A 57,671-nucleotide genomic window follows, 5' to 3' on the forward strand; every position below is an offset into this window, starting at 1 on the left:
GGGGGTTGGTTTTTTTTAATACTACCCCCCTCCTTATCGCGGCTCTCCCCCCCCGCCCCGGGGGGGGGGGGGCCCCCCCCCCCCCCCCCCGGCCCTGGGGCTTTATCACACGAAGGAAGAACCCCACATGACCGTCAAGACCCTGCAGGATCTCCTCGACGAGGGCGTCGAGGGCCGTTACGTCCTGGTTCGCTCCGACCTCAACGTCCCGCTCAAGGACGGTTCGATCACCGACCCGGGCCGCATCGACGCGTCGGTTCCCACCCTGAAGGCGCTGTCGGATGCCGGCGCCAAGGTCGTCGTCACCGCCCACCTGGGCCGCCCCAAGGGCGAGGTCAACCCGGACCTGTCCCTGGCGCCGGTCGCCGAGGCGCTGTCCGAGCGCCTGGACCGCTACGTGGCCGTCGCCGGCGACGTGTCGGGCGAGGACGCCCACGAGCGCGCCAACGGCCTGACCGACGGTGACGTGCTGCTGCTGGAGAACATCCGCTTCGACGCCCGCGAGACCTCGAAGGACGAGTCGGAGCGCGAGGCCTTCGCCGGCGAGCTGGCCGCCCTGGTCCCGGAGGGCGCGTTCGTCTCCGACGGCTTCGGCGTGGTCCACCGCGCGCAGGCGTCGGTCTACGACGTCGCGAAGAAGCTGCCGCACTACGCCGGCGGCCTGGTCCAGTCGGAGCTCGAGGTGCTGCGCAAGGTCGGCGAGACCCCCGAGAAGCCCTACGCCGTGGTGCTGGGCGGCTCGAAGGTCTCCGACAAGCTCGGCGTCATCGAGGCCCTGGCCCCGAAGGTCGACTACCTGATCATCGGCGGCGGCATGTGCTTCACCTTCCTCGCCGCGCAGGGCCACTCCGTCGGCGGCTCCCTGCTGCAGGAGGAGATGATCGACACCTGCAAGGAGCTGCTGGAGAAGTACGGCGACCAGATCGTGCTGCCGACCGACGTCGTGGCCGCCTCCGAGTTCGCCGCCGACGCCGACCACAAGGTCGTCGCCGCCGACTCCATCCCGGAGGGCTGGATGGGCCTGGACATCGGCCCGGACTCCGCCAAGGCCTTCGCCGAGAAGCTGGCCGGCACCAAGACCGTCTTCTGGAACGGCCCGATGGGCGTGTTCGAGATGGACGCGTTCGCCAACGGCACCCGCTTCGTCGCCCAGGCGATCATCGACGCGACCCGCGACAACGGCTGCTTCTCCGTCGTCGGCGGCGGCGACTCCGCCGCGGCCGTGCGCACCCTCGGCCTCGACGAGGACGGTTTCAGCCACATCTCCACCGGCGGCGGCGCCTCCCTCGAGTACCTCGAGGGCAAGGACCTCCCCGGCGTCCAGGTGCTGGAGTCCTAGCACTCCGGAGCAATCCGGGGCGCCCCGGGATTTCCCGGAAGCGCCCGGGCACCGACCGCGGACGGCGCGCGCATTGACCGCGCCGCCCGCACCCCACATTCGTTTAACCATCTCAGGAAGTGACACCCACAATGGCACGCAAGCCCCTCATCGCCGGCAACTGGAAGATGAACCTCAACCACCTGGAGGCCATCGGCGTCGTGCAGAAGCTCGCCTTCGCCCTGCCGAAGGAGTACTACGACAAGGTCGACGTCGCGGTCATCCCGCCGTTCACCGACATCCGCTCCGTGCAGACCCTGGTCGAGGGCGACAAGCTGGCCGTGACCTACGGCGCCCAGGACGTGTCCGTCCACGAGTCCGGCGCCTACACCGGCGAGATCTCCGCGGCGATGCTGTCCAAGCTCGGCTGCCGCTGGGTCGTCGTCGGCCACTCCGAGCGCCGCGAGATGCACGCCGAGGATGACGCGCTGGTGGCCAAGAAGGCCAAGGCCGCGCTGAAGGCCTCGATGGCCCCGATCGTGTGCGTCGGCGAGCCCCTGGAGGTCCGCGAGGCCGGCAAGCACGTCGAGCACGTCGTCGAGCAGGTCAAGGGCTCGCTCGAGGGCCTGTCGGAGGCCGATCTGGCCAAGGTCGTCATCGCCTACGAGCCGGTGTGGGCCATCGGCACGGGCAAGGTCGCGTCGTCGGCCGACGCCCAGGAGGTTTGCAAGGCCATCCGCGAGACCGTCACCGAGCTCGGCGGCGAGAAGCTGGGCAAGGAGATGCGCATCCTCTACGGCGGTTCGGTGAAGGCGGAGAACGTCGCCGACATCGTCGGCCAGCCGGACGTCGACGGCGGCCTGGTCGGCGGCGCGTCGCTGGACGGCGAGGCCTTCGCCAAGCTGTCGGCCCTGGCGGCGGACGCGGTCAAGTAGCACGCCCGGTCCCGCACCGCTGACGGCACGCCCCGGCAACGTTTTCTCGTTGGCCCGGGGCGTTTCGCACGGTGGGAGGCTTGACGACGGCAACGTGGAACCCCACATGACAGGAGATTCGGAAATGGTGGATCCGGGAACGAAGAAGACCAGCGACGAGACCTTGCGCGACGACATCCGGCATTTGGGCCGGATCCTCGGCGACGTCATCCGCGAGCAGGAGGGCGACGAGGTCTTCGATTTGGTGGAGAATGCGCGCCGCACGGCGTTCCGCCTGCATCGCGGCGAGGCGGAGATCGGGGAGCTGACCGGCCTGTTCCGCGACATCGATCCCGCGGAGACCACGCCGATCATCCGCGCGTTCACGCACTTCGCCCTGCTGGCGAACCTGGCGGAGGATCTCCACGAGGAGCGTCTTCTGGAGGAGGGCCTCGACGCCGGTGAGCCACCGCGCGAGTCCTCGCTCGAGGCGACGTGGGAGAAGCTGCGCGAGGCCCGCGTGCCGGGGTCGGACCTCGCGGCGATGATGAATGCCGCCGAGGTCGTCCCGGTGCTCACCGCGCACCCGACGGAGACGCGCCGCCGCACGGTGTTCGACGTGCAGAAGCACATCGGCGCGTCGATGCGCGACCGCCACGCGGTGCTCGCCGCGCCGCGCACCGCCCGCACCGATGCCCGGCTCGAGGCGCTGGACCTGGAGATCCGCCGGCGGATCATGACGCTGTGGCAGACCGCGCTGATCCGCATGAACCGCCCGGACATCCGCGACGAGGTCGAGGTCGGCCTTCGCTACTACCAGCTGTCCCTGCTGGAGACGGTGCCCAAGCTCAACCGCGACGTCGTCGGGGCGATGCGAGAGCTGGGCGGCCCGGACGTGCCGGAGACCCCGGTGCTGCGCATGGGTTCCTGGATCGGCGGCGACCACGACGGCAACCCGTACGTCACCGAGGACGTCGTGCGCTACGCCACCGATCGCGCGGCCGCGACGATCCTGCGCCATTACGTCAAGCAGCTCCACGCGCTCGAGCGGGAGCTGAGCTTCTCCGACCGCCTGACGCAGGTGTCGGTGGATCTGGTCGAGCTGGCCAACCGCGGCCAGAACGACGTCCCCAATCGCGTCGACGAGCCGTACCGCCGCGCCGTCCACGGCATCCGCGGCCGCGTGGCCGCCACCGCCATCTCCCGCCTCGGCCAGTCGGTCGTGGAGGGGGACTGGTCGGACCACGAGCCGTACGGGAGCGTCGCGGAGATGCGCGCCGACCTCGACGTCGTCGAGGCGTCGCTGCGGCACAGCCACGACGACCTCATCGCCGACCACCGCCTGGCCGACATCCAGGGCGCGACCGACGTCTTCGGCTTCCACCTGTACTCGCTGGATCTGCGCCAGAATTCGGAGAGCCACGAGGACATCCTCACCGAGCTCTTCCGCCTCTCCGGCGTCGCGGAGGACTACCGGTCCCTGCCGGAACGCCGCCGCGTGGAGATCCTCGTCTCCGAGCTGGCCTCGGCCCGCCCGCTGATCCCGCGCGGGGTCGCGCTGTCGGAGGTCACCGAGCGCGAGCTCGGCATCATGCGCGCCGCGGCCGACGCCGTCGAGGCGTACGGCCCCGAGGTCGTGCCGCACTGCATCATCTCCATGTGCTCGTCGGTGTCCGATCTGCTGGAGCCGATGATCCTGCTCAAGGAGGTCGGCCTGATCTCCGTCGAAGACGGGGTCCCCGGCGGCACGGTCGACGTCATCCCGCTGTTCGAGACCATCGAGGACCTGCAAGCGGGCGCGTCGGTGCTGCGCGAGGCGTGGGACGTCCCGCTCTACCGCCGCTACGTCGCCTCGCGCGGCGATCTGCAGGAGGTCATGCTCGGCTACTCGGACTCGAACAAGGACGGCGGCTACTTCGCCGCGAACTGGGCGCTCTACGACGCCGAGACGGCCATCGCGAAGGTCGCCCGCGAGGAGGGCGTGCGCCTGCGCCTCTTCCACGGCCGCGGCGGCACGGTGGGCCGTGGCGGCGGCCCCTCCTACGAGGCGATCCTGGCCCAGCCCAAGGGTGCGGTGCAGGGGTCGGTGCGCATCACGGAGCAGGGCGAGATCATCTCGGCCAAGTACGGCCACCCGGTCTCCGCGCGCCGCAATCTGGAGGCCCTGGTCTCCGCGACGATCGAGTCGACCCTGCTCGACCTCGAGGACCTGGACGACCAGGACCACGCGTACCGGGTCATGTCGGAGATCTCGGAGCGCTCCCGCGACGCCTACGCGGCGCTGATGCACGAGGACCCGGGCTTCATCGAGTTCTTCGAGACCTCCACGCCCGTCGGCGAGATCGGCAGCCTCAACATCGGTTCGCGCCCGTCGTCGCGCAAGCAGACGACGTCGATCTCCGATCTGCGCGCGATCCCGTGGGTGCTGGCGTGGTCGCAGCAGCGCTCGATGGTCCCGGGCTGGTTCGGCGTGGGCACCGCCCTGCGCGAGTGGATCGGCGAGGACGAGGACGGGTCGCGCCTGGAGGAGCTCCGCGAGCTCAACCGGACCTGGCCGTTCTTCCATTCGGTCCTGTCGAACATGGCGCAGGTCATGTCGAAGACGGATCTGGAGCTGGCCAAGCTCTACGCCGACCTGGTCACCGACCGCGAGGTCGCCGACCGGATCTTCGGCCGCATCCGCGAGGAGTTCGAGCTGACCCTCGAGATGTTCATGAAGGTCACCGGCTACTCCTCGCTGCTCGAGGACAACCCGCTGCTGGCGCGCTCGGTGGACATGCGGTTCCCCTACCTCATGCCGCTCAACGCCATCCAGCTGGAGATGCTGCGCCGGTACCGTGCCGGCGATGCCCGCGACAAGGTCCGCCGCGGCATCCAGCTGACCATGAACGGCCTGGCCACGGCGCTGCGCAACTCGGGCTAACCGTCATGCCCCCGCCGGCAGGGTCCCCGCTTCGGGACGCGCCGCCCCTCGTGCTGGGCGGTGGCGCGCCGGTACGGTAACCTGGTCAGTTGATTGCGGGCCCGGCCATTGCCGGGCCCGCCACCACCAATCACCTGCCATCTTCAGTCGAGAACCGTAGGGAAGTGCGCGTGTACCTCGCCATCCAGATCGTCCTGGTCATCACCTCCGTGCTGATGACCCTGTTCGTCCTGCTCCACAAGGGCAAGGGCGGCGGCCTGTCCAGCCTTTTCGGCGGCGGCATGCAGTCGAACCTGTCGGGTTCGACGGTGGTGGAGAAGAACCTCGACTACGTCACCATCATCACGGCCATCCTGTGGCTTGCGTCGATCGTGCTGCTGGGCCTGTTCCAGGCCTTCAACTGGTAGCGGCTGGCAGCGGGCGCCCACAAGCGCACGCCGCCGATTGCACGCCGCAAGGCGTGCACGGCCCAGGGCCGGCTGCGTGACGACGAAACGGGGCCCGGACGGAATTCACCGTCCGGGCCCCGTTTCGCATCTGTCGGATGCGCGCGAGGTCGTTGACCGGAGCTAGAGCAGGGAGGCCGCGGCGTCGTCGACGAAGACGATGGTCTCGGCCGTGCCGCGCACGCCGGCGGCCGGCCACTCGGCGGGATCGGCGCCGTCGGCGATGGCCTTGGCGGCCTCGGCCTTCGCCTCGCCGGAGACGAGCAGCCACACGCGCTCGCTGGCGTTGACGGCCGGCAGCGTCAGGGACACGCGGGTCGGCGGCGGCTTGGGGCAGTCGCGGACCTCGACGACGGTGCGCTCGGTCTCGGCGATGGCCGGGGTGTGGGGGAACAGGGAGTTGACGTGGCCCTCGGGGCCCATGCCCAGCAGGTGCACGTCGAAGCCGTCGGGGGCGTGCATCTCCAGGATGTCGGCGTAGGCGTCGGCCGCGCAGACCGGGTCCTCCAGGTACGCGCCGCCGGACGGCGCAATGGGGAAGATGTACGACTCGGGGATGTCCACGTGGTCGAACAGTGCCTCGCGAGCCTGGCCGACATTGCGGTCCGGCGACTCCTCGGGGACGAAGCGCTCGTCGCCGAAGAAGACCATGACGCGCGCCCAGTCGATGTCGCCGGAGTCGGCGGCCAGGGCGGACAGCAGGGCGATGCCGGCGCCGCCGCCGGTCACGGCGACGCGGGCCATGCCGTCATCGCCCTGTGCGGCGCACACGACGTCGACGAAACGGGCGCGGGCGGCCTCGACCAGGGCGTCCTGGTCGGCGTGGCGGGAAAATTCGGGCGCGGGTGCGCTGTCGGTCATCGAGAGGACTCCTCGGGCTGGTGGGCGGATGCGGGGGCGGGGGACCGGTGGGCTGCGGAGGGGGCGTCGTCAAGCGAGGCTTCCAGCTCCTCGGCCTCCTCGCGGGTCAGGCGGCGGATGCGGCCCAAACCGCGCAGGGCGCGAGCGTAGGCGGTGTCGGGGTCGAGGTGGCGCAGCTCCTCGGCCAGGCAATCGACCGTCGTGCGGCGCGACAGCGCGACCTTGAACGACGGGCGGCCGGTGATGGTCACGCAGGCGGTGGAGGCGTTCTCCACCTCGACGGTGACGTCGGTGCACTCGCCGTCGTCGCCGCGGCGCACCAGGACGACCCTGGACACCGGCGGCTTGGGCTCGCCCTCGGCGTCGAGCGGGACCTCCGGCTCATCGGTGACCACGCGCTGCACCGGCGCGGCCAGGCGATCGGCGAGCCAGCCCGCGGCGAGATCCACCGACGGGTCCTCGCCCGGGCCCTCGATGCGCGCGGAGGAAATCTTGCCGTGCGGCGGGAAATCCAGCGCCGAGGCCAGCACGCCGCGCCACGCGGTCAGGCGCGACCACGCCAGATCCGAATCGCCCGGGGTGTAGCCGGTGCGGCGGGTGTAGACGGCGTTGGCGTCCGGGTCCGCCAGCGAATCGGTGATGCGGCGCTGCGCGATCTGGCCGATCGGCGTCGCGGCCGGCACCTGCGGCGGCGTCGACGGCCACCACGCCACCACCGGGGTGTCCGGCAGCAGCAGCGGGGTGACGATCGCCTCCGGGTGGGCGCCGACCTCGCCTTCGAGATGCATGACGACGACCTCCGCGGCACCCGCTTCGCCGCCCAGCCGGAGCTCGGCGTCGAGGCGGTTGGCCCCCCGCGGCTCGCCCGCGACGAGCACGAGCACGCGGGCCGGGTGCTCGCGGGAGACGTTGTTGACCGCCTTGATGATGGACTCCAGGTCATCGCCGCGCTGGGCGAGGACGATGAGCGTGAGCACGCGGCCGGTGGTGACGATGCCGCCCTTCTCGCGCAGGGTCACCAACTGGCGGGCGATGACCCGCGTGTCGGTGTCGGGCAGATTGATGATCATTGGCACGGTGGTGTTCCTTTCCCTGGTACCTGTTTCGCCTGTCCCGCCCGTCAGGGACGGCGCCAGGTGCGGCCTTCGCGCTCGAGCATCCGGTCGGCGGACGCCGGGCCCCACGTGCCGGCCGGGTACTCGTCCGGCTGGCCCCGCTTGCCCCAGTACTCGATGACCGGGTCGAGGATCTTCCAGGACAGCTCGACTTCCTCGTTGGTGGGGAAGAGGCTGGCCTCGTCGAGAAGCGCGTCGAGGATCAGCCGCTCGTAGGCCTCCGGGGACTGCTCGGTGAACGACTCCGAGTAGGAGAAGTCCATGTTGACGTCGCGGACCTCCATGGTCGAACCCGGCACCTTGGAGCCGAAGCGCATGAGCACGCCCTCGTCCGGCTGGACGCGGATGACCATCGCGTTCTGGCCCAGCGCCGTGGTCATGGTGTCGGCGAACGGCAGGTGCGGCGCCGACTTGAACACCAGGGCGATCTCCGTGACGCGGCGGCCCAGGCGCTTGCCCGTGCGCACGTAGAACGGCACGCCCGCCCAGCGGCGGGAATTGATCTGCAGCGTGCACGCCGCGTACGTCTCGGTGGTCGACTCCGGGTCGAAGCCCTCCTCCTCGCGCAGGCCCTTGACGTGGTGGCTGCCCTGCCAGCCCGCGGAGTACTGGCCGCGGGCCGTTGTCTTCGACAGCGGGCGCACCGGCTCGGTGGCGCGCAGCACCTTGATCTTCTCGGCCTGCAGCTCCTCCGGGGTGAAGGCGACCGGTTCTTCCATGGCCACCAGCGCCAGCAGCTGCAGCAGGTGGTTCTGGATGACGTCGCGGGCGGCGCCGATGCCATCGTAGTAGCCGGCGCGGCCGCCCAGGCCGATGTCCTCGGCCATGGTGATCTGGACGTGGTCGACGTAGTGCGAGTTCCACAGCGGGTCGAACAGCTGGTTGGCGAAGCGCATGGCCAGGATGTTCTGCACCGTCTCCTTGCCCAGGTAGTGGTCGATGCGGAACACCGACTTCTCCGGGAACACGGAGTTGACGATCTTGTTCAGCTCCTGCGCCGACTCGAGGTCGTGGCCGAAGGGCTTCTCGATGACCACCCGCCGCCAGTTCTCCTCGCCCGCCTGCGCCAGGCCGGCCCGGTCGAGCTGGTGGCACACGTCGGGGAAGTTGTCCGGCGGGATGGACAGGTAGTACGCCCAGTTGCCGGCGGTGCCGCGGGAGGCATCGAGCTCGGCGAGCTTGGCCGCCAGGCGGTCGAAGGCCTCGTCGTCGACGAAGGTGCCCTGGACGAAGTGGATGCCCTCGGCCAGGCGCTGCCACACGTTCTCGCGGAACGGGGTGCGCGCGCCGGCCTCGACGGCCTCGCGCACGTAGTTCTCGAAGAACTCCTTCGACCATTCGCGGCGGCCGTAGCCGACCAGCGCGAAGGACGCCGGCAGCAGGCCGCGGTTGGCGAGGTCGTAGATGGCCGGCAGCAGCTTCTTGCGCGCCAGGTCACCGGTGACGCCGAAGATGACCATGCCGCCGGGGCCGGCGATGCGGGGGAGTCGCTTGTCCTGCGGGTCGCGCAGGGGATTGGTCCAATCGTCGGCGATGGCGCCGGAGATGTCAGAGGTCACTGAAGGTTCTTTCGGGGAGGTGTCGGTCAACGGTGGAGCGGCGGCGCCGATCGGGTGCGGCTACTTGCCGCGGATCTCGGTCAGCCGGCCGTCGATGGAGTCGAGCAGCTCCTGCCAGGAGTCGACGAACTTCTCCACGCCCTCGCGCTCGAGGACGGCGAAGACGTCGTCGAGGTCGATGCCCGCGGCGGCGATGTCGTCCATCGTCTTGCGGGCCTGCTCGCCGTACCCGGACAGGGTGTCGGTGACGCCGTCGAGGTCGGCGTCGGCGGTGGCGCGCAGGGTCTTCTCCGGCATGGTGTTGACGGTGTGCGGGCCGGCCAGCTCGGTGACGTAGAGGGTGGCGGGGTAGTCCGGGTTCTTCACGCCGGTCGACGCCCACAGCGGGCGCTGGGCGTTGGCGCCGGCCTGCGACAGCGGCTGCCAGCGCTCGGCGTCGGCGCCGAAGGCGCGCTCGAACTCGGCGTAGGCCAGGCGGGCGTTGGCCAGGCCGGCCTTGCCGCGCAGCTCGAGGGCCTCGGGCGTGCCGGCGGCCTCGAGGCGCTTGTCGATCTCCGTGTCCACGCGCGAGACGAAGAACGACGCCACCGAGTGGATCGCCGACAGGTCGTGGCCGTTCTCCTTCGCCCGCTCGATGCCGGTGATGAAGGCGTCGACGACCTGGCGGTAGCGCTCGAGGGAGAAGATGAGGGTCACGTTGACGCAGATGCCGTCGGCGAGCGCGTCGCTGACCGCGGGCAGGGACGCGTCGGTGGCCGGGATCTTGATCATGGCGTTGGACTTGCCCACGCGCTCCCACAGCTGGCGGGCCTGGGCGATGGTCTCTTCGTAATCGTCGGCGAAGCGCGGGTCGACCTCGATGGAGACCCGGCCGTCGGCGCCGCCGGTGCGGGCGGAGACGTCGGCGAGCTCGTCGCAGGCGCGGCGGACGTCGTCGATGGCCATGGTGAACACGGTCTCGGCCGCATCGGCGCCGGAGGCGGCGAGCTCGCGCAGCTGCTCGTCGTAGGCGTCGCCGACGGTCATCGCGGAGGAGAAGATCGCGGGGTTGGTGGTCACGCCGACCACGGCGTACTCGTCCACGAGGGACTTCAGCTCACCGCCGTCGAGGCGCTGGCGGGAGAGGTCGTCGAGCCACGCGGAGGTGCCGGCGGTGGCGAGTGCATCGAGATTGGGATTGGTCATCGTTGCCTTTCCTTGGTTGTCTTCGTCTTCGAGTAATGCATCATCCGGCGCCGCGCGTTCTGCTTTGCGACGCCCATGGGTACCCACGTTAGCGTCGGCACGCGAGCGCCGCCCCGTCGCACGAGGGGCGGCCGGGGCGGCGGGAGCGAATTGCCGGGGCGGGCCCTCGGCGCCGGGGATTATTCCGCGGCGGCCAGGGACTCGCGGGCGGCCGCGACGACGGCGTCGGTGGTCATGCCGAACTCGTCGAAGAGGCGCTGGTACGGCGCCGAGGCGCCGAAGTGCTCGATGGACACGGCGCGGCCGGCGTCGCCGAGGTACTTGTGCCACGGCATGGCGATGCCGGCTTCGACGGACACGCGGGCGCGGACCGACTTCGGCAGCACGGACTCGCGGTAGGCGTCGTCCTGCAGGTCGAACCAGTCGAGCGACGGCGCGGAGACGACGCGGGCCTTGACGCCCTCGCCGGCCAGCACCTCGGCGGCCTCGACGGCCATCTGGACCTCGGAGCCGGTGGCCATGAGGATGATGTCCGGCGTGCCGCCCTCGGCCTCGACCAGGACGTAGGCGCCGCGGCGCACACCCTCGGCGGCCTTCTCCTTTGTGCCCTCGAGCACCGGGACGTTCTGGCGGGTCAGGGCCAGGGCCTTCGGGCCCGGGGCGCCCTCGAGGGCGGCGACCCACGCGGCGGCGGTCTCGTTGGCGTCGGCCGGGCGCAGGGTGGTCATGCCCGGCATGGCGCGCAGGGTGGCCAGCTGCTCGATCGGCTGGTGGGTCGGGCCGTCCTCGCCGAGGCCGATGGAGTCGTGCGTCCACACGTACAGCGGGGAGATGTCCATCAGCGACGCCAGGCGGACGGCCGGGCGCATGTAGTCGGAGAAGATGAGGAAGGTGCCGCCGTAGGGGCGGGTGCCGCCGTGCAGCGCGATGCCGTTGAGGATGGAGCCCATGGCGTGCTCGCGGATGCCGAAGTGCAGGTTGCGGCCGTACGGGTGGGTCGTCCACGTCTCGGTGGTGATCTCCTTCGGGCCGAACGACGCCTCGCCCTTGATCACGGTGTTGTTGGAGCCGGCCAGGTCGGCCGAGCCGCCCCACAGCTCCGGCAGGGTCTTGCCCAGCGCCTGCAGCGCAGCCTCGGAGGCCTTGCGGGTGGCCACGCCCTTGGCGTCGGGCTCCCACGACGGCATGTCGTCGGCGAAGCCCTCGGGCAGCGCGCGGGCCTCGAGGCGGTCGAAGAGCTCCTTGCGCTCCGGGTTGGCCGCGGCCCACTCGTCGAAGGACTTCTGCCACGCCTCGCGGGCCTCCGACGAACGGTCGGCGACTGCGCGGGTGTGGGCGATGACCTCGTCGGAGACCTCGAAGGTCTGCTCCGGGTCGAAGCCGAGCTCCTTCTTGATCAGCGCGATCTCGTCGTCGCCGAGGGCGGCGCCGTGCGAGGCACCGGTGTTCATGGCGTTGGGGGCCGGGTAGGCGATGACGGTGCGCACGCGGATGAACGTCGGGCGCTGGGTGTCGGCCTTGGCCTCCTCGACGGCGCGCTCGATGGCCGCGACGTCCTCGCCGCCGTCGACCTCGATGACCTGCCAGCCGTATGCGCGGTAGCGGTCCGAGACGTTCTCGGTGAAGGCGATGGTGGTGTCGTCCTCGATGGAGATGCCGTTGTCGTCCCAGAAGACGATGAGGTTGCCCAGCTGCTGGGTGCCCGCGATGGAGCCGGCCTCGGCGGTGACGCCCTCCTGGATGTCGCCGTCGGAGGCGATGACGTAGATGTGGTGGTCGAACGGCGACTGGCCGGTCGGGGCCTCCGGGTCGAACAGGCCGCGCTCGCGGCGGGCGGCCATGGCCATGCCCACGGCCGAGGCCAGGCCCTGGCCCAGCGGGCCGGTGGTGATCTCGACGCCGTCGGTGTGCCCGTATTCCGGGTGGCCCGGGGTCAGGGAGCCCCACGTGCGCAGCGCCTCGATGTCGTCGAGCTCCAGGCCGAAGCCGGCCAGGTAGAGCTGGATGTACTGCGTCAGCGAGGAGTGGCCGCACGACAGGACGAAACGGTCGCGGCCGGCCCACTTCGGGTTCTTCGGGTCGAGGCGCATCACCCGCTGGTACAGGGTGTACGCCAGCGGCGCGAGGCTCATGGCGGTGCCGGGGTGGCCGGACCCGCACTTCTGCACGGCGTCGGCGGCCAGGACTCGGACGGTGTCGACGGCCCGGGTGTCCAGGTCGGTCCAGTCCGAGGGGTAATTCCGCACGACGCGGGCCTGCAGCTCGGGGGAGAGGGTCACTGTTGATGCTCCTGGTTCTCGCTCGCGAATGAGTTCCCGGCCATTGTATGCCCTTCGATGGCCGATTCCGGGGCCACTCGCGCGGGAACTATCGGCAACCGCCGCTCCCGGGCCGTTGCGCGCGCGACGCAATTCACGCGGCGGCACGCGCCCCCGGTGCCCGCCGGGGCATGCGGCAGGCGCTACCATTGCCGGGTCCGGGTGGACCGTGGCTTTCCCGCGCTTCCGCTCCGGGACATTTCCGTGACGTCGCAGGAGGACCGGGAACTTTTCGCCCGTCCCATCCGACCGATTGGGTTGGAGCTTCAACTCATGTGAGAGGACCCCCTTTGCTGGACACCGTCAAGGCGTACGTGGCTCTGACCAAGCCCCGTGTGATCGAGCTGCTTCTGGTCGCCGCGATTCCGGCGATGCTGCAGGCCGATCGCGGCGAGGTCCACGTCGGCCTCATCCTCCTCACCCTGGTGGGCGGCTGGATGGGCGCCGCGGCCGCGAACACGTTCAACATGGTCGCCGACTCGGACATCGACAAGGTGATGAACCGCACGCGCAAGCGCCCCCTGGCGCGGCAGTCGGTGAGCAACCGCAATGCGATGATCTTCGGCGGTGTGCTGACGGTGGCCAGCTTCCTGTGGCTGTGGCTGCTGTGCGATTCGCTGCTGGCGGGCATCTTCATCCTGCTGACCATCGCGTTCTACGTCTTCGTGTACACGATGTGGCTCAAGCGCCGCACGGACCAGAACGTGGTGTGGGGCGGCGCCGCCGGCTGCATGCCGGTGCTCGTCGGCTGGGCGGTCATCACGGACAATGCGCCGTCGGTGACGGGCTGGCTGCACTGGTGGCAGGCGATCGTGCTGTTCCTGGTCATCTTCTTCTGGACGCCCCCGCACACGTGGGCGCTGGGCCTGAAGTACCGCGAGGATTACGAGGCCGCCGGCGTGCCCATGATGCCCGTCGTCCGCCCGCCGCTGTACGTCACGGTGCGCATCATCGCCTACACGCTGGCCACGGTCGCGACGACGTTCCTGCTCATCCCGGCGGCCGGCTGGGTCTACCTGGCGGTGTCGGTGCTGGCGGGCGTCTGGTTCACGTGGGGTGCGGTGGCGCTGCACAATTCGGTGAAGGCCGGCGGCGAGATCAAGCCCATGAAGCTGTTCCTGCTGTCCAACAACTACCTCGCGCTGGTGTGCGTCGGCCTGTCCGTCGACGCGGTGCTGGGCCTGCGCACCGTCGCGGAGATGCTCGGCTTCTAGCCGGTTGCTTGACGACGCCTACGGCACCACGACCACCGATCCCGTCGTCTTCCGCGCCTGGAGCGCACGGTGTGCCGCGGCGGCGTCGGCAAGCGGGAAGCGGTCCCCGACGCGGACCCGCAGCGTGCCATCGGCGACGAGCCCGAGGACGTCGTGTGCACGGGCCTCGAGCTCGGCGCGGTCGCGGATGAAGTGGCGCAGGTGCGGGCGCGTGAGGAACAGCGAACCGTGCTCGTTGAGCTTCTGCGGATCCATCGGCGGCACGGGCCCCGAGGCGGCGCCGAAGAGCACCACCAGGCCTCGGACGCGGGCGCACTGCAGCGACGCGTCGAACGTCGACTGACCGACACCGTCGAACACGACGTCCACGCCGGGGCCATCACCGTTGCCCTGCTCGGTGCCGTGCCCGGAGCCGTGCTCGAAGCCGCTGCGGGTCCAGTCGCGGATGCGGGCGGGGAGGTCGTCGTCGTAACGCAGGACCAGCTCGGCGCCCGCCCCGCGGGCCAACTGCTCCTTCGCGTCGGAGGAGACCACCGAGGCGACGCGGGCGCCCGCCGCGACGGCCAGCTGCGTGAGCAGCAGCCCCACGCCGCCCGCCCCTGCGGTGAGCAGCACGGTGGAGCCGGGGGCGAGGCGGCCGACGTCGTTGACCAGGAAGTGGGCCGTCAGGCCCTGGAGGAGGATGGAGGCGGCGACGTCGTCGGGGATGTCGCCGGGCACCGCGATGAGGGAATCCGCCGGGACCGCGACCTGCTCCGCGTAGGAGTCGGGGGCGTTGCACCAGGCGACGCGATCGCCGACCGACCAGCCCGCAGCACCCGGGCCCAGGGCCTTGATCCGGCCGACGCCCTCGGAGCCCGGCGTGAACGGCAGCGGGCGGGGATAGATGCCCTCGCGCTGGTAGACGTCGGTGAAATTGACGCCGATCGCGTCCACCGACACGACGACCTCCCCGTCGCCCGGGATGGGGTCGGGGAGGTCATCTCGAAAGTGCAGGTGATCGGGCCCGCCGAAGGAGTCGATGATGATTCCGCGCATGCCGCCAGACTACCGGCGGTCGGGCGGGGAACGGCCTAGACCGCGACCTTCGCGTTGGCCGAGTTGTACTCGGCGTCGCCGGCAGGAGAACCCGTGGACGTGGCCGTGCCGCCGGCATGGCGCCAGCCGAGCTGCCACACGATGGCGGTCACGCCGGTCAGCGCCACCGACCCGGCGACATGGACGGGGACCAGGGCCTCGGGCACGCCGGCCCAGTACTGGACCATGCCGACGGCGCCCTGGGCGACGATGAGCGCGACCAGCCACCAGCCGAGCCTGCGCAGGCCGGGCTCGGCCTTCATGGCGATGAGGCCGACGACCAGGCCGATGGACATGCCCAGGTACAGGTACATGAAGCCGGCGTGGACATGGGACAGCTCGATGATCGGCAGCTGCAGTCGGTCGTCGGGGGAGATGGAGGCGTCGCCGGCGTGGGGGCCGGCGCCGGTGACCATGGTGCCGGTGACCAGCGTGGCCGTCAGCGCCAGACCGGAGGCGCCGGCCAGATCGCGAAGGGGCTTGGCGTAGATGCGCACGGCATGGCCGTCGTCGGGCTCCTGCACCTTGACGTAGAGCATGCCCGCCAGCCACACCAGGACGATGGTGGCCAGGAAGTGCAGGGCGACGGAGTACCAGGTCAGGTCGACCAGCACCGAAATGCCGCCGATGACCGCCTGGACGATGATGCCCAGGCCGTTGAGGAAGGCCAGCCACAGGACGGCCTTGCGGCGACCGGCCCGCAGCACGGCGAGGAACATGATCAGGGTCAGCGCGGCGAGCACGAAGGTCAGCAGGCGATTGCCGAACTCGATGGCCTGGTGGATCCAGGGCGCGGCGCCGGCGACCGGGGTGAAGCTGCCCTCGTGGCACTGGGGCCACGTGTCGCAGCCCAGGCCCGAACCCGTCACGCGGACGATGGAACCGGTGACCGCGATGCCCGCTTGGGCGATGAGCACCAGCAGCGCGATCAGCCTCTGCTGGGCGATCGTCGGCAGCGGCAGGAAGGACAGGGGGAGTTTACGGTCGGCGTCGCTCACGTCTTCCCACCTTACCCCCCGGGGTTCGCTATTCTCCCTTGGCCTCGAAGCGGAACAGGCGTGTCGCGGCGATGGCGCACAAAGCGCCCCACGCGGCGAGAATCGCCAGCGGGAACCAGGCCAGCCGGCCGTCGAATGCGGCGATGAGGGACTCCGTCAGGGCCACCGACGGGAGGATGCTCAGGGCCATGCGGGCGCCGTCGGAAAGCTCCGGGCCCACGGCGACGAAGGTCGCCGCGCCCAGCAGGATGAACCAGATGAGGTTGGCCAGCCCCAGGATCAGCTCGGCGCCGAGCGTGCCGCCCATGAGCAGGCCCATCGCGGTGAACGCGGTGGTGCCCAGCATGGTCACCGCGTAGGCGAGCAGGAACGCGGCCACCGGCGCCCGATAGCCCAGCGCGAGCGCGGCGGCGGTGAAGATGAGGAACTGCGCCGTGACCATGATGGCCACCGCGCCCGCCTTGCCGGCGATGATGCCCCACTTGGGCAGGGCCGACGCGCCGATGCGCTTGAGCGCCCCGTACCTGCGGTCGAAGCCGACGGCGATGGCCTGGCCGGTGAAGCCCGACGACATAGTCGCCACCGCCAGGACCATGGGGAACACGGTGACGATGGGCGCCTCGCGGTCGAGCACCGGCACGAGCGTGAAGCCGATGAGCATGGCCAGCGGGATGATCATGGTCAGCAGCATCTGCTCGCCGTGGCGCCAGATCAGCGTCGATTCGAGCTTCGTCTGCGACGCCAGCACGCGGCCCATCGGCGCGCGCTTCGGGGCGGGGGCGAAGGTGCCCTCGGGGAAACGGGTCGTCGGCGCCATGTCAGCTCCTCATCTCTCGGCCGGTGATGTCGAGGAACACGTCCTCCAGGCTCCGCCGCGCCACGCGCAGCTCGGAGACCTGCACGTCGTGGTCCGCGCACCAGGCTGTCAGATCGGCGATTCCGCGAGGGTCCGCGGCACCGGTGACGCGGTAGCGGTTGGGGGCGGTGGCCTCCACGGCGATGTCGGATTCCCTCTCCGGCGCGTCGGTGGCCGCCCGGGAACGGGCCCCGCGCAGGTGGGCGGCCAGCGACTCGGCGTCGATGGCGCGGTCGACCTCGAGCACCGCCGCCTGCGTCGAGGTCCCGGCGGTGATGTCGGCGGTCGTGCCCGACGCCACGGCGCGGCCGCGGTCGATGATGAGGACGTCGTCGGCAAGCGCCTCGGCCTCGTCCATCAGGTGGGTGGTCAGCACGACGGTGACGCCGTCACGGCGCAGCGAGGACACCAGATCCCACACGGCCAGGCGGGATTGGGCGTCCAATCCGGCGGTCGGCTCGTCCAGGAACACCAGCTCGGGGCGCCCCACCAGGGCGCACGCGAGCGATAGCCGCTGCTGCTGGCCGCCGGAGAGCCGACGGTAGGAGGTGCGGCGGTGGCGCGAGAGCCCGACGACGTCGAGCAGCCAATCCACGTCCAGCGGATCATCCGAGTACGACGCCACGAGGTCGACCATTTCGCCGACCCGCACGCCCGGGTACGCGCCGCCGCCCTGCAGCATGATGCCGATGCGGGTGCGCAGTTCGTCGGTGTCGCGCATGGGGTCGAGGCCGAGGACGCGCACCTCGCCGCCGTCGGGGCGCACGAATCCCTCGCACATTTCGACGGTGGTGGTCTTGCCGGCGCCGTTCGGGCCCAGCAGGGCGAGGACGCGGCCGCGCTCGAGCGACAGATCCAGCCCGTCGACGGCGGTGACGTCGCCGAAGTGCTTGGTCACGCCGCGCAGCTGCAGCGCCGGGGTGTCGGTGTTCCTGGTCACGACTGGACATCCTAGGCGAGCGGTCCCGGGGCGGGCCCGGGCGGGGGCGTGACGACGGACCGGTGCCCACGTGGTCGCCCGCCGATCCGGGTGCGGCGGGGTCCCGATGGGCGTCAGCGGAGGCGGAAGACCTTGGTCCGCCAGGACACGGCGAAGATGATGGCCATGCAGACGATGAACGCCGCGATCGACCCGAGGTAGATCTGCAGCACCGTGCCCGGCGGCAGGCCGAGGCCGCGCGGCAGGACGGTGAGGCTGAACACCGCCGAGTAGGCGACGACGGCCCACCGGAACTGCGTGCGGTTGGCCCAGCCCGACAGCGGCACCAGCGCCCACAGCAGGTACCAGGGGTGGACCACCGGGAACAGCAGCACCATCGCGAACATGGCCAGGCCGTATCCGCCCAGCGGGTGGATGCGGCCGCGGAACGTCGCCCAGAGCATGCGCAGCAGCCACGCGCCGGCCAGCAGGATGCCCAGCCCGCGGGTGAGCGCCAGGGCGGATTCCGACACGTCGCCGATGCCCAGCACCCGGCCGGCGAAGCCCGACGCGATGCCCAGCAGCGTCGGCAACGACATCCACGACCGCACCGTCGCCGCACCGCCCTGGCTGGTGATCCACCCGAAACCCAGGCCCGACGCCAGGCACACGGCCACGATGGTGCCCGCGGCGCACAGGGCGGTGGCGGCGGCTGCGCGGAGGACGGAGATCGTCGCAAAGCCGAACCTGCGGGCCAGCGCCATGCCGACGAAGCCCAGCGCGACGAAGCCGGTGACCTTCACCATGCCGGCCAGCGAGATCAGCGCGACGCCGGCGGCGAACAGGAGCCAGCCGTTGCGGGTTAGCGCGGGCGACCGGGGTTCGACTGGATGATCCGGGGCGCCGGCGACCGGGGGACCGTGCAACGCCACCAGGCACAGCTCCATGCCGGAGAGCAGGAGGGCGAGCAGCAGGGCCTCGTTGTGGATGCCGCCGACCAGATGCAGCAGGGTCAGGGGATTGAGCACGCCGAGCCACAGCGCGAACTGCGGGCTGACGCCGCACCGCAGCGCCAGGCGCACCAGCGCCCACGCCACGACGTAGAGCGACACGACCGCGACCAGGCGGTGCAGGAACACCGAGGGCAGGGCCGCATCGCCGGTGATCGCGGAAATGGCCCAGGCGCCGATCATGGCGGTCGGGCCATAGGGGCTCGGCGAATCCGCCCAGATCAGCGGCACCGAGCGGGCGAGCGGATCAGCCGGGCCCAGCAGCTCGACGGGGCCGGCCGCGTAGGGGTCCATGCCCCGATCGACGACGGCGCCCTGCGCGAGATACGAGTAGATGTCCTGCGTGAACAGCGGCGCGGTGAAAATGAGCGGGACGACCCATGCCGCGAAGGTGCGCACGAGCATGCCCGTGTCCACCGACGACACGCGGGTGCGGGCGCCGGTGGCGACGAACGCGCCGACGCCCAACCACGCCACGATGAGCATTCCGATGCCCGTGAACGTGACGATCGTCGTGGAAATGAGCATCCGGCCCAACGCCGAACCGACGGGCGTCTCCCAGAAGACGTTGCCGACCACCGGCGTCGCGCCCGCGCCGACGCCGCCGACCAGGACGAGGATCGCGCCGAGCGTGCCCAGCCAGCGCAGCCACGTGAAGCGGCGCAGCTCGCGGTGATCGACGCGGAAGGCCAGGGGAGACTCGATGCCGCGGTGCAGCGCCGCCGACCGCGAACCGGCGCGGCCGATGCGCGGCAACGCGTCGATGATCCAGCGGGCGGCGCCCCCGCGAAGTTGAGTCTCTGGCACGGGTAGAGTCTAACCGCCGCAGGCGACGCGCCGGGGAGGGGCGTTGGACATCTGGGCCGATTTACGGAACACTCGTGTTGTCTAATACCCGGCAGCCACCGGGACGGACCCACATGCGGGTCGGGGCCACCACGGCCCGGCCCGAACGACACGGGAGGTGAACCAGCGGCATGGCCAACGACGATGCGTCCACCAAGGGCGCCGACGGAGACACGCGCCGCAGGATCCTGCTCGCGTTGCTCGAACACAACCCGGCCTCGGCGGGCACCATCGCCGACGAGTTGGGGCTGTCGGCCGCGGGAGTGCGCCGACACCTCGACATCCTCGTCGACGAAGGCCTCGCCGAAACCGCGCCCGCGCCGTCGACCGGCCCCCGGGGCCGCGGACGGCCGGCGAAGTCCTTCCGTCTCACCGACGAGGGGCGGGCCAAGTTCGGGCACGCCTACGATTCCCTGGCCGCCGCGGCGCTCGACGCGCTGCGCGAGGCCGGGGGAGACGCGGCCGTTTCCGCCTTCGCGCGGCGCCGCGTCGCCGAGATCCTCGCCGGCATCGAGCCGGTAGGCGGAGAAACCGACCTCGACGACGTCGTCGAGTCGGTGGTCACGGCATTCCGGAGCCACGGTTACGCGGCGACGGTCAACGAGACCACCGGAAGCGTGCAGATCTGCCACCACCATTGCCCGATCAGCCATGTCGCGCAGGACTTCCCCCAGCTGTGCGCCGCCGAACATGAGGCGGTCAGCAACCTGCTGGGGCAGCACACCCAGCCATTGGCGACCATCGCCGACGGCAACGGGATCTGCACGACGAACATCCCCCTGACACCAGTCACCCACGCACCAGCAGAAAGGAGCGGACAATGACCCTCGCCCAGGACGATTCCGCGAAGGTGCAGGCACCGCAGACCGACGAGGAAATCATCGAGTCGATCGGCGCCTACCAGTACGGTTGGCACGACTCCGACGCCGCCGGCGCAGCCGCCGAGCGCGGCCTGTCGGAGGCCGTCGTCCGCGACATCTCCGCGAAGAAGAACGAGGACGAGTGGATGCTCAACACGCGTCTCAAGGCCCTCGACATCTTCGGCAAGAAGCCCATGCCTACGTGGGGCGCGGATTTGTCGACGATCGACTTCGACAACATCAAGTACTTCGTCCGCTCCACCGAGAAGCAGGCGCAGACGTGGGAGGACCTCCCGCAGGACATCAAGGACACCTACGACAAGCTGGGCATCCCCGAGGCGGAGAAGCAGCGCCTCGTCGCGGGCGTCGCGGCGCAGTACGAGTCCGAGGTCGTCTACCACCAGATCCGCGAGGACCTGGAGGAGCAGGGCGTCATCTTCCTGGACACCGACACGGCGCTCAAGGAGCACCCGGAGATCTTCCAGGAGTACTTCGGCACGGTCATCCCGGCCGGCGACAACAAGTTCTCCGCGCTGAACACGGCCGTCTGGTCCGGCGGTTCGTTCATCTACGTGCCCAAGGGCGTCCACGTGGACATCCCGCTGCAGGCCTACTTCCGCATCAACACGGAGAACATGGGCCAGTTCGAGCGCACGCTGATCATCGTCGACGAGGATGCCTACGTGCACTACGTCGAGGGCTGCACCGCGCCGATCTACAAGTCCGACTCCCTGCACTCGGCCGTCGTCGAGATCGTGGTGAAGAAGGGCGGCCGCTGCCGCTACACGACCATCCAGAACTGGTCGAACAACGTCTACAACCTGGTCACCAAGCGCGCGAAGGCCGAAGAGGGCGCGACCATGGAGTGGATCGACGGCAACATCGGTTCCAAGGTCACCATGAAGTACCCGGCCGTCTGGATGACCGGCCCCCACGCCCGCGGCGAGGTCCTCTCCGTCGCCATGGCCGGCGAGGGCCAGTTCCAGGACACCGGCGCGAAGATGGTGCACATGGCGCCGCACACGTCGTCCAACATCGTGTCCAAGTCCGTCGCCCGCGGCGGCGGCCGCGCCGCCTACCGCGGCCTGGTGCAAGTCAACAAGGGCGCCAAGCACTCGCACTCCAACGTCGAGTGCGACGCCCTGCTGGTGGACACCATCTCGCGGTCGGACACGTACCCGTACGTCGACGTGCGCGAGGACGACGTCACCCTCGGCCACGAGGCCACCGTCTCCAAGGTCTCCGATGACCAGCTCTTCTACCTGATGAGCCGCGGCATCGACGAAGACGAGGCCATGGCCATGGTCGTCCGCGGCTTCGTCGAGCCCATCGCCAAGGAGCTCCCGATGGAATACGCCCTCGAGCTCAACCGCCTCATTGAACTGCAGATGGAAGGTTCGGTCGGTTAATCCAATGACCAGCGTTATCACCAACGAGGGCCAGTCCGAGCACAAGCGCCGGGTGCTGGCCAACAAGGGCGACGTGTTCGCCTCCTTCGACGTGAACGACTTCTCCGTGCCGAAGGGCCGCGACGAGGAGTGGCGCTTCACCCCGCTGCGCCGCCTCGCGGGCCTGCACGACGGCACCGCCGGCGATCCCGTCGCCTCGCGGATCTCCGTCGACGGCGCCGATGCCGAGGGCATCACGGTCGAGACCGTCGGCCGCGACGACGAGCGCCTCGGCCGGGCGGGCAAGCCCACCGACCGCGTCGCCGCGCAGGCGTTCTCGTCCTTCGACAGCGCCACCGTCGTGACCTTCGGCAAGGGCGTCGCCGCCCAGGGCCCGGTCACCGTCACCGTCGACGGCCCGGGCGAGGGCAACGTGTCCTACGGCCACGTGGTCATCGACGTCCGCGAGCAGGCCGAGGCCGTGGTCATCCTCGATCACCGCGGCACCGGCGTCCACGCCGATAACGTCGAGTTCGTCGTCGGCGATGCGGGCCGCCTGTCCGTCGTCAGCCTGGCGAACTGGGACGAGGGTGCCGTGCACCTGTCGGGCCACCACGCCTCGCTGGGCCGTGACTCGGTCCTGCGCCACTCGGTGGCGACCTTCGGCGGCGACGTCGTCCGCGTCGTCCCGCGCGTCAAGTTCACCGCCCCGGGCGGCGACGCCGAGCTGCTCGGCGTCTACTTCGCCGACGCCGGCCAGTACTTCGAGCAGCGCCTGCTCGTCGACCACTCCGTGCCCAACTGCCGCTCCAACGTCATGTACAAGGGCGCGCTGCAGGGCGAGCCGGGCTCGGGCAAGACCGACGCCCGCACCGCGTGGGTCGGCGACGTGCTCATCCGCGCCGAGGCGTCGGGCACCGACACCTACGAGCTCAACCGCAATCTCCTGCTCACCGAGGGCGCCCGCGCCGACGCGGTGCCCAACCTGGAGATCGAGACCGGCGAGATCGCCGGCGCCGGCCACGCCGCCACGGTTGGCCGTTTCGACGATGACCAGCTGTTCTATCTGCTGTCGAGGGGCATCCCGGAGGACGTGGCCCGGCGCCTCGTCGTCCGCGGGTTCTTCAACGAGGTCATCAACCTGATCCCGGTGGAGTCGATCCGCGATCGCCTCGAGGCGATCATCGACCACGAACTCGAGATCGGCGGCTACTAGCAGCCGGCGGCTCGCAGAGCCCCACCCCACGAAGACGCGAACAGCGACGAAGACGAAACGAAAAGGACAGCCCACCCCATGAGCACCCTGGAAATCCGCAATCTCCACGCGCAGGTTCTGCCGAACGACGAAGCCGGCGAGCCGAAGCCGATCCTGAAGGGCGTGAACCTGACCATCAAGTCGGGCGAGACCCACGCCGTGATGGGCCCGAACGGCTCCGGCAAGTCGACCCTCAGCTACACCATCGCGGGCCACCCGCGCTACGAGGTCACCGAGGGCGAGATCCTCCTCGACGGCGAGAACGTCCTGGAGATGGAGGTCGACGAGCGCGCCCGTGCCGGCCTCTTCCTGGCCATGCAGTACCCGACCGAGGTCACCGGCGTCTCCATGTCGAACTTCCTGCGCACCGCGGCCACCGCCGTGCGCGGCGAGGCCCCGAAGCTGCGCCACTGGGTCAAGGAGGTCCGCGAGGCCATGACCGACCTGGAGATCGATCCGTCGTTCTCCGAGCGCTCGGTCAACGAGGGCTTCTCGGGCGGCGAGAAGAAGCGCCACGAGATCCTGCAGCTCGACCTGCTCAAGCCGAAGTTCGCGGTCCTCGACGAGACCGACTCCGGCCTGGACGTCGACGCCCTGCGCGTCGTCTCCGACGGCATCAACCGCTACCAGGACGAGAACGACGGCGGCATCCTCATCATCACCCACTACAAGCGCATCCTGAACTACGTGCGCCCGGATCACGTGCACGTCTTCGCCGACGGCCGCATCGTGCAGTCGGGTGGCCCGGAGCTGGCCGACGAGCTGGAGGAGCACGGCTACGAGCGGTTCGTCAATGCTTGATAGGTCGCTGCGCGGCGATTTCCCGATCCTGTCGCGCACGGTGCGCGACGGGCGCCGTCTGGTGTACCTCGATTCCGGTGCGACGTCGCAGCGCCCGCGCCAGGTGATCGAGGCCGAGGTGGACTTCATCACCCAGCACAATGCGCCCGTGCACCGCGGCGCGTATCAGCTGGCGGAGGAGGCCACCGACGCCTACGAGGATGCCCGCGAGGCCATCGCGTCGTTCATCGGCGCCGGCTACGACGAGCTCGTGTTCACCAAGAACGCGACGGAGGCGCTCAACCTGGTCGCCTTTTCGCTTGGCGACGAGCGCGCCGGCGTCCACCGCATCGGCGAGGGCGACGTCATCGTGGTCACGGAGCTGGAGCACCACGCGAACCTGGTTCCGTGGCAGGAGCTGGCCCGTCGCACCGGTGCGACGCTGAAGTGGTGGGGAGTGACCCCGGACGGCCGGATCGACCTCGATTCGCTCGAGCTCGACGAGTCCGTCAAGGTCGTGGCCTTCACCCATCAGTCGAATGTTACGGGTGCGGTCGCCGACGTCGCCGAGATCGTCCGCCGGGCCAAGGCCGTCGGCGCGCTGACTGTGCTCGACGCGTGCCAGTCGGTGCCGCACATGCCGGTCGACGTCAAGGAGCTGGGCGTGGATTTCCTCGCCTTCTCCGGCCACAAGATGCTCGGCCCCTCCGGGGTCGGCGCGCTGTGGGGACGTCCCGAACTGCTCGAGACCCTGCCGCCGTTCATCACGGGCGGGTCGATGATCGAGGTCGTCACCATGGAGGAGACGACCTTCGCGGCCCCGCCGCAGCGGTTCGAGGCCGGCACCATGATGACCAGCCAGGTCGTCGGTTTGGGTGCGGCGGTGAAGTACCTGTCGGCCATCGGCATGGACGCCGTCGCCGCGCACGAGAACGAGCTGACGGCCGCCGCGCTGGAGGCGCTGAAGAAGATCGACGGCGTCACCATCATCGGCCCCGACACGGCGGTCGACCGCGGTGCGGCGATTTCCTTCCAGGTCGAGGGCATCCACCCCCACGACCTGGGGCAGGTCCTCGACGACCGCGGCGTGTGCATCCGCGTCGGCCACCACTGCGCGTGGCCGGTGCACCGCGCCATGGGCGTCCAGTCCACCGCACGCGCATCGTTCTACCTGTACAACACGCTGGAAGAAGTCGACGCTCTCGCCGACGCCATCCGCGACGCCAAGGAGTTCTTCGGCGCCTAGCGTCGGGGACGGCGGCGTCGCAAAGCACGAAGGGCCTCCCACCGGAAGGCCGCAAAGGAAAGGAGCCGGGAGTGAAGCTGGAGTCGATGTACCAGGAAGTCATCCTGGACCACTACAAGCATCCCCAGCACAGTGGGCTGCGCGATCCGTATGACGCGGAAGTCCACCACGTCAACCCGTCGTGCGGCGACGAGCTGACGCTGCGCGTCCGGCTTTCCGACGACGGCACCACCGTCGCCGACGTGTCCTACGACGCCGTGGGCTGCTCGATCTCCCAGGCCTCGACGTCGGTGATGGCCGAGGAAATCATGGGCAAGCCCGTCGAGGAGGCAATGGCCAAGCTCGCCGAGTTCGAGCGCATGATCACCTCGCGCGGCAAGGAAGAGGGCGACGAGGACCTCATCGGGGACGGCATCGCCTTCTCCGGCGTGGCCAAGTACCCCGCGCGCGTCAAGTGCGCCCTGCTGGGCTGGAAGGCGTTCCAGGCGGCCACCGCCGACGCGCTGTCCGGCAACGGCGGAACCGAAGGCGATGCCGCACCAGCCGACGCCGCCGAAGACACCGGCACCGAGAACACCGGAGACAAGGAAGTGAACCGATGACCGAGCCGAACACCACCGAAACCCCCGAGACCCCGGCGACCCCGGACGCCGGCGGCGAGAACCCGGCCCCGGGCCTCGACGGCAGCACCTACGAGGTCCCGCCGCGCCCCGAGCAGACGCCCGAGCAGGAGCAGCTGGTCATCGAGGTCGAGGACCGCATGTACGACGTCGTCGACCCCGAGCTCGGCGTCAACGTCGTCGACCTGGGCCTGGTCTACGACATCTGGATCGAGGGCAAGTCGAAGGCCGTCATCAACATGACGCTGACCTCGCCCGCGTGCCCGCTGACGGACATGCTCTACGACCAGACGGAGACGCTGGTGCTCGACCACCCGCAGATCACCGAGATGCAGCTCAACTGGGTCTGGTCGCCGCCGTGGGGCCCGCACATGATCACCGAGGACGGCCGCGAGCAGATGCGCGCGCTGGGCTTCTCGGTGTAAGCGGCGCAGCCACAGGCTGAGCCAGGGTTACGGCCAGGGGCTGAGCCGAATGAAGGGGCGGTCGCGGGAGTTCTCGGAACTCCGCGGCCGCCCCTTTCCGTGCGCTGGTCGCGCCACTACTCGCGCGACAGATCGGCCTCTTCGGGCTTGACGGCCCGCGACCCGGTGACGCGCTTGTGGATGAACCACAGCGCCAGGAACACGGGGATGCCCAGGTAGGGCGACAGGATGGCGAACATGTCCTCGCCGGTCTTGATCGGCCCGTAGGCCTGGCCGAGGACGACGCCGAAGCACATCAGCAAGGCGATGACCGCGCCGGCGGGGAAGAACGGGGCCCGGTACGGCAGCGCCGACAGCGGGACGCCCTGCGCCTTGAGCGCCTTGCGGAAGTGATAGTGGCTGTACGAGATGCCGATCCACGTGAGGAATCCGGCCAGCGCCGACAGCGTCAGCAGGAAGGTGTACGCCGCGCCGTCGCCGACGATGGAGGTGAGGAAGCCGAACATGCCGATCGACGCCGTGGCCACCAGCGCCCGCATGGGCACGTCGTGGTTGGACAGCTTGCCGAAGAACCGCGGCGCCTGGCCCATGCGCGCCAGCGAGTACAGCATGCGGGTCGACGCGTAGAGGCCCGAGTTGCCCGCCGACAGAACCGAGGTGAGGATGACGGCGTTCATCAGGCCCGCCGCGACGGCGATGCCCGCACGGTCGAAGACGAGGGTGAACGGCGACACGGCGATGTTGTCCTCGGCCGCGTTGAGCAGGTTAGGGTCGGTGTAGGGGATGAGGAAACCGATGACGGCGATCGCGCCGATGTAGAACAGCAGGATGCGCCAGAAGATGGTGCGGATCGCCTTGGGGATGGTCTTCTCGGGGTTCTCGGCCTCGCCCGCGGCGACGCCGACGAGCTCGGTGCCCTGGAAGGAATACCCGGCGACGATGAACACCGCGAGGATGCCCATGCCGCCGCCGACGAAGGGCGCGTCGCCGTTGGTCCAGTTCTGCACGCCGGGGGACGTGCCGCCCATGATGCCGAAGATCATGGCCACGCCGATGATCAGGAACACGACGACGGTGATCACCTTGATGGCGGCGAACCAGAATTCGCCTTCGCCGAAGGCCCGCGCGGACAGCGCGTTGAGCAGGAACAGCAGCAGCAGGAAGCCGGCGGACCAGACGATCGCCGGTACGTCCGGGAACCAGTAGCGCATGACCAGTGCCGCGGCGACGAGTTCCGCCGCAACGGTGATGGCCCAGTTGAACCAGTAGTTCCACCCGAGTGCGAAGCCGAAGCTGGGGGAGACGTATCGGGTGCCGTATTCCTGGAAGGATCCGGCCACGGGCAGGTAGGCGGCCATTTCGCCGAGGGATTGCATGACCAGCCACACCATGAAGCCGATCAGCGCATAGGCGACGAGTGCGCCGCCGGGCCCGGCTTCGGAGATGGTGGCGCCGGAGGCGACGAAAAGGCCGGTGCCGATTGCGCCGCCGATGGCGATCATGTTCAGGTGTCGGGCCCGCAGCGTGCGTTGCAGCTGCCCCGAGTGGCCCAGGGGGCCCTTCGCGTCGAGGGATGCGGTCATTCCCCGATCATAGGTCCACGGCCTTTCCATCGGCGAAAACGGAGAGGAGGCGCGCCAGCGTCTTCGGGTTGCGGCGTCCCAGCGGAATCGCCAGCGCCACCATGACCGCGAGGGTCCTCGGGGTGGACGTGCCGGTGAGGTACTCGCGGATGGCGGCTTCGGGCAGCGACAGGAACGAGTCGAAGAACTCCCGTGTCTGGCCGGAGTCGAAGCCCAGGAGCACGTGGAGGCCGCGCCTGCGCAGCCACGCCAACGGCCGGCCGCCGGGCGGAGAGGCGTCGGTGCGGGCTTCGAGGCGGTCGAGGAAGCGGTCGACGTCGGAAAGCACGGAGCCGACGGAGTATCCGGTCGCCGGGTGCATCCACCCGCCGCAGGCCCCGAAGTGCCCGTAGCCCGGGGTGCCGCCCCCTCCAAAGGGACGGGCGAGGAAGCTCAGGTCGAGGCAACTGGTGGGGCGGCCCGGGATGGGCACCATTTCGAGTGCTTCGTTCAAGGGGGTGAGTGGCCGATTGTCGGGCACTCGCCACGGTCCCATCGGAAAGTCGACGACCTCGCCGGAGATCGCGGAGGCAGGGTCGACGCCGAGCCCGGACAATCGATGTGCCTGCATCCGCCGCAGGTGCGCGTGCAGGTCGGCTCGTCTGGGGTCGTCGGCGTCCGAGGAGGCGCGGGCGGCGAGAATCGTTTCCTCGATCAACCAGGTGCCGTCGCCGAGCGGTACGCGGTAGGAAAAGGTGGCAGGGAAGTCCCCGTCCACATATGCTTCGGGCACGGTGAAGTCCATGAGCACGGGTACGCGTACCGGGTCCGGGAGGTCGGCCTCGCGGAACACGTGGCCGCAGGCGAGCTGCCGGGCCTCAAGGACTGCCGCATCGGGGCCAGCCCCGACCGCGTCGACGAGGATGTCCGGGCTCGTCCACTCCTCGAATTCACCGCCGGGGCCGTTGGGGTCGACGAAGTCGTCGGGAATCTCTTCCTCCGGCGAATCGTAGTGTTCGTGGTGAATGGACACCGAGGGCCCTTGACCCGGATCCGTGGTGACCAATTCCCGGAGACGGCCGAGCGCTTCCTTCACCCGGGCCACCGGACTGACCTTTTCCTCCGGGGCGTCGCTCCACGCCATGAACGTCACCCGGCCGCCGCCGAGACCCGGCTCCCGCAGCACCCTGAAACCGCCGAGGTCCGACAGGCGCGCCGTGTCGAAGACCACGTAAGCGTCGTCAAGCACCCGCCGCCGGCCCTCCGAGGTGATCACCGTCGGCCGGAAGCGCGACGCGACGGCGTCCGCAGGCAGCCAGCCGGGGAGCTGATGCGCCCACGCGCCCACCGTCGACGGCATGGACCCGCCCGCCGGATCGAGGGCCATGACGTCCCATCCCCGGGCGGCGGCGCGGTGGGCGGCGATGCGGCCGGCGGGGCCGAGGCCCATGACGACGGCACGGATGCGCGAACTCATGGGCCCAGCGTATCGCGCCCGAAAGGCGGCGGGAGGACCGGCCCGGCGGCCCCCGCGGCTGATGCCGGGAAGGGGCATAGCGGCTGGTAGGGTGGCGCGACGTGATCGTCACCCATGACCTCGAAGTCCGCGTCGGAGCCCGCACCCTTCTGGATGCCCCGGGCGAGATGCTGCGCGTCCAGCCCGGCGACCGCATCGGCCTCGTCGGCCGCAACGGCGCCGGCAAGACCACCACCATGCGCATCCTCGCCGGCGAGGGCGAGCCCTACGGCGGCAAGGTCATCCGTTCCGGCGACATCGGCTACCTGCCGCAGGACAGCCGCGAGGGCAACATCGAGCAGTCGGCCCGCGACCGCGTGCTCTCGGCCCGCGGCCTGGACTCCATCCGCCGCAACATGGAGCGGCAGCAGGAGATCATGGAGACCTCCGAGTCGGACGCGAAGCGCGACGCGGCGATTCGCAAGTACTCGCGGCTGGAGGAGCGCTACCACGACCTCGGCGGCTACGAGGCCGACGCCGAGGCCGCCCGCATCTGCGACGCGCTGGGCCTGGAGGAGCGGGTGCTCGACCAGCAGCTTAAGACCCTGTCGGGCGGCCAGCGACGCCGCGTCGAGCTCGCGCAGATCCTGTTCGCGGCATCGGCCGGCGCCGGCAAGTCCGCGACGACACTGCTTCTCGACGAACCGACCAACCACCTCGACGCCGACTCCATCACGTGGCTGCGCGGGTTCCTGTCCAAGCACGAGGGCGGCCTGGTGATGATCAGCCACGACGTCGAGTTGCTCGGCGACGTGTGCAACAAGGTCTGGTTCCTCGACGCCGTGCGCGCCGAGGCGGACGTCTACAACATGGGCTGGTCGAAGTACCTCGACGCCCGCGCCACCGACGAGGCCCGCCGCCGCCGGGAGCGCGCCAACGCGGAGAAGAAGGCCTCGCAGCTGAAGAAGCAGGCCGACAAGCTCGGCGCGAAGGCCACCAAGGCCCGCGCCGCCAAGCAGATGGTCGCCCGCGCCGAGCGGATGATGGGGGACCTCGACGAGGTCCGCGTCGCCGACAAGGTCGCCCACATTTCCTTCCCGGAGCCCGCGGCCTGCGGCAAGACGCCCATGAACGCGCAGGGGCTCACCAAGATGTACGGCTCGCTGGAGGTGTTCGCGGGCGTCGATCTGGCCATCGACAAGGGCTCGCGCGTGGTGGTGCTCGGCTTCAACGGCGCGGGCAAGACGACGCTGCTCAAGCTGCTGGCCGGCGTCGAGCGCACGGACGGCGAGGGCGGCATCGTCTCGGGCCACGGCCTCAAGGTCGGCTACTTCGCCCAGGAGCACGACACCATCGACCCGGACAAGTCCGTGTGGCAGAACACCGTCGACGCGTGCCCCGACGTCGACGAGCAGGAGCTGCGCGGCCTGCTCGGCGCCTTCATGTTCTCCGGCGAGCAGCTCGACCAGCCCGCCGGCACGCTGTCGGGCGGCGAGAAGACGCGCCTGGCGCTGGCGGCCCTGGTGTCCTCCCGTGCCAACGTGCTGCTTCTCGACGAACCGACCAACAACCTCGACCCGCAGTCCCGAGAGCAGGTGCTGGACGCGCTGCGCACCTACACCGGCGCCGTCGTCCTGGTCACCCACGACCCCGGAGCCGTTGAAGCCCTCGAGCCGGAGCGGGTGATCGTGCTTCCCGACGGCACCGAGGACCTGTGGAACGACGAATACATGGAGATCGTCGAGCTGGCGTAGCGGGGGCTACAGCAGCCCGTCGACGATGACGCGCTCGAGCAGCTGGTTCTTCGTGGACACGTCGTAGCCCAGGTTGGTGTACTTCGCCCGGATGCGGCGGATGTGGGTGCGCACCGTGTTCTCCGTGAGCATCAGCGACTTCGCCGCCTCCGCCTTGCTGGGTGCGTTGAGCCAGGCGTCGAGGACCTGGGCCTCGCGGGTGGTCAACAGGGAAGCCGTGTGGAAGTCGGCACCGGGGGTGTCGAGGACGGTCGTCATGGCTGGGCGCTCCTGGGGCACGAAGGGGGAGATGCACCCTCATTGAACGCCGTATGCGGGGATGTTTACGAGACACCAATTCTGGTGCACCCGTACGAGCTACTCCGGATCGGTGGGCCCGGGCAGGAACCCGTCTTCCTGCGCTCGCCGGAACAGATCGGTCTTCGTCGGCGCGGGACGGCCGACCGCCGCGTACTTCAGCCGGATGCGTCCCAGATAGTCGTTGACCGTGTCCTGCGCGAGGCCCGTCAGCCGCGCCACCCGATTGGCCGGTTCGCCGGAGGCGTAGAGCTCCAGCACCTCACGCTGGCGATCGGACAAATCCACCGAATCGATGTGCGGGTCGGAGTCGATGACCGCGGCCCACTCCGTGGTGGGGACGCCCTGGCCGAGGGACGCCTGGCGGATCGCGTCGAGGATGGTCTCGGGGGACTCGGACTTCTGCACCATCCCGAGCACGCCGGCCCGCAGCGCACGCCGCACCAGATACGGGCTCTCCAGCGACGACAGGATGATCACGTTGTCGGTGACGGCGGCCAGCGCGTGGACGTTGTCCTCGGGCTGCGAATCATCGCCCAGCCGCAGGTCGAGGACGACGAGGTCGAGTCGGTCTGCGCCGGCCAGCGATTCGAGCAACTGGGCGACGGTGGAATACACGCCGACGAGCTCGATGTCCTCGGCGCCGCCGACGATGGCGGCCAGCCCCCGCAACGACAGCTCGTGATCGTCGATGGCCGCGATTCGCCGGGTGACCGTATCCATGTATCCAGGATTACCCCGGGGGTGCCCGCAACACCACATCGCCGCCCCCGACGGGTGACCACGACCGTGAGGTGAGATACGTCACCGGGGGTGGATCGACCCAGTCACAGCCGACCCCCGTCGGCGGCGAGCCGGGCGACGCCCGACTCGTCGGAGATCGTGGCGAACACCGCGCGGTGCGGCGGCGACAGGCGGATGGTCACCGCATCGCCGTCGACCGCATGGTCCAGGGCAGAGATCATCGCGCCGAGGTTCGCGTCGACGGCGCTCGGGGCGTGGACGTCGTCGCTCACCGCCTCCTCGTCGTCGCCGGCATCCCTCGACCATCCCGTGCGGTCGTCGAGAAGCCTCACCTCGACGCCCCTCGACCGGGCATCCCAGATCGCCGTGCGCAGCGCCGGGACGTCGAGAAGCGGGGAGCGCAGGACGTCGCGCAACCGCAGCTCCGTCAGCCGGGCCCGCAGGCGCAGCCGGTCGGTCGCCGGATGCACGACCCGCGCGGCGTCGATGACCGGCCGGATCTCGCGCTCGAGCCACGAGAGATTGTCGCGGCGGCGCTCCTTCTGCTCGACGGCCGTCGCGGCGTCGGCGGCCGCGGCCATCTGCTCGGTCCGCGCCTTGGGCAAGCGCCGGAAGAAGAACGCGACGCCCCAATTCACCAGCGCGGCGGCGGCGACGAGGATGGAGAAGCTGAGCACGGTGACGGCATCGATGTCGGGGGCCGGCGCTCCGGGGACCCTGGTGAGCACCTCCGCGATGGTCGCCGCCGACAGCACCATGAGCAGCGCGCCGCCCGGGCGACCCCGGATGGCGACCAGCGAGGCGAGCAGGGCGATCATGTTGAGGAAGATCAGCCGCTCCCATTCCCCGACGAACGCGATGACGTGCTGCCACTGCCCGATGGCGGCCAGCAGCGCGGCGACCGCGACCAATCCGGCGGTGCGCACCCGCGACAGAGTCGGACCGTCGCCGGGCATGAGCAGCAGGACGGCGACGATGATCAACGCCAGGTAGGCTAACTCCGCCCACCCGAAGAAGTGCCCGCCGGCGAAGTTGATCAGGGCCACGACCAGGACGATCATCAGGCCGAACTGCCAGGAGTAGACGATGTTCATGCCGAGGATCGACGTCAGCGGCTCATCGTTGGCGCCCTCCGGCAGCGGGGGCTGGACATCGGCGCGGTCCTCGCCGGCCCACGACAACGTCACCTCGGTGCCGCGCCCGGGCATGGAGCTGACGTCGGCCGAACCGCCCTCCACCGACGCCATCCGGCCCAGCACCGAAATGCGCAGGCCGGCGCGCGTGTCGTCGACGTCGCTCAGCCGGAACCCCTCACCGTCGTCGGAATAGACCACGCGGACCGAGGCATCGTCCACGTCGATCGCGCAGCGCCGGCGGGCGCCGGCACCGGCGTGCTTGGCGGAATTCCGGGCGGTCTCGGCCAGCGACAGCATGAGGTTGGACACCATCGGCTCCGGGTACTCCGTGCTCTCGCTGCCGCACCTGCGCTCGACGATGACGTCGCAGTCGGGCGATTCCCGGTGGACGCATTCGGCGATCATCTCGATGAGCCGGTCGGCGCCGACCCCGCTGGCCGCGGCGAGCCCGGACCCGAAGCGCAGGTCCACGGTGCCCGTCGGCTTCAGGCCGCCGGAGATCGCGGCCAGCTCCGACAGCACGTGGTCGTGGACGAGCGCCGTGAAGCGCGTCATCTCCTTCTCCCTGGCGCGCAGCGTCGCCGCCCGGGCGTGGTCGCGCCGAGCCCGTTCCTCCACCGAATCCGTCACGCGCGACACGCGCATGGCGGCGGCGGCGAAGACGACGAACGCGAAGGTGTTGATCAGCGAAAACCCGATCTCGCCGGTCAGCTCATCCCATTGGGTCCGCCCCTGCAGCATCGCGTTGGCCAGCGTGACCCCGCCGACGGTGAACACGAACCAGGGCAGGCCCAGCCGCAGCGGCACGGTCAGCGCGAACGCGACGGCGGGCACGCCGACGAAACCGGTGAACCAGATCGCCGATCGGGGCCCGGCGTCGCCCTGTGCCAGCGCGATGACCACGAGCACCATGGCCATGGGCACGGAGAACCCGGCGATGCGGTTGGCCAGGATCATCGTGGTGCTGCGGCCGGTCATCCACGCCAGGAACATCAGCAGGTTGGACACGGCGAACATCAGCGCCGTCACGGTGGGGAACCAGTGCTCCAGCCACAGCGAGCCGGGATAGCTCAGGGCGATGCGCTCGAACAGCCACAGCGGCCACGCGCAGGCCATGGCCAGCGTGGCCGCCTTGAGCATGCCCGCTTCGATGGTGTCATCGGGCCGCCGCAGCGCTGGCCTCCGTACGGTCATGGCCCCATCTTAGGAATCAACGCCGCGCCGGCGACATTCCCAGCGCCTCCACGAGGGGAGCCGCGGACCGTTCCTTGATGTCCTCGTAGCCCCGCACGGAATCGGCGAGCTCGGCGAGGGTGGTGGCGTCGGCAAGCAGCTGGTGCTTGACGACGTCGTCGGCCTCACCCTCCATGTCGGCCGCCAGCCCGAGCAGTCGGGCGCGGTAGGCGTCGCGGAGATCGCGCTCGAAGCGGCGGGCGGCGGTGCGCCCGAAGGGGTCGAAGGCGGTGCCGCGCAGGCCCTTCGCCCGGGTCAGGGCGCGCAGCGCGGGCCGGGCGGCGGCGCCCATCCGGATCTTGCGGTCCCAGCCCAGCGCCCGCAGGAAGGGCGGGTGCAGCAGGAGCTTCACGTCGGCGCCGTCGCCGTACTCGCCGGCGACGTCGTCGAGGAATCCGGTGTCCAGGGCGAGGCGGGCGACCTCGTACTCGTCCTTGTAGGCGGTGAGCTTGTGCAACCCGAACGCCGCCGCCCGCAGCAGCGACGTGCTGCGCGGGGCGACCGAGCGCTCGGCGCGGGCGATGGCGGACAGGTCGTCGACGTAGTCGCGGGCATCGGAGACGCCGCCCCATGCCTTGAGTTCCGCGGCGCGCAGTGCGATGGATTCGCGCAGGTCGGCGGGCAGCCCGACGGGCAGGCCGCCCTCGGTGGCCTGGCCCAGCGCATCGTCGACCAGGTGCTTGGCCCACGCGGGGGCGGTGGTGGAGCCGGCCTCCTTGCCGGCGCCGGGCCGCGTGCCCAGCGCCGCGGCGATCGCCTCCGGGGCGGCGACGAGCTGACGGCCGCGGCGGAATGCCTGGATGTTCGCGTCGACGGCGATGCCGTTGGAGCGCAGGGCGTTTTCCACCGCGGCAGGCGAGATGGGCAACGCGCCGGCCTGCACCGCGGCGCCGAGCAGGAGGGTCGTCTGCACGGTCGCATCGCCGAAGAGGCCGCGGGCCACCGCGGCGGCGTCGGCGGTGACGGCACGGGCGGCGGAGCGGCCGATCGCGCCGGACAGGGCCACCCCGTCGGGGCGCTGCGCGCGCACATCGGTGCACATCACGCCGGTGGGCGTCGACGTCGACGACACCACGGCGGTGGTACGCGCCGCACCGATGACGGACAAGTTCGCCGGGTCGGCGGTTGTCAGCCCGTCGCAGGCCAGCAGCAGATCGGCGGCGCCGGCGGGCACGAGGCCCGACTGTTCCAGAGCGCCGTCGGAGATGCGCACGTCGGAGACGACGGCGCCGCCCTTCTGCGCCAGCCCGGTCATGTCCACGCCGCGGACGTGGCGGCCATCCTCGCGCGCCGCGGCGGCGATGACGGCGGCCAGCATGACCACGCCCGTGCCGCCGACGCCGGTGACGCGCACGTTCCAGCTGCGGCCGCCGCCGATGTGGGCGGGCGGGGGATCGGGGAGGTCGGCGTCGTCAAGCAACCCCACCCAGGGACCCGCATCCGCCGAGCCGTCGCGGCCGCGCGCATCCGGGTCGACGGTGACCTCGGTGAACGCCGGGCAATCGCCCTGGATGCAGGAGTAGTCGAGGTTGCAGGTGGTCTGGTCGATGCGGGTCTTGCGCCCGAACTCGGTGTCCACGGGCTGGACGGACAGGCAGCCGGACTTCTCGCCGCAGTCGCCGCAGCCCTCGCAGATGCGCTCGTTGATGACGATGCGCTTCGTCGGCGTCGGCGCCTTCCCGCGCTTGCGGGCGCGGCGCAGCTCCGTGGCGCAGGACTGGTCGTGGACCAGGACCGTCACGCCCGATTCGGCGGCGAGCTCGCGCTGGACGTCGGCGAGGTCGGCGCGGTCGCGGATCTCCACGGCACGGGCGCCGATGCGGGTGCGCAGGGCGCCGCCGAGCTCCGCGCGGGTGCGGGCGACGTCGTCGGTGGTCACGACGATGCGGCCGACGCCCTCGGCCCGCAGCAGGTCCAGGATCCCCGACAGCGGCATCTGGCCCACCGGATCCTGGCCGCCGGTCATGGCGACGGTGCCATTGTGCAGCAGCTTCAGCGTCACGTCGACGCCGGAGGCCACGAGCGCGCGCACCGCCAGCGAACCGGAGTGGAAAAACGTGCCGTCGCCGAGGTTCTGCACCAGGTGGCGCTCGCGGACGAAGGGGCTCATGCCGATCCAGTGCGCGCCCTCGCCGCCCATCTGCGTGGTGCCGGTGACGTCGCCGACGCGGGCGTCGTCCATGAGCAGCACCATCGCGTGGCAGCCGATGCCCGCGCCGACCAGGCTGTCGCCGGTCACGCGCGTCGACGCGTTGTGCGGGCAGCCGGAGCAGAAGTGCGGGGTGCGGGCCGGCACGGACAGGGGCAGTGCTTTGCGACGGATCGGCGCGGCAACCGGCGCGTCGTGCGCGATCCCGAGGCGGCGCAGGATCGGGGGCAGCGCCGCGGCGGCGTCGCGCGCGGGCTCGAGGCCGGGACGGTGGTCGGATGCGTACAGCGCCGACTGGACGGACTCGAGCAGGAAGGTTCCCTTGTCCTCGACGACGACGATCGCCTCCAGGCCGGCGGCGAAGTCGGCGATCTGCTCGGGGTCGAGCGGCCACGTCATGCCCAGGCGCAGCACGCGCACGCCGTCGGGGGAGCCGAGGTCGCGCAGGGCCTCCTCGACGGCCAGGGCCGGGGCGCCGGCGCAGACGATGCCGAGGCGGTCGCGGTCGCCCTCGTGGAGCACGCGGTTGAGGCCGCGGTCGCGGGCGTAGGCGCGGGCGCGGTCGAGGCGGACGCCGATGCGCGAGGCCTCGAGCTCGTGGAGGGTCGCGCCGAGCGTGCGGGCCGAGGGCGAGTGGCCGTCGGCGGGCGGGGCGGGGGCGACCGGCGGCCCGTCGAGGGTGACCGTGGAGGACCCGTCGGCGACGGCGGCGGTGACGCGCAGCGCCGTCCACAGCCCGGACTCTCGGGACATCCAGGCGGCGTGGATGCCGAGCTTGACCACTTCGGCGGAATCCGCGGGCACGAGCACCGGCATGCCCATGTCCGCGAGCAGGCGCTCGGAGGACGAGGGGACGGTGGAGGACTTGGCGAAGGGATCGTCGCCGACGATGGCCACCGCGCCGCCGGTCGGCGAGGTGCCCGCCAGATTCGCGTGGCGCAGGGCGTCGACGGAGCGGTCGAGCCCCGGCGCCTTGCCGTACCAGTAGCCGACCACGCCATCGATGCCCGAGCGCAGGGTGCCGGCGCCGGCCGCCAGCTGCGAGCCGGACACCGAGGTGGCGCCGAGTTCCTCGTTGACGGCGGGCAGGTGCACGACGTAGAGCGGATCGAGCAGGTCCTTGCGGCGGGCGAGCTCGAGGTCGTAGCCGCCCAGTGGAGAGCCCTCGTAGCCGGAAATGAACGACGCCGTGGTCAGCCCACGGGCCCGGTCGGCCAGCGCGCGATCGCGCACGGTGCGGACCAGGGCCTGAATGCCGGTGAGGTGCACGGTGCCCTTGTCGGCGGTGAGGCGCTCGGCGACGATGTCGCGCGCGCCGGGGCGCTTGCCGGGGTCCGGCCGCGTGATGTCGGGGTGCAACGGGGGAGGCAGCATCGTGGTCATGGCGGTTCACCTGTCGTCCTTCGCCCGCGTCGGTGGCGCGGGGTCGTCGTCGTGCCCGCCGCCTCGTCCGGCGACGGGGAGGAACACCACTGGGTTTGTGGTGCCCGTCACGCTAGGGTGTGATGTGCGGCATAGTCACGGGTGCCCAGCGAAATCGGTACCAGGTGGGCACCCGGCGCACCGTTTCCCGCCCTCACCCGGGCACTTGGCCCACTATTTCCGCGAAACACCGGATATGCGGACATAAGGGCTTGACGACGAAAGGACCTCCCATGCCCGCCCGCAAGCCCCTGGACAAGCTGGACGTCGACCTGCTGCGGCTCGTCGTCGAGGAACCGAGGGCGGGCGTGCGCGAGTACGCCCGCAGGCTTGGCGTGGCCCGGGGGACGGCGCAGTCGAGGCTGGACAAGCTCATCGAATCCGGCGCCATCCCCGACTTCGCGCCGGCACTCGACCCGGCGACGCTGGGTTATCCCCTCAATGCCGACGTGCACCTGACGCTGCGGCAGGCCGACCTCGACAGCGTCGTCGCCCGCATCGCGGAGATCCCGTTCATCCTCCGGGCGGATTCGGTGGCGGGCACGGAGGATCTGGCCTGCCGGCTCGCCGCCCGCGATCACGCGCACCTGGAGGAGATCTTCTCGGCGATCATCGCCATCGACGGCGTGGAGCGGATGCGCTCGGAGATAGTGCTACGCCGGCGCATCCCGCACCGGATCCTGCCGCTGCTCGGGGACCTGCGCCGCAACGTCTGACGCTTACCCGCGGTGCCCCGAGTGTCCACCATGGCCCGGGTTACCACCATGCCCCGAGTGCAGGCGCGCGAAGTTGTGCAGCACCCGGGCGGACCGGGCGACGTCGAAGCGGCGGGCGTCGGCGACGGCGCGATCATTGCCGCCGGGCTGGTAGTAGCCGTGGTCGGCGTAGATGCGCAGGCGCTGCTCGAAGGCGTCGGCGTCGAGCTCGGGATGGAACTGCGTGGCGTAGGCGTTGGGGCCCAGTCGGAACATCTGCACGGGGCACGACGCGCCGGTGGCCAGCAGCACGGCCCCGGCCGGCAGCTCCTCGATGGCCTCCTTGTGGCCGACCATCGCGTGGAAGCTGCCCGACAGCCCGTCGAGCACCGGATCGGCGGCGCCGTCGTCGGTCAGTGAAATCTCCACGACGGCGGCCTCCTCGCCGTGCTTGCGCGACACCCGCCCGCGCCCGACCGTGCCCAGCAGGCCGATGCCGTAGCAGGCACCGAAGAAGGGGAAGCCCGTGTCCAGAACCTCGGTCAGGAGGTCGTCGAACCAGGCCTCGACCTCGAGCTGCACCGCCGGCTTGGACTCGTCGGAGGCGTTGAACGGGCCGCCGCCGACGATCACGCCGCCATAGCGGGACAGATCCAGGTTCCGGGGCCGCTCGCGCTCGAGCCGCAGCTGGTGGAGCATCGCTGGCGCGAGCCCCGCCGCGCGGGCGAAGGACAGCTGCTCGGCGTGCGCGGCGGCATCCTCCGCGCGCGTCGACAGCAGCAGAAACGGCTTCGCGGCGGCGGTATCGGACATGGGCCCAGATTATCGGGCCGACCGCGCCCGGCAGTAATCGATGAATTCATGCAGGATCTGCTCGGCCGGGCCCAGGTCGGTGGCCCGGACGATGCCGGAGATTTCCTCGACCTCCTCCGGCTTGAAGTAGCCGGCGTCCATGTAGAAGCCCATGCGGCGGATGATGCCTTCGGCGTCCATCTCCGGATGGAACTGCGTCACCCACGTCGACCCGTTCGCGCGGTAGGCCTGCACGGGGCACGTGGGCCCCGTCGCCAGCAGCACGGCTCCGGGCGGCAGTTCCGCCACGGATTCCTTGTGACCGGTCAGGCCCGTGAAGGACGTCGCCAGCTTGCCGACGATCGGATCCTCTGCGGCCTCTTCCGTCAGAGTGACCTGGCTGACGCCGACGCGCTCGGGATGGGACCGGTCGACCCGGCCACCGCCGGCGAACGCCGCGAAGCTGTTGCCGTAGCACAGCATGAGGGTGGGGATGGGGGAGACCAGCAGCTCGTAGAGCTGATCGTGGACGTGCTTCTGCAGCTCCGAATGCACCAGATCGGTGACGTTGAAGGGGCTGCCGCCGACGAAGACGCCGTCGAACCCCGACAGGTCGGGCAGCACGTCGGACGTCGAGGTGAGCGGATGGTGGACCAGCCGGTCGGCGGGCAGGCGCGTGCCCCGCAGGAAGTCCTCGTACTCGGCGACGGCCACGTCATCGCCGTCGCGCAGCGCCACCAGGAGGAAGCGCCCCTCGTTCTCTCGCCCGTTCATGACTAGACAGCTTAGTTCAGATTAGTTTGCGGAGGTTAATCGGGTGCCCGCGCCGGCGGGGCGGTGTCACATGGCCGTCGCAAAGCAAAACAGCCCGCCCCCGCACAATGCGGGGACGGGCTGCCATGCGTACCTCAAGGCGAAGCGCCCTACGCCGGGGCTACCGCGGCCGGCGGACGGACTCCTCGATCAGATCAAGGACCTCGTCCATGCCTTCGGTCGACCGGCCCGTGGCCACCCGCGTGATGATGCCGTCGAGCATGAGCTCCAACAGCAACCGCAGGGCCTCGGGGGAATAATCGTCTCGCAGCGACCCCGACTTCGCGCTGTCGCGCAACCGCGACTGCAGCGCACCGTCGAGATGCTCCTGATGGGCCAGCCACTGACGCCGGAACTCGGCATCGGTGCGAAGGCGCCCGACGATCTCCAACCGGGTGCCCAACCACTCGTGCTGGTCGGGATGGGCGACGACGTCGCGCATCACCTCGACCAAACCCGAACTGGCGGTCACCTCGGCCATCCGGTCGGCATCCTCCTCCGCCAAAGCGAGGAAGAGGCCTTCCTTGGAACCGAAATGATGGAAGATCGCGCCACGGGACTTGCCCGTGGCCTCCTCCAACCGGGAAACGGTCGCCCCGTCATAACCGAACTTCGCGAAACAACCGCGCGCACCCTCGAGGATTTCACTCCGCCGGGACGCACGGGCCTTGTCACTGACTCTCGGCATATGGGGCCACCTGCAATCCTCTCCGACCAAACACCGGGGGCCGGGCGCGGACGGCGGAACACCGTCCGGCCCGGCCCCGATGCCCGATCAAAGGCGGGTCGCCCCCTCCGCGAGGAGGGGAGACGACTAGCCGTTGATCATGTTGCGGAGCACGTACTGCAGGATGCCGCCGTGGCGGTAGTACTCGGCCTCACCGGGCGTGTCGATGCGGACGACCGCGTCGAACTCGATGGTCTCGCCGCCGTCCTTGGTGGCGACGACCTTGACCGTCTTCGGCGTGGTGCCCTCGTTGAGCTCCTCGATGCCCGTGATGTCGAAGGTCTCGGTGCCGTCGAGGCCCATCGACTTCCAGGACTCGCCCTCCGGGAACTGCAGCGGGATGACGCCCATGCCGATGAGGTTCGAGCGGTGGATGCGCTCGAAGGACTCGGCGATGACGGCCTTGACGCCCAGCAGCAGGGTGCCCTTGGCGGCCCAGTCGCGCGAGGAACCGGTGCCGTACTCCTTGCCGCCCATGACCACCAGCGGCGTGCCGGCGGCCTTGTAGTTCTGGGCGGCGTCGTAGATGAACGACTGCGGCGCACCCTCCTGGGTGAAGTCGCGGGTGTAGCCGCCGGTCACGCCGTCGAGAAGCTGGTTCTGCAGGCGGATGTTGGCGAACGTGCCGCGGACCATGACCTCGTGGTTGCCTCGGCGGGCGCCCAGCGAGTTGTAGTCCTTGCGCTCGACGCCCATGGAGTCGAGGTACTGCGCCGCCGGGGTGCCCGGCTTGATGGAGGACGCGGGGGAGATGTGGTCGGTGGTGACCGAGTCGCCCAGCGCCGCCAGGACGCGGGCGCCCTTGACGTCGGACACCGGCTGCGGCTCCATCTCCATCTCGTCGAAGTACGGCGCCTTGCGGATGTAGGAGGACTTGTCGTCCCACGCGAAGGTCTTGCCCTCGGGGGTCGGCAGGTTCTGCCAGCGCTCGTCGCCCGCGAAGACGTCGGCGTAATCCTCGTCGTACAGCTCGGAGGTGATGCACTCCTCGATGACCGACTCGATCTCCTCGGTGGCCGGCCAGATGTCCTTCAGGAAGACGTCGTTGCCGTCCTGATCCTTGCCCAGGGACTCGGTCTCGAAGTCGAAGTCCATGGTGCCGGCGATCGCGTACGCGATGACCAGGATCGGGGACGCCAGGTAGTTCATCTTGACGTCCGGGTTGATGCGGCCCTCGAAGTTGCGGTTGCCCGAAAGCACCGCGGTGGCGGCGAGGTCGGCCTCGTTGATCGCGGCCGAGATCTCCTCCGGCAGCGGGCCGGAGTTGCCGATGCAGGTGGTGCAGCCGTAGCCGACGAGGTAGAAGCCCATGGCCTCCAGGGCCGGCCAGAGACCCGCCTTCTCGTAGTAGCCGGTGACGACCTGCGAGCCCGGGGCCATGGAGGTCTTGACCCACGGCGCCGACTTCAGGCCCTTGTCCGCGGCGTTGCGCGCCAGCAGGGCGGCGCCGACCATGACGGACGGGTTCGAGGTGTTGGTGCACGACGTGATCGAGGCGATGGAGACCATGCCGTGATCGAGGACCATGTCCTTGCCGTTGTAGGTGGTCTTGATCGGGCTGGACGGACGGCCCGCCGCACCCAGCGCGAGGTTGGCGACCCCGGCGTCGTCGGAGAAGGACATCTCGGCGCCGCCCTTGCCGGCGTTGCCGCCCTCGGACACGTAGTCCTGGACCTCGCCGTCGCCGGAACCGTTGGTGTAGTTGTGCAGGTCCTTGCGGAACTGCTCCTTGGCGGAGGACAGCTCGATGCGGTCCTGCGGGCGCTTCGGGCCGGCGATCGACGGGACGACCGTCGACAGGTCCAGCTCGAGGTACTCGGAGTACTCGGCCTCGGGGGTGTTCTCGTCCAGCCACATGCCCTGGGCCTTGGCGTAGGCCTCGACCAGGTCGACCGACTCCTGGGAGCGGCCGGTCAGGCGCAGGTACTTGGTGGTCTCGCCGTCGATCGGGAAGATGGCCGCCGTGGAGCCGAACTCCGGGGACATGTTGCCGATGGTGGCGCGGTTGGCCAGCGGCAGCTTGGAGACGCCGGCGCCGTAGAACTCGACGAACTTGCCGACGACGCCGTGCTGGCGCAGCATGTCCGTGATGGTCAGCACGACGTCGGTCGCGGTGACGCCGGTGGGGGTGTCGCCGGTCAGCTTGAAGCCGACGACGCGCGGGATCAGCATGGAGATCGGCTGGCCCAGCATGGCGGCCTCGGCCTCGATGCCGCCGACGCCCCAGCCCAGGATGCCCAGGCCGTTCTGCATGGTGGTGTGCGAGTCGGTGCCGACGCAGGTGTCCGGGTAGGCGACGCCCTCGTTGTCGAAGACGGTGCGGGCCAGGTACTCGATGTTGACCTGGTGGACGATGCCGGTGCCCGGGGGGACGACGCGGAAGTTGGAGAACGCGCCGGTGCCCCAGCGGAGGAAGCGGTAACGCTCGTCGTTGCGCTGGTACTCGATCTCGACGTTCTTCTCGAGGGCCTCTTCGTTGCCGAAGGCCTCGATGATGACGGAGTGGTCGATGACCATCTCGGCCGGGTTGAGCGGGTTGACCTTGTCCGGGTCGCCTCCGAGGGTCTTCACGGCCTCGCGCATGGTGGCCAGGTCGACGACGCAGGCGACGCCGGTGAAGTCCTGCATGATCACGCGGGCCGGGGTGAACTGGATCTCGATGGACGGCTCGGCCGACGCATCCCAGTTCGCGACCGCGTTGATGTGGTCCTCGGTGATGTTCGCGCCGTCCTCGTTGCGCAGCAGGTTCTCGCCGAGAACCTTGAGGGCGTACGGAAGCTTCTCCATGCCGGGCACGGCGTCGAGGCGGAAGTAGTCGTAGGACTTGCTTCCGACCTCGAGGGTGGCCTTGGCGTTGAAGGAGTTCTTGCTTTCAGTCACAGTCTGCTCCAAATCTATGCTCGGGTGGTGCGCGCCGCGGGCCCTGCACACGAGTGGGCCCTGGTGGCACTTGGCGCGAACGCGTCGCGAGGGGCACCTTTCGCGCATGTGGATCATGCGGTGCACCGCGGTCCGGCTCGACCTCCCCCAAGAATAACAGTACGGGCGTTCTGTTGCACCCACCCGGACACGGCGCGCCGGAGCGCCTTACCCGAATTCACCCCCACGTGACGGCATGATGGTGGGGCCCGAGGGGGCACCACACGACCGGGAGGAAGCCACGAGACGATGAGCGACGCCAACACGATGTATCTGGAGAACCTCGACGCCGGCACCGTCGCCGAGTCCCTGCGCGCCGATCCGATCGCCACCGCGAACCCGGACCTGGAGGCCGTGCTGCGCCCGGTGGTCGACTCCGCGGCCGGGCGGGGAGTGGAGGACCTCAAGATCGTCGTCGTCGACCGCGACCCGCAGGGCTTCACGGATCTGCGCAATTTCGCCAACGAGCTCGTCGCCGAGGATGGCGGCACCGTCATCGTCCGCGCCCCCTTCTCCGTCGCGTCTTCCTCCGACCAGATCCCGCGGGCCGCGTTGGAGCTGGCCGGCCACGAGATGATGGAGGAGCCCCGGAAGTACCCGGAGGGTTTCGACGCCTTCATCGAGACCGCCGGGTCCTACACCGTCCCGTGGGTCGACTACAGCCTCATGGCCGGCGCCGCCATCGCGATCGTCTTCGCGGCACTGATGGCCTACTGGTGGATCCGCTCGCATCGAAGCGGCGCCCAGTAGCGCCCGGTAGCGCCCGACAGCGCCCGGTAGCGCCCGACGGCTCCCCGTAACGGATCGGTAAACGCCTTAACGGATAGTTAATGCGATATACCCATGCCCGGCGTTTTTCCAGAGTCAAGCCGAGCGCCTTGACGCAAGGCAAGCCTGGTTACTTGCTTTTCGACGTCTCAGCGAGCCGACACGCGCCCTTAAGGGTATTTTGTGACGAACATCACACTATTCGAACACATTGTGGAAACGGCTGCGTACCGCACGTAACGAATCGGTCACGGATTTTGCGGCGCGCGTTTCACCTGTGACTCATGTGTTCTCGGGGGTCGCTGTGTCGTAGCGTGCCAATTGTTACCCGGGATGTACGTGTTGCCTTCCGGGGCGCGCACCGCCGGGTGTGGCGCCGGCTTCGGCCGTCGACCGATTCGGGCAATGGGGAAGTTGCCCGTCGAATCTCCGCACCCGGCCCATTTCGCTGAGCAAGGAGTCGAAGGTGGCAGAACGCCGGACGTCCCGGACCCGCCTCGGGTGGGCCCGCCCCATTGCCGGAGCCATGATCGTCGGGCTGATGGTCTCGCACGCCCCCGCGGCGTCGGCGCAGCCGTCGGGCACGGGTTCGCATGCCGAATCGTCCGCGGACGCCACGCTGCAGGCGCTGGTCGCGGAGGTCACCGAAAGCGAGCGCCGCGTCGGCGAGCTCGAGCTGAACATGGGCGGCCTGCGCGAAAACGCCAACCGCGCCTACGTCGATCTCGGCGAGGCCCGCGGCAAGGCGGAGCGCGCCCGCGGCGCCGTCGACGAGGCCAAGCGGACCTTCGGCGACACCCGCGACGAGCTGCTCGGCGCCCAGGGCACCTTCGACGAGATGGCCCGCGCGGCGATGCGCCAGGGATACTCGCTGCCGTCCGCGCTGGGCGGCGCCCGCGATTCCGCCGAGCTGCTCGACCGTTCGTCGACCCTGCGCCGGGCCGCGGACAAGCAGGGCGCCGTGGTCGAGGGCCTCGACCGCGCCCGCACCGAAGCGGCCAATGCCGAGTCGACGCTGCGCAAGGCCCGCGAGGCCGCGGAGACGGCGGCCACGGAGGCCGAGCGCCTCCACGGCGAGGCCGAGCGAGTGTTCAAGGAAGCCGAGCGCCTGCTCGCCGATGAGCGGCTCGCTCACGCGGCCGCCGTCATCGAGCGCGACGCGGCCCGCGCCGCCCTCGACGCCGCCCGCACGGCACTCGACGCCTACGGCCGCTCGGGCGGTTCCAGCGACGGCCGCAGCGAAAACGACGTGGTCACCGAGGCCGCCGATGACGCGCGATCCGGCGTGATCGACAACGGCGGCGCCACCGCCGACGATGCCTCCACCGACCAGGCCACCGACCAGGCCACCGACGACGCTACCGGCGACGAGCCGACCGTCACCGCCCGCCCGGGCGAGTCCGGCCGCCAGACCACCGCACCGACGACGCGTCCGTCCACCGCGCCCACCACGACGACCGCTCCGTCTCAGGATTCCACGGAAGACTCGACCACCGACTCGACCACGGACACCACCACCGACTCCACCGACTCGACGACGGACTCGGCCAACGACTCGACGGTGGGCGGCACCTCGGGCGGGGACGCCGGGACGTCGGAAAGCAATGGCGGAACCACCGGCACCGACGGAACCTCCGACGGCACCGGGACCAACGCGACGACCGTGCAGACCGCCACCCCCGCCAACCCGGAGTCGGCGACGCCGTCGGCCGGAGACCGCGCCGCGAAGATCGAGACGGTCATCTCGCGCGCGATGGCGCAGGTGGGCACCCCCTACGCGTGGGGCGGCGGCGACGCCAGCGGCCCGACCAAGGGCATCCGCGACGGCGGAGTCGCAGACGCCCACGGCGACTACAACAAGGTCGGCTTCGACTGCTCCGGCCTGACCCTCTACGCCTACGCCGGCATCGGCATCACCCTGCCGCACTACACCGGCTACCAGTACCAGCGCGGCACCCACCACCCGGCGTCGGAGATGCAGCGCGGCGACCTGATCTTCTACGGCCCCAACGGCCACGGCCACGTGGCCATCTACCTGGGCAACGGCCAGATGGTGGAGGCCCCGCAGTCCGGCTCGACCGTCCGCGTCACCGCCGTGCGCTACAACGGCATGACCCCCAACGTCGTTCGCCTCGTCTAATCTTCCGGGGAGGACCGCACACGAGCCACAGGAGACGACAGCGTGAACGACACCCCGGCCACCGACGCCCCTGACCTGAGCAGGGTCCTCGCCGAAATGAGCCAGGTCGTCGTCGGCCAGGAGCACCTGTGCCGCCAGCTGGTCGTGGCCATGCTCTCCGGCGGCCACGTGCTGCTCGAGGGCGTGCCGGGCGTGGCCAAGACGCTGGCGGTGTCCACGTTCGCCAAGGTCATCGGCGGCAGCTTCTCCCGCATCCAGTTCACGCCCGACCTCGTGCCCTCCGACATCGTGGGCACGCGGGTGTTCCGCCAGGACACCGGCGAGTTCATCACCGAGCACGGGCCAGTCATGGCCAACATCGTGCTGGCCGACGAGATCAACCGCGCGCCGGCGAAGGTGCAGTCGGCGCTGCTGGAGGTCATGGCCGAGCACCAGGTCTCCATCGCCGGCGTCTCGCGCCCGGTGCCGGAGCCGTTCCTGGTGCTGGCCACGCAGAACCCCATCGAGAATCAGGGCGTCTACCCGCTGCCGGAGGCGCAGCGCGACCGCTTCCTGTTCAAGGTCATCGTCGACTATCCGACGCCGTCGGAGGAGCGCGAGATCGTCTACCGCATGGGCTCGACGCCGCCGAGCGCCCGGCCCATCCTGGACACCGCGACGGTGCGGGCGCTGCAGAAGAAGACCCGCGAGGTCTTCGTCCACCATTCCCTCATCGACTACGTGGTCGCGGTCATCGAGCTGACCCGCAATCCCGCGCGCGCCAACCTCGACGACGTCGGCCGCTGGCTGGCCTACGGAGCCTCACCGCGCGCGACGCTGGGCGCGGTCACCGCGGCGCGGGCGACGGCGCTGCTCAAGGGCCGCGACTTCGTCACCCCCGCCGACGTGGTGGAGGTGCTTCCCGACGTCCTGCGCCACCGCCTCGTCCTGTCCTACGAGGGGCTCGCCGACGAGGTGACCCCGGAGGCAATCATCGACCGGGTGCTGGCGCGCGTGCGCCTGCCCGAGGTGGGCGCCGGGGCATGAGCGCCCCGGACGTGACCGGGGGCGCGGGCGGGGCCGCCGAGGGAGCCTCCTCCGTCGACCGCGATCTGGGCCGGGTGCTGCGGCATCTGGAACTCACCGTCACCCGGCGCCTCGACGGCCTGCTGCGCGGCGCCTTCGCCTCGGCGGCCACGGGCCCGGGCACCGACCCCGACTCCGCCCGCGAGTACGTCGTCGGCGATGACGTCCGCCTCATGGATTGGTCCGTCACCGCGCGCACCGGCGTCGCCCACGTGCGCGATCCCGAGGCCGAGCGGGAGCTGGAATCGTGGATCGTGGCGGAGTCGTCGCCCCGCTTGACGACGGGATCCGGCCCCACCACCAAACGCCATCTGCTCACGGCCGCCACGGCGGCGGTGGCCCTGCTGGCCGACAATCCGGGCGACCGGACGGGGCTGGTGGCCGACGGCTCGTTCATCCCGCCGGGGCAGGGGCGCGCCCATGCGATGCGCCTGATCTCCCATGCGGCCCGCCACGTCGGCGGTTCCGGATTGGCCACCGACCTGGGCACCCTGCCGTCGCGGGCGCCGCGGGCCGGGCTGGTCACCGTCATCTCCGACTTCCTCGGCCCGGTCGATTGGGCCGATGCGCTGCGGGTGGTGGGCACGCGCACCGACGTGCTGGCCATCCGCCTCATCGACCCCGCCGACGAGGCCCTGCCCGGTGACGGCCCGGTGCGGCTGTCCGATCCGGCGACGGGGGAGATCCTCGAGCTCGACATCGACGACGCAACCCGCGAGCGCTACGCCGACTCCGCCCGCGCGCATTCGGCGCAGGTCACTGCGGCGCTGCGCTCGGCGCGGGCGCGGATCGTGGAGCTGCGCACCGACCGCGACTGGGTGCTCGACTTCGCGCGCCAGATGGCGCCGGGACGGATCGGTGCCCGATGACCGGCGCCTTCGCCCACCCGTGGTGGCTTCTCGCGCTCCTGGTCCCGATTGCGGCGATGGCGGCCCACGTGGTCGTCGACAAGCGAAAGCGCAAGCGGTCGATCGCGTTCGGCAACTTCACCGTCGTGGCCGACGTGTCCGGCCCCGGGCGACCGTGGCTGCGGCACCTGCCCATCGCGGCGCTGCTGGCGGCGCTGGCGGTGCTGGCGATCGCGCTGGCCGGCCCGATGGCGGAGACGAAGGTGGCGCGCAATCGGGCGACGATCATGCTCGTGGTCGACGTTTCGCTGTCGATGTCCGCGACCGATGTCCAGCCTGACCGCTTGACCACGGCGAAGCAGGCCGGCCGCGAGTTCATCGAGTCGCTGCCCGACGACCTCAACGTCGGCCTGGTCACCTTCGCCGGCCGCGCGCAGACGCCCGTGATGCCGACGACCGACCACGACACCGTCGCGCGCGCCCTCGACGGCGCGACGCTGGACAGCGCCACGGCCACCGGCGACGCCATCGCCGCGGCACAATCGGCGATCCTCCAGTTCGGCGAGCAGATCCAGGGACCCGAGGGGCCGCCGCCGGCCGCGATCGTGCTGCTGTCCGACGGAAAACAGACCATCCCCTCCGAACTCGACGACCCGCGCGGCGCGTACACCGCCGCCGACGAGGCGGCCGAGATCGGGCTGCCGATCCACACGATCTCCTTCGGCACCCTCGAGGGGTCGATCTCCGTCGACGGCCAGGTGCTGCCGGTGCCCATCGACGACGAGTCGCTCATGGAGATCGCCCGCCGCACCGAGGGCGGGTTCCACTCGGCCTCGAGCCTCGACGAATTGCGCGACGTCTACGGCGAGCTCACCGACGACATCGGCTACGAACTGCGCCGGTCGGAGAATCCGCGGCCGTGGATGGTCGCCGGCTTCGCGCTGCTGGTCGTCTCCGCCGCGGCGTCGGTGTTCCTGGGCCGCCGCGTGCCGTAAGCCCGGCGGGAGCCCGGCGGGGCCCGGCGAACCGCTCCGCAACGAACCACTGCGCAACCAAGGGTCCCCTTGCTCGACGCCCGGGGCCCGCGGATTAAGCTGGCCCCCATGACTGACGCCGCCCCGACACGCCCCTTCGACGCCATTCTGGTCCTGTCCTTCGGCGGGCCGGAGAAGCAGGAGGACGTCCGGCCGTTCCTGGAAAACGTCACCCGCGGCCGCGGCATCCCGCCCGAGCGCCTGGACGAGGTCGGGGAGCACTACCACCACTTCGGGGGCAGGTCGCCGCTCAACGACCTGAACCGCGAGATCATCGCGAACCTGGAAAAGAAGCTTGCCGACGAATCGATCAATCTGCCGGTGTACTTCGGCAACCGCAATTGGCACCCGATGGTGGAGGACACCGTCGAGGAGATGGCCCGGGACGGCGTGACCCGCGCCCTGGTGTTCGCGACGTCGGCATGGGCGGGCTATTCCGGCTGCCGCCAGTACCACGAGGACATCGCCCGGGCGCAGGAGCACCTTGCGTCGAAGCCGGAGCTCGGGTCGATCGAGATGGAGAAGCTGCGCGGCTTCCACGACCACCCGCTGTTCATCGGCGAGTTCGCGCGCGCCGTGGAGGAGTCGCGGGCGAAGCTGCCGGCCGACCGCCGCGACGGCGCCCGCCTGGTGTTCACCGCGCACTCGATCCCGAACTCGGCCGATGCGTCCTCGGGTCCCGCGTCGCTGGGCGGCAACCTGTATTCGCGCCAGGTCACGGAGGCGGCGTCGCTCATCGCCGAGCAGGTCGGCGCCACGGAGTTCGACGTCGTCTGGCAGTCGCGCTCCGGCCCGCCGCAGGTGCCGTGGCTCGAGCCGGACATCGTCGACCACATCGAGGACGTCTTCGCCGGCGGCACCAACGCGGCCGTTGTGTGCCCGGTCGGATTCATCTCCGACCACATCGAGGTCGTGTGGGACCTCGACTCCGAACTGCAGGACGAGATGGACGCCCATGACATCGTCATCGAGCGCGTGGCCACGCCGGGGCCGACCGAGGCGTTCACCGAGATGATCGTCGAACTCATCCGCGAGCGCACCGACGGCGCCGAGGCCCGGCGCCTGGGCCGCGAACCGCTGCTCGGCTCCGCCTGCGACGGCAAGCCGTGCGCCGTCGACTGCTGCGTTCAGGCCAAGCGGCCGTCTCACGCCCCGGCGTAGTCCGCCGCCCATTCGCGCACCGCGTGGTCGACGGCGGCGACGCGGGCCGCGCGGATGTCGCGCCACAGGGGGATCAGGTGCGGGTCGTGCGCCGCACCGGCGCCGGGAACGTCGGCGCGGCCGACGGTGAGGATCGCCGCCAAACGATCCGCCCGCGCGAGCAGCCCGCCCGCGCGGCGCGGCAGCTCGCCGGGCAATTCCGCGAGATCGAAGTGATCCGTCAGCGTGCCCACCATCAACCGCGGGTCGGGGGCGCCGACCCCCAACCGCGCCGCCGGGCCCGACGCCGAAATATTCGCCGCCGCGCGGCGGGTGGCGTCGGCGAGCATCATGTCCGCCTCGCCGGGGGACAGGTGCGCCGGCTCCGGCAAATGCCCCTCCACCGTCCACCACAACCAGCGCACGCCGCCGGAGCCGACCAACCGGTCGGGCACGAGGACGTGATGCCAACCCGGGGCGGCGTCCGCCAGGACGATGGCCGCACCGGCGCGGGAGGCGGCGTCGTAAAGCTCCGTTCCCGCCGGCAGCATCGGCGCCTCGCCGGGGCCGGAGAGCACCAGCCGCACCGGCGGCTCGGCGTCGCGGGCCCACGCGCCGCCCTCGGTGACGGCCCGGACCAGGCGCAACAGCCCCGCCCGATCCAGCGGCGCGTCGACGTCGACGACGTCGGGCACCGTCGCATCGACCAGCTCCGCCGAATGCGGGCCGCCGACGGCGTCGAGCGCGTCGAGCAAGTGGTCATACGAGACCTGCCCCGTCACCCACGCGCCCAACCACAGGGCGGTGTGCTGGACGGGGGTCCACACCTGATCGACGGCGACGCGATCCACCGGAGGTCGTTCCATGGGACGACACGGTAGCCGACGCGGCCGTCATCCCGGCAACGCCTGCCCGGCCGCCGATCCGGCAACGCCTGCCCGGCTGTCACCCCGCCTGTCACCCCGGCTGTCACCCCGGCTGTCACCCCGGCTGTCACCCCGGCTACGCCTCCCCGGGACCGGCGCCGGGGTCGGCTACCCTGATTCGCCATGAGCTTCCACGACCCCTATGCCTCGCAGGACATCTTCGGCGGCGCCGGCGGCCACGCGCGCCGCAAGGCGATGGTGGCGCCGGAGGTGCCGGCGGAGGAGGGGCTCGTCGTCGAGTCGGCGGTCGACGGGTACGTGGGGGCGGTGGTGGGCTTCGAGAAGCTGCAGGACGCCGACTGCGTCAAGCTCGAGGATCGCCGCGGCAAGGTCCGCGTGCTGCGCATGACGCCCAGCGCGTTCCTCGTCGACGGCCGCCGCGTGACCCTCGTGCGCCCGGCGCCGAAGAAGGCCGATCCTCGTCTGGACCGGTCGGCATCGGGCTCGCGCCGCGTCGCCGACGTGCAGGCGAAGGTCGCCCTGCCCAGCCGGATCTGGGTGGAGGGCATCCACGACGCCGCCATCGTCGAGCGGGTCTGGGGCCACGACCTGCGCGTCGAGGGCGTCGTCGTCGAGCACCTCGAGGGCCTGGACAACCTCGCCGAGCGCCTCGCCGAGTTCGGCCCCGGCCCGGGCCGCCGCGTCGGCGTGCTGGCCGACCACCTCGTCGAGGGCTCGAAGGAGTCCCGCATGACCCAGCAGGTCGGGCCGCACGTCCTGGTCACGGGCCATCCCTACATCGACGTGTGGCAGGCGGTGAAGCCGGCGGCCGTCGGCATCCGCGCCTGGCCCGAGGTGCCCTACGGCGAGGACTGGAAGACCGGCGTCTGCGACCGCCTCGGCTGGGGCGAGCCGCGCGACGGGTGGCGCCGCGTCTACGGCGCCGTCGATTCCTTCCGCGATCTGGAGCCCACGCTCATCGGCGCCGTCGAGCGCCTCGTCGACTTCGTCACCGAGCCCCACCAGGGCTGACGCGCCCCGCTTCCCCCGGGTTTTCCGCTTGACGACGGCCACGTGGGCGTCGTCAAGCGAAATCTTTTTCGAACGGGCATCCGCGGCCTTCTGTAGGCTGGGCGCGTGGCTTCGATCATATGGTTTGGACTGAGCATCCTGCTCGTCTTCCTCGAGCTCCTCATCGGCGATCTGTCGATGCTGATGGTCGCGGGAGGCGCGCTGGCCGCCGCCGGCGTATCGCTGGCCGATACCCCGCTGTGGGTGGACATCGCGGTGTTCGCCGTGACCAGCATCGGCCTGATCGGGCTGGTGCGGCCGGCGCTGCGGCGGAAAATGTTCCGCGGCGTGGACTCCGACAAGGTGGAATCCAACCCGCGGCAGCTGGCCGGGCGGACCGCCTCCGTCGAAGAGGCGGTCGACGACCACGCCGGGATGATCCGCATCGCCGGCGAACTGTGGTCGGCGCGCGCGCTGGTGCCCGGCGTGACATTCTCGCCGGGGGACCGGGTCATGGTCGTGAACATCGACGGCAACACCGCCGTCGTGGACAAGGAGGTGTGAGCCCATGGCGGGAATCATTTTCGCCGTCGTACTCGTCTTGCTCGTGCTGGTGCTGGTGAGCAAGGCGATCATCCTCGTCCCGCAGGGCGAGGCCGCCGTGATCGAGAGGCTGGGGCGGTACACGCGGACGCTGTCCGGTGGGCTGGCGTTCGTCATCCCGTTCATCGACCGCGTGCGCGAGAAGGTGGACACCCGCGAGCGGATGGTCACCTTCCCGCCGCAGGCCGTGATCACCGAGGACAACCTGACGGTGGCCATCGATACGGTGGTGACGTTCCAGGTCAACGACCCCGCGCGCGCCATCTACGGCGTGGCGGACTACATCTTCGGCATCGAGCAGATCACCACCGCGACGCTGCGCGACGTGGTCGGCGGGCTGACGCTGGAGGAGACCCTGACCTCGCGCGACTACATCAACCGCCGCCTGCGCGGCGAGCTGGACGAGGCCACCGCGAAGTGGGGCCTGCGCATCGCCCGCGTCGAGCTGAAGGCCATCGAGCCGCCGCCGTCGATCCAGCAGTCGATGGAGAAGCAGATGAAGGCGGACCGCGAGAAGCGCGCGATGATCCTCACGGCCGAGGGCACGCGCGAGGCGGACATCAAGACCGCCGAGGGCCGCAAGCAGGCGCAGATCCTCGCGGCGGAGGGCAACAAGCACGCGTCGATCCTCGCCGCCGAAGGTGAGCGGCAGGCGACGATCCTGCGCGCCGAGGGCGACCGCGCCGCCCGTTACCTGCAGGCGCAGGGCGAGGCCCGTGCGGTGCAGAAGGTCAATGCCGCGGTGAAGGCGTCGCAGCTGACGCCGGAGCTGCTGGCGTGGCAGTACCTGGAGAAGCTGCCGGAGCTGGCGAACAAGGACGGCAACACCGTGTGGATGGTGCCGTCGCAGTTCGGCGATTCGCTGGAGAGCTTCGCGCGGGCGTTCGGCAAGCCGGACGAGGATGGCGTGTTCCGCTACGAGCCGCCGGCCGTCACCGACGAGGCCCGCGAAGAGGCGGACCGGGACAAGGACGAGGACTGGTTCGACATGTCGTCGAACCCGGAGATCGCGCGTGCGGTGGCCGCGGCCAACGAGGTCGCCAACCGCCCAGTCGAGGATCCGGCGCTGGCGGCGCAGTCGAAGCGCAAGTCGGTGGAGGAGGCGGCCAAGGAGTCGCCGATCCCGGGCGAGGGCGGCCGGGACGCGCAGCGCGGCCTGCCCTCCGGCGACTCCCGCCCCGCGGGTGCTGGTGCAGGCGCGGGCACGAGTGGTGCCGGCACGGCTGCGGGCGCAGGTGGATCTGGTGCCGGCGGCTTCGGCCAGCAGGCTCACCAGCCCGGCCAGCCGGGCCAGCCGGGCCAGACGGGCGGCCAGATTGGGCACTCGGGCCAACCGGGTCAGCACGCTCACCAGCCCGGCCAGCCGGGGCAGCGTCAGACCGACTACCGGTCGGAACCCGGCCACCCCGGATTCCCCGGCTAATCGGCGGAACCCCGGCGGGTGAACCGTCGCGACGTTCACGAGGCGGCGATCGATCTTCGGATCGGTCGCCGCTTTCGTCATTGGGGTGGTAGAACCGCGCCACCTCATCTCCACACCCCAACGTCACTCCGCACCCACCAACATCGCTCTACGCCCGACCCCGGCATTTCACACCCCAACGTCCGCCCCACACCCGTCAACGTCACTGTGACGAATTGGCCCATTTCACACGCGTCACTTCCGTTCGCAGTGGATGCCGGATCCCCCCGAAACGACTCACCGGGGGGCCGGAAAACGCCAGGTCGCGGAAAGAGTGGGTGAGTCGATTGGGGCGAATAGTCGTCGTAAAGCAGGAAATTGACTCATTCGGCCGAGGCTGACGCGGCCACGACGCGGAGCCCCGCCACCCCCGGACGGCGTCGCGCGGAAATTAGATGGAACCGAATGGGCGCGAGGCGCGTCGAATAGGGCATGAAGACACTGAGGGGGATCTCCAGAAATGACCGACAGAAGCTCGAACGGCGCTGCCGCGGCGGCGAACTGCACCGGCTGCATCCGAACACCTACATCGCCATGGCCGACTGGGACCAGATGGACCAGACCGAACGGCGGCGACTGCACCACCTGAGCAGCGTCGACGGGCGACCCGGGATGGTCATCGTCGGACGCAGCGCGGCGCTGGTGCACGGGCTCGAAGTGGTCGACGTGATCGAGAGCGCAACGTCCGGCATGGTGCCGCGTTGGCCGGTGCCGCCGGGCGAGGACGTCGTGGAACTGGCGCATCCGTTGCGGCGTCGAATCGAGACCAGGGGAAACATCCACGAGAGCCGATTCCGGTGGGATGCCGGCGAGGTCGATCTGGTCGACGGTCGGCCGGTGACGTCGATCGGCGCGACGGTCGCGGACATCACGCACCGGCACGGGTTCGGGCAGGGGCTCGTCGCCGCGGATTCGGCGCTGCGGCAGCAGCATTCGGCGATCGACCTCATGAGGCCGGCGGCACTCGCACCGCAATCCGCCGACGCCCTGACCACCGTGGCGTGCGCTTCGCAGTTCCCGGACAGTGCCGCCGAATCGCTGATGCGCGCGCAGATCATCGAGGCCGGCCTGCCCGCGCCGGAGATGCAGCTGAGGGTGTTCACGGGCGATCGCATCTACATCGGCAAGGTCGACCTGTCGTACCCGGGATTGCTGCTGATGATCGAGGTGCACGGCAAGCACAAGTTCAGCGGGCGGTACGGCGACGGCGAGGCGCGGTCGATGTACGAGTGGCGACGCGAGACCGAGATGGTGCAGGAGGGGCTGGCGGTGCTTCGCGTGACGTATCCGCAGATCGTGTCCGGCGAGGCTCTGCGGATGGTCATCGCCGCGCTGGAGCGGCAGCGGGCGGCGGTGGCGAACGGCGCCGAGTCGACCGCGCTGTTCGTTCCGGCCGGCGTGCGCTGGCCCGAGGGGTATCGCCTGCGCGAGCGGTGAGCGGGCGGGAAGATGCGGATGGTGACGGGGGCAGGCGCCGATGGTGGCCGAGGGCGGGCGCGGGGAGTGGGCGGGGGAACGGGCGGTGGCGGGCACGCCAGTCACACTGGAAACTAGCGGCGGTTGAATCGCCCCAAACGACTCACCACGCTTGACGACGACCTGCGGTTTTCTCTCGACCTCATGAGTCGTTTGGGGCGACTCACCGAGATTTGGGGCACGAGTGACGCGAGCGATGAAAGAGGCCGAAGGGGGACGATCGAATCAGGGAGTGCGGCAGAATCGAGGGGTCGCGGGGATGCCGAGGCAAAGCGACGGCCGTCGGATCAGGCCATCGGACCAGCATGAAGGCGCGACGACCGACGACCCTTGCGGGTTGTTGACACGTCATCTATGGTGGGGTTCATGAGCGAACAGACGACGCCCGACCAGGCCACCACCACCGACCAGCCCACGAACCCGCACGACACCCCGGGCGTGTACGTGGACAAGGGCAATGACTTCAATCGGGACATGCGGTACATCACCACGCGCATCACGGTCGACGGGGAGGACGGCTACGCGGTCGAGCCGAATCGCTACCGCCTCATCGCGGCGCAGGCGTGTCCATGGGCGAACCGCGCGATCATCGTCCGCCGCCTGTTGGGCCTGGAGGACGTCATCTCGATGGGCCTCGCGGGCCCGGTGCACGATCCGCGTTCGTGGACGTTCGATCTCGACCCCGGCGGCGTCGACACGGTGCTGGGCATCGAGCGCCTGCAGGACGCCTACTTCGCGCGCGACCCCGAGTACCCCCGCGGCATCACGGTGCCGGCGATGGTCGACGAGCGCGACGGCGCGGTGGTCACGAACGACTTCGACCAGATCACGCGCGATTTCGCGACACAGTGGACGCAGTTCCATCGCGAGGGCGCCCCGGATCTGTGGCCGGCGCACCAGGCCGAGGAGATGGAGGCCGTCATGAAGCGCATCTTCACCGAGGTCAACAACGGCGTCTACCGCTGCGGCTTCGCGGGCTCGCAGGAGTCCTACGACGCCGCGTACGACCGGCTCTGGACGGCGCTGGACTGGCTCGAGGAGCGCCTGGCCGATCGCCGCTACCTCATGGGCGACACGATCACGGAGGCCGACGTCCGCCTGTTCACCACGCTGGTCCGCTTCGACGCGGTCTACCACGGCCACTTCAAGGCCAACCGCCAGAAGCTCGCGGAGATGCCGGTGCTGTGGGCCTACGCCCGCGACTTGTACCAGACGCCGGGCTTCGGCGAGACGGTCGACTTCGACCAGATCAAGGCCCATTATTACGTGGTGCACGAGGACGTCAATCCGACGCAGATCATCCCGAAGGGCCCGTCGGAGGACGTTTGGCTGACCCCGCATGGCCGCGAGTCCCTCGGTGGCCGCCCGTTCGGTGACGGCACCGCGCCGGATCCGCAGCGCCCGCTGCGGTAGGCCACGGTTTTTG

General features: G+C 70.3%; 46 protein-coding genes. 25 read left to right on the forward strand and 21 right to left on the reverse strand.

Annotated features, from left to right (window positions below):
* The first annotated feature begins 127 nt into the window (after positions 1-127).
* The 4 genes from ACFWGD_RS08370 (at position 128) to secG (ending at position 5,562) form a co-directional block, all read left to right on the forward strand.
* Positions 128-1,339, forward strand: coding sequence for a phosphoglycerate kinase (locus ACFWGD_RS08370; protein ID WP_377778192.1), 1,212 nt, complete (start codon positions 128-130; stop codon positions 1,337-1,339).
* Positions 1,340-1,470: 131 nt separating this feature from the next.
* On the forward strand, positions 1,471-2,253 hold the full coding sequence (gene tpiA, locus ACFWGD_RS08375) for a triose-phosphate isomerase (protein WP_377778193.1): 783 nt from the start codon (positions 1,471-1,473) through the stop codon (positions 2,251-2,253).
* A 106-nt stretch (positions 2,254-2,359) separates the two neighbouring features.
* Positions 2,360-5,155 carry a phosphoenolpyruvate carboxylase gene (ppc, locus tag ACFWGD_RS08380; RefSeq protein ID WP_377778194.1) on the forward strand — a complete coding sequence of 932 codons (2,796 nt, stop codon included), beginning with the start codon at positions 2,360-2,362 and terminating at the stop codon, positions 5,153-5,155.
* Between the two features lie 170 nt (positions 5,156-5,325).
* On the forward strand, positions 5,326-5,562 hold the full coding sequence (gene secG / locus ACFWGD_RS08385) for a preprotein translocase subunit SecG (RefSeq protein ID WP_377778195.1): 237 nt from the start codon (positions 5,326-5,328) through the stop codon (positions 5,560-5,562).
* Positions 5,563-5,724: 162 nt separating this feature from the next.
* Here the strand turns inward: secG and pgl are convergent, their stop codons facing one another.
* The 5 genes from pgl to tkt form a co-directional block, all read right to left on the reverse strand.
* Positions 5,725-6,462 carry a 6-phosphogluconolactonase gene (gene pgl, locus ACFWGD_RS08390; protein ID WP_377778196.1) on the reverse strand — a complete coding sequence of 246 codons (738 nt, stop codon included), beginning with the start codon at positions 6,460-6,462 and terminating at the stop codon, positions 5,725-5,727.
* A complete protein-coding gene (locus tag ACFWGD_RS08395) occupies positions 6,459-7,532 on the reverse strand; it encodes a glucose-6-phosphate dehydrogenase assembly protein OpcA (RefSeq protein ID WP_377778357.1) in 1,074 nt (357 codons plus the stop codon). The genes pgl and ACFWGD_RS08395 overlap by 4 nt, the downstream gene beginning before the upstream one ends.
* 50 nt (positions 7,533-7,582) lie before the next feature.
* A complete protein-coding gene (gene zwf / locus ACFWGD_RS08400; protein ID WP_377778197.1) occupies positions 7,583-9,136 on the reverse strand; it encodes a glucose-6-phosphate dehydrogenase in 1,554 nt (517 codons plus the stop codon).
* A 60-nt stretch (positions 9,137-9,196) separates the two neighbouring features.
* Complete coding sequence (tal, locus tag ACFWGD_RS08405) at positions 9,197-10,321, reverse strand: transaldolase (RefSeq protein WP_377778198.1); 1,125 nt, start codon at positions 10,319-10,321, stop codon at positions 9,197-9,199.
* 179 nt (positions 10,322-10,500) lie between these two features.
* Positions 10,501-12,600: a transketolase gene (gene tkt, locus ACFWGD_RS08410; protein ID WP_377778199.1), complete on the reverse strand. Its 2,100-nt coding sequence runs from the start codon at positions 12,598-12,600 to the stop codon at positions 10,501-10,503.
* 332 nt (positions 12,601-12,932) lie between these two features.
* Between tkt and ACFWGD_RS08415 the strand changes: the two genes are divergently transcribed.
* Positions 12,933-13,853 (forward strand): heme o synthase, encoded by a 921-nt coding sequence (locus tag ACFWGD_RS08415; protein ID WP_377778358.1) that lies wholly within the window; start codon positions 12,933-12,935, stop codon positions 13,851-13,853.
* An 18-nt stretch (positions 13,854-13,871) separates the two neighbouring features.
* Here ACFWGD_RS08415 and ACFWGD_RS08420 read toward each other — a convergent pair whose 3' ends face one another.
* From ACFWGD_RS08420 to mptB, 5 genes are all read right to left on the reverse strand, one after another.
* Complete coding sequence (locus ACFWGD_RS08420; protein ID WP_377778200.1) at positions 13,872-14,891, reverse strand: quinone oxidoreductase family protein; 1,020 nt, start codon at positions 14,889-14,891, stop codon at positions 13,872-13,874.
* A gap of 35 nt (positions 14,892-14,926) precedes the next feature.
* A complete protein-coding gene (locus ACFWGD_RS08425) occupies positions 14,927-15,928 on the reverse strand; it encodes a heme A synthase (protein ID WP_377778201.1) in 1,002 nt (333 codons plus the stop codon).
* Positions 15,929-15,956: 28 nt separating this feature from the next.
* On the reverse strand, positions 15,957-16,745 hold the full coding sequence (locus ACFWGD_RS08430; protein WP_377778202.1) for an ABC transporter permease: 789 nt from the start codon (positions 16,743-16,745) through the stop codon (positions 15,957-15,959).
* Between the two features lies 1 nt (position 16,746).
* The gene (locus tag ACFWGD_RS08435) at positions 16,747-17,724 is read right to left on the reverse strand and encodes an ABC transporter ATP-binding protein (RefSeq protein ID WP_377778203.1); all 978 of its coding nucleotides are present in this window, start codon (positions 17,722-17,724) and stop codon (positions 16,747-16,749) included.
* A gap of 113 nt (positions 17,725-17,837) precedes the next feature.
* On the reverse strand, positions 17,838-19,520 hold the full coding sequence (gene mptB, locus ACFWGD_RS08440; protein WP_377778204.1) for a polyprenol phosphomannose-dependent alpha 1,6 mannosyltransferase MptB: 1,683 nt from the start codon (positions 19,518-19,520) through the stop codon (positions 17,838-17,840).
* Positions 19,521-19,690: 170 nt separating this feature from the next.
* Between mptB and ACFWGD_RS08445 the strand changes: the two genes are divergently transcribed.
* The 7 genes from ACFWGD_RS08445 (at position 19,691) to ACFWGD_RS08475 (ending at position 26,133) form a co-directional block, all read left to right on the forward strand.
* On the forward strand, positions 19,691-20,383 hold the full coding sequence (locus ACFWGD_RS08445) for a helix-turn-helix transcriptional regulator (RefSeq protein ID WP_377778205.1): 693 nt from the start codon (positions 19,691-19,693) through the stop codon (positions 20,381-20,383).
* On the forward strand, positions 20,380-21,828 hold the full coding sequence (gene sufB / locus ACFWGD_RS08450; protein WP_377778206.1) for a Fe-S cluster assembly protein SufB: 1,449 nt from the start codon (positions 20,380-20,382) through the stop codon (positions 21,826-21,828). Before ACFWGD_RS08445 ends, sufB begins: the two co-directional genes overlap by 4 nt.
* A gap of 4 nt (positions 21,829-21,832) precedes the next feature.
* Complete coding sequence (sufD, locus tag ACFWGD_RS08455) at positions 21,833-23,023, forward strand: Fe-S cluster assembly protein SufD (RefSeq protein WP_377778207.1); 1,191 nt, start codon at positions 21,833-21,835, stop codon at positions 23,021-23,023.
* A 78-nt stretch (positions 23,024-23,101) separates the two neighbouring features.
* Positions 23,102-23,863: a Fe-S cluster assembly ATPase SufC gene (gene sufC, locus ACFWGD_RS08460; RefSeq protein ID WP_377778208.1), complete on the forward strand. Its 762-nt coding sequence runs from the start codon at positions 23,102-23,104 to the stop codon at positions 23,861-23,863.
* Positions 23,856-25,088 (forward strand): cysteine desulfurase, encoded by a 1,233-nt coding sequence (locus tag ACFWGD_RS08465; RefSeq protein ID WP_377778209.1) that lies wholly within the window; start codon positions 23,856-23,858, stop codon positions 25,086-25,088. Before sufC ends, ACFWGD_RS08465 begins: the two co-directional genes overlap by 8 nt.
* A gap of 71 nt (positions 25,089-25,159) precedes the next feature.
* The gene (gene sufU, locus ACFWGD_RS08470) at positions 25,160-25,690 is read left to right on the forward strand and encodes a Fe-S cluster assembly sulfur transfer protein SufU (RefSeq protein WP_377778210.1); all 531 of its coding nucleotides are present in this window, start codon (positions 25,160-25,162) and stop codon (positions 25,688-25,690) included.
* Positions 25,687-26,133 (forward strand): metal-sulfur cluster assembly factor, encoded by a 447-nt coding sequence (locus ACFWGD_RS08475; RefSeq protein ID WP_377778211.1) that lies wholly within the window; start codon positions 25,687-25,689, stop codon positions 26,131-26,133. The genes sufU and ACFWGD_RS08475 overlap by 4 nt, the downstream gene beginning before the upstream one ends.
* 116 nt (positions 26,134-26,249) lie before the next feature.
* Here ACFWGD_RS08475 and ACFWGD_RS08480 read toward each other — a convergent pair whose 3' ends face one another.
* Positions 26,250-27,716 (reverse strand): amino acid permease, encoded by a 1,467-nt coding sequence (locus tag ACFWGD_RS08480; RefSeq protein WP_377778212.1) that lies wholly within the window; start codon positions 27,714-27,716, stop codon positions 26,250-26,252.
* A 7-nt stretch (positions 27,717-27,723) separates the two neighbouring features.
* Positions 27,724-29,172 carry a lycopene cyclase family protein gene (locus ACFWGD_RS08485; protein ID WP_377778213.1) on the reverse strand — a complete coding sequence of 483 codons (1,449 nt, stop codon included), beginning with the start codon at positions 29,170-29,172 and terminating at the stop codon, positions 27,724-27,726.
* Between the two features lie 101 nt (positions 29,173-29,273).
* On the opposite strand from ACFWGD_RS08485, the gene ACFWGD_RS08490 reads away from it, so the two are divergent.
* Positions 29,274-30,905 carry an ABC-F family ATP-binding cassette domain-containing protein gene (locus ACFWGD_RS08490; protein ID WP_377778215.1) on the forward strand — a complete coding sequence of 544 codons (1,632 nt, stop codon included), beginning with the start codon at positions 29,274-29,276 and terminating at the stop codon, positions 30,903-30,905.
* 6 nt (positions 30,906-30,911) lie between these two features.
* Here ACFWGD_RS08490 and ACFWGD_RS08495 read toward each other — a convergent pair whose 3' ends face one another.
* The 4 genes from ACFWGD_RS08495 to ACFWGD_RS08510 form a co-directional block, all read right to left on the reverse strand.
* The gene (locus ACFWGD_RS08495) at positions 30,912-31,163 is read right to left on the reverse strand and encodes a helix-turn-helix transcriptional regulator (RefSeq protein WP_377778216.1); all 252 of its coding nucleotides are present in this window, start codon (positions 31,161-31,163) and stop codon (positions 30,912-30,914) included.
* Between the two features lie 99 nt (positions 31,164-31,262).
* The gene (locus ACFWGD_RS08500) at positions 31,263-31,925 is read right to left on the reverse strand and encodes a response regulator (RefSeq protein ID WP_377778218.1); all 663 of its coding nucleotides are present in this window, start codon (positions 31,923-31,925) and stop codon (positions 31,263-31,265) included.
* Positions 31,926-32,029: 104 nt separating this feature from the next.
* On the reverse strand, positions 32,030-34,276 hold the full coding sequence (locus tag ACFWGD_RS08505; RefSeq protein WP_377778220.1) for a hypothetical protein: 2,247 nt from the start codon (positions 34,274-34,276) through the stop codon (positions 32,030-32,032).
* Between the two features lie 16 nt (positions 34,277-34,292).
* Positions 34,293-37,847: an indolepyruvate ferredoxin oxidoreductase family protein gene (locus tag ACFWGD_RS08510; RefSeq protein WP_377778221.1), complete on the reverse strand. Its 3,555-nt coding sequence runs from the start codon at positions 37,845-37,847 to the stop codon at positions 34,293-34,295.
* Between the two features lie 272 nt (positions 37,848-38,119).
* On the opposite strand from ACFWGD_RS08510, the gene ACFWGD_RS08515 reads away from it, so the two are divergent.
* Entirely contained in the window at positions 38,120-38,602 is a 483-nt protein-coding gene (locus ACFWGD_RS08515) for an Lrp/AsnC family transcriptional regulator (RefSeq protein ID WP_377778223.1), read from the forward strand.
* A 3-nt stretch (positions 38,603-38,605) separates the two neighbouring features.
* Here ACFWGD_RS08515 and ACFWGD_RS08520 read toward each other — a convergent pair whose 3' ends face one another.
* The 4 genes from ACFWGD_RS08520 to acnA form a co-directional block, all read right to left on the reverse strand.
* On the reverse strand, positions 38,606-39,394 hold the full coding sequence (locus ACFWGD_RS08520; RefSeq protein WP_377778224.1) for a glutamine amidotransferase: 789 nt from the start codon (positions 39,392-39,394) through the stop codon (positions 38,606-38,608).
* A gap of 9 nt (positions 39,395-39,403) precedes the next feature.
* Positions 39,404-40,147 (reverse strand): glutamine amidotransferase, encoded by a 744-nt coding sequence (locus tag ACFWGD_RS08525; protein WP_377778225.1) that lies wholly within the window; start codon positions 40,145-40,147, stop codon positions 39,404-39,406.
* A gap of 160 nt (positions 40,148-40,307) precedes the next feature.
* Complete coding sequence (locus tag ACFWGD_RS08530; protein WP_377778226.1) at positions 40,308-40,874, reverse strand: TetR/AcrR family transcriptional regulator; 567 nt, start codon at positions 40,872-40,874, stop codon at positions 40,308-40,310.
* Positions 40,875-41,000: 126 nt separating this feature from the next.
* Entirely contained in the window at positions 41,001-43,793 is a 2,793-nt protein-coding gene (acnA, locus tag ACFWGD_RS08535) for an aconitate hydratase AcnA (RefSeq protein WP_377778227.1), read from the reverse strand.
* Positions 43,794-44,081: 288 nt separating this feature from the next.
* On the opposite strand from acnA, the gene ACFWGD_RS08540 reads away from it, so the two are divergent.
* From ACFWGD_RS08540 to ACFWGD_RS08565, 6 genes are all read left to right on the forward strand, one after another.
* Positions 44,082-44,582: a DUF6676 family protein gene (locus ACFWGD_RS08540; protein WP_377778228.1), complete on the forward strand. Its 501-nt coding sequence runs from the start codon at positions 44,082-44,084 to the stop codon at positions 44,580-44,582.
* Positions 44,583-45,066: 484 nt separating this feature from the next.
* On the forward strand, positions 45,067-46,740 hold the full coding sequence (locus tag ACFWGD_RS08545) for an NlpC/P60 family protein (protein WP_377778229.1): 1,674 nt from the start codon (positions 45,067-45,069) through the stop codon (positions 46,738-46,740).
* A gap of 42 nt (positions 46,741-46,782) precedes the next feature.
* Positions 46,783-47,766 (forward strand): AAA family ATPase, encoded by a 984-nt coding sequence (locus ACFWGD_RS08550; RefSeq protein ID WP_377778230.1) that lies wholly within the window; start codon positions 46,783-46,785, stop codon positions 47,764-47,766.
* Positions 47,763-48,674: a DUF58 domain-containing protein gene (locus ACFWGD_RS08555; RefSeq protein WP_377778231.1), complete on the forward strand. Its 912-nt coding sequence runs from the start codon at positions 47,763-47,765 to the stop codon at positions 48,672-48,674. Before ACFWGD_RS08550 ends, ACFWGD_RS08555 begins: the two co-directional genes overlap by 4 nt.
* Positions 48,671-49,648, forward strand: a complete 978-nt coding sequence (locus ACFWGD_RS08560; RefSeq protein ID WP_377778232.1) for a VWA domain-containing protein — start codon at positions 48,671-48,673, stop codon at positions 49,646-49,648. Before ACFWGD_RS08555 ends, ACFWGD_RS08560 begins: the two co-directional genes overlap by 4 nt.
* Before the next feature lie 108 nt (positions 49,649-49,756).
* Positions 49,757-50,848 carry a ferrochelatase gene (locus tag ACFWGD_RS08565; RefSeq protein WP_377778233.1) on the forward strand — a complete coding sequence of 364 codons (1,092 nt, stop codon included), beginning with the start codon at positions 49,757-49,759 and terminating at the stop codon, positions 50,846-50,848.
* Here the strand turns inward: ACFWGD_RS08565 and ACFWGD_RS08570 are convergent.
* Complete coding sequence (locus tag ACFWGD_RS08570) at positions 50,833-51,693, reverse strand: hypothetical protein (RefSeq protein WP_377778234.1); 861 nt, start codon at positions 51,691-51,693, stop codon at positions 50,833-50,835. The genes ACFWGD_RS08565 and ACFWGD_RS08570 overlap by 16 nt on opposite strands.
* 183 nt (positions 51,694-51,876) lie before the next feature.
* Here ACFWGD_RS08570 and ACFWGD_RS08575 point away from each other — a divergent pair, with 183 nt between their 5' ends.
* The 5 genes from ACFWGD_RS08575 to ACFWGD_RS08595 all read left to right on the forward strand — a co-directional run bounded on the left by ACFWGD_RS08575 (position 51,877) and on the right by ACFWGD_RS08595 (position 57,658).
* Complete coding sequence (locus ACFWGD_RS08575; protein WP_377778235.1) at positions 51,877-52,725, forward strand: DUF3097 domain-containing protein; 849 nt, start codon at positions 51,877-51,879, stop codon at positions 52,723-52,725.
* Positions 52,726-52,830: 105 nt separating this feature from the next.
* Positions 52,831-53,268: an NfeD family protein gene (locus ACFWGD_RS08580; RefSeq protein ID WP_377778236.1), complete on the forward strand. Its 438-nt coding sequence runs from the start codon at positions 52,831-52,833 to the stop codon at positions 53,266-53,268.
* Positions 53,269-53,272: 4 nt separating this feature from the next.
* Positions 53,273-54,730 (forward strand): SPFH domain-containing protein, encoded by a 1,458-nt coding sequence (locus tag ACFWGD_RS08585; RefSeq protein WP_377778238.1) that lies wholly within the window; start codon positions 53,273-53,275, stop codon positions 54,728-54,730.
* A 471-nt stretch (positions 54,731-55,201) separates the two neighbouring features.
* Complete coding sequence (locus tag ACFWGD_RS08590; protein WP_377778239.1) at positions 55,202-56,206, forward strand: hypothetical protein; 1,005 nt, start codon at positions 55,202-55,204, stop codon at positions 56,204-56,206.
* 405 nt (positions 56,207-56,611) lie between these two features.
* Complete coding sequence (locus ACFWGD_RS08595; RefSeq protein WP_377778241.1) at positions 56,612-57,658, forward strand: glutathione S-transferase family protein; 1,047 nt, start codon at positions 56,612-56,614, stop codon at positions 57,656-57,658.
* Positions 57,659-57,671 lie beyond the last annotated feature (13 nt).

Source organism: Corynebacterium sp. NPDC060344 (genome assembly GCF_042725215.1).
GTDB lineage: Bacteria > Actinomycetota > Actinomycetes > Mycobacteriales > Mycobacteriaceae > Corynebacterium.

Bases quoted from the DNA above. Each gene is read 5' to 3' on its own strand.
- pgl (WP_377778196.1), bottom strand. From the start codon at position 6,462: ATGACCGACAGCGCACCCGCGCCCGAATTTTCCCGCCACGCCGACCAG.
- tal (WP_377778198.1), bottom strand. From the start codon at position 10,321: ATGACCAATCCCAATCTCGATGCACTCGCCACCGCCGGCACCTCCGCG.
- ACFWGD_RS08530 (WP_377778226.1), bottom strand. From the start codon at position 40,874: ATGCCGAGAGTCAGTGACAAGGCCCGTGCGTCCCGGCGGAGTGAAATC.
- sufB (WP_377778206.1), top strand. From the start codon at position 20,380: ATGACCCTCGCCCAGGACGATTCCGCGAAGGTGCAGGCACCGCAGACC.
- ACFWGD_RS08495 (WP_377778216.1), bottom strand. From the start codon at position 31,163: ATGACGACCGTCCTCGACACCCCCGGTGCCGACTTCCACACGGCTTCC.
- ACFWGD_RS08555 (WP_377778231.1), top strand. From the start codon at position 47,763: ATGAGCGCCCCGGACGTGACCGGGGGCGCGGGCGGGGCCGCCGAGGGA.
- ACFWGD_RS08475 (WP_377778211.1), top strand. From the start codon at position 25,687: ATGACCGAGCCGAACACCACCGAAACCCCCGAGACCCCGGCGACCCCG.
- ACFWGD_RS08500 (WP_377778218.1), bottom strand. From the start codon at position 31,925: ATGGATACGGTCACCCGGCGAATCGCGGCCATCGACGATCACGAGCTG.
- ACFWGD_RS08505 (WP_377778220.1), bottom strand. From the start codon at position 34,276: ATGACCGTACGGAGGCCAGCGCTGCGGCGGCCCGATGACACCATCGAA.
- ACFWGD_RS08485 (WP_377778213.1), bottom strand. From the start codon at position 29,172: ATGAGTTCGCGCATCCGTGCCGTCGTCATGGGCCTCGGCCCCGCCGGC.
- ACFWGD_RS08575 (WP_377778235.1), top strand. From the start codon at position 51,877: ATGAGCTTCCACGACCCCTATGCCTCGCAGGACATCTTCGGCGGCGCC.
- ACFWGD_RS08560 (WP_377778232.1), top strand. From the start codon at position 48,671: ATGACCGGCGCCTTCGCCCACCCGTGGTGGCTTCTCGCGCTCCTGGTC.
- ACFWGD_RS08445 (WP_377778205.1), top strand. From the start codon at position 19,691: ATGGCCAACGACGATGCGTCCACCAAGGGCGCCGACGGAGACACGCGC.
- ppc (WP_377778194.1), top strand. From the start codon at position 2,360: ATGACAGGAGATTCGGAAATGGTGGATCCGGGAACGAAGAAGACCAGC.
- ACFWGD_RS08525 (WP_377778225.1), bottom strand. From the start codon at position 40,147: ATGAACGGGCGAGAGAACGAGGGGCGCTTCCTCCTGGTGGCGCTGCGC.
- sufD (WP_377778207.1), top strand. From the start codon at position 21,833: ATGACCAGCGTTATCACCAACGAGGGCCAGTCCGAGCACAAGCGCCGG.
- ACFWGD_RS08520 (WP_377778224.1), bottom strand. From the start codon at position 39,394: ATGTCCGATACCGCCGCCGCGAAGCCGTTTCTGCTGCTGTCGACGCGC.
- tpiA (WP_377778193.1), top strand. From the start codon at position 1,471: ATGGCACGCAAGCCCCTCATCGCCGGCAACTGGAAGATGAACCTCAAC.
- ACFWGD_RS08590 (WP_377778239.1), top strand. From the start codon at position 55,202: ATGAAGACACTGAGGGGGATCTCCAGAAATGACCGACAGAAGCTCGAA.
- ACFWGD_RS08420 (WP_377778200.1), bottom strand. From the start codon at position 14,891: ATGCGCGGAATCATCATCGACTCCTTCGGCGGGCCCGATCACCTGCAC.
- ACFWGD_RS08570 (WP_377778234.1), bottom strand. From the start codon at position 51,693: ATGGAACGACCTCCGGTGGATCGCGTCGCCGTCGATCAGGTGTGGACC.
- ACFWGD_RS08515 (WP_377778223.1), top strand. From the start codon at position 38,120: ATGCCCGCCCGCAAGCCCCTGGACAAGCTGGACGTCGACCTGCTGCGG.
- ACFWGD_RS08585 (WP_377778238.1), top strand. From the start codon at position 53,273: ATGGCGGGAATCATTTTCGCCGTCGTACTCGTCTTGCTCGTGCTGGTG.
- ACFWGD_RS08540 (WP_377778228.1), top strand. From the start codon at position 44,082: ATGAGCGACGCCAACACGATGTATCTGGAGAACCTCGACGCCGGCACC.
- ACFWGD_RS08395 (WP_377778357.1), bottom strand. From the start codon at position 7,532: ATGATCATCAATCTGCCCGACACCGACACGCGGGTCATCGCCCGCCAG.
- ACFWGD_RS08465 (WP_377778209.1), top strand. From the start codon at position 23,856: ATGCTTGATAGGTCGCTGCGCGGCGATTTCCCGATCCTGTCGCGCACG.
- ACFWGD_RS08430 (WP_377778202.1), bottom strand. From the start codon at position 16,745: ATGGCGCCGACGACCCGTTTCCCCGAGGGCACCTTCGCCCCCGCCCCG.
- ACFWGD_RS08565 (WP_377778233.1), top strand. From the start codon at position 49,757: ATGACTGACGCCGCCCCGACACGCCCCTTCGACGCCATTCTGGTCCTG.
- sufC (WP_377778208.1), top strand. From the start codon at position 23,102: ATGAGCACCCTGGAAATCCGCAATCTCCACGCGCAGGTTCTGCCGAAC.
- ACFWGD_RS08510 (WP_377778221.1), bottom strand. From the start codon at position 37,847: ATGACCACGATGCTGCCTCCCCCGTTGCACCCCGACATCACGCGGCCG.
- ACFWGD_RS08370 (WP_377778192.1), top strand. From the start codon at position 128: ATGACCGTCAAGACCCTGCAGGATCTCCTCGACGAGGGCGTCGAGGGC.
- ACFWGD_RS08595 (WP_377778241.1), top strand. From the start codon at position 56,612: ATGAGCGAACAGACGACGCCCGACCAGGCCACCACCACCGACCAGCCC.
- ACFWGD_RS08480 (WP_377778212.1), bottom strand. From the start codon at position 27,716: ATGACCGCATCCCTCGACGCGAAGGGCCCCCTGGGCCACTCGGGGCAG.